Origin of the sequence: Pseudarthrobacter sp. NCCP-2145, assembly GCF_023708005.1 — a bacterium.
Classification (GTDB): domain Bacteria; phylum Actinomycetota; class Actinomycetes; order Actinomycetales; family Micrococcaceae; genus Arthrobacter; species Arthrobacter oxydans.
On the sequence record NZ_BRCG01000028.1, the window covers coordinates 1 to 49,697 of the forward strand.

45 protein-coding genes and 3 pseudogenes are annotated in these 49,697 nt (G+C 59.5%); 30 read left to right on the forward strand and 18 right to left on the reverse strand.

What is annotated here, in order from left to right; translation table 11 throughout:
* The 3 genes and pseudogenes from NFU08_RS21060 to NFU08_RS18945 all read right to left on the reverse strand — a co-directional run.
* Window positions 1-84: pseudogene (locus tag NFU08_RS21060) on the reverse strand (hypothetical protein); the annotation flags it as partial.
* 314 nt (window positions 85-398) lie between these two features.
* On the reverse strand, window positions 399-797 hold the full coding sequence (locus NFU08_RS18940) for a hypothetical protein (protein ID WP_251425409.1): 399 nt from the start codon (window positions 795-797) through the stop codon (window positions 399-401).
* A gap of 154 nt (window positions 798-951) precedes the next feature.
* Window positions 952-1,281: a hypothetical protein gene (locus NFU08_RS18945; protein WP_251425412.1), complete on the reverse strand. Its 330-nt coding sequence runs from the start codon at window positions 1,279-1,281 to the stop codon at window positions 952-954.
* 470 nt (window positions 1,282-1,751) lie between these two features.
* Here NFU08_RS18945 and NFU08_RS18950 point away from each other — a divergent pair, with 470 nt between their 5' ends.
* Complete coding sequence (locus tag NFU08_RS18950; protein WP_251425415.1) at window positions 1,752-1,937, forward strand: hypothetical protein; 186 nt, start codon at window positions 1,752-1,754, stop codon at window positions 1,935-1,937.
* Between the two features lie 281 nt (window positions 1,938-2,218).
* Window positions 2,219-2,929 carry a hypothetical protein gene (locus NFU08_RS18955; RefSeq protein WP_251425418.1) on the forward strand — a complete coding sequence of 237 codons (711 nt, stop codon included), beginning with the start codon at window positions 2,219-2,221 and terminating at the stop codon, window positions 2,927-2,929.
* Here NFU08_RS18955 and NFU08_RS18960 read toward each other — a convergent pair whose 3' ends face one another.
* Both NFU08_RS18960 and NFU08_RS18965 read right to left on the reverse strand, forming a co-directional pair.
* On the reverse strand, window positions 2,930-6,832 hold the full coding sequence (locus NFU08_RS18960) for a hypothetical protein (RefSeq protein ID WP_251425421.1): 3,903 nt from the start codon (window positions 6,830-6,832) through the stop codon (window positions 2,930-2,932).
* Window positions 6,833-6,907: 75 nt separating this feature from the next.
* A complete protein-coding gene (locus NFU08_RS18965; RefSeq protein WP_251425424.1) occupies window positions 6,908-7,888 on the reverse strand; it encodes a hypothetical protein in 981 nt (326 codons plus the stop codon).
* A 710-nt stretch (window positions 7,889-8,598) separates the two neighbouring features.
* On the opposite strand from NFU08_RS18965, the gene NFU08_RS18970 reads away from it, so the two are divergent.
* From NFU08_RS18970 to NFU08_RS18985, 4 genes are all read left to right on the forward strand, one after another.
* Window positions 8,599-8,958, forward strand: a complete 360-nt coding sequence (locus NFU08_RS18970) for a hypothetical protein (protein WP_251425426.1) — start codon at window positions 8,599-8,601, stop codon at window positions 8,956-8,958.
* Between the two features lie 6 nt (window positions 8,959-8,964).
* Window positions 8,965-10,047 carry an AHH domain-containing protein gene (locus NFU08_RS18975; RefSeq protein ID WP_251425429.1) on the forward strand — a complete coding sequence of 361 codons (1,083 nt, stop codon included), beginning with the start codon at window positions 8,965-8,967 and terminating at the stop codon, window positions 10,045-10,047.
* Window positions 10,048-10,091: 44 nt separating this feature from the next.
* Window positions 10,092-10,454, forward strand: a complete 363-nt coding sequence (locus NFU08_RS18980; RefSeq protein WP_251425432.1) for a hypothetical protein — start codon at window positions 10,092-10,094, stop codon at window positions 10,452-10,454.
* A gap of 323 nt (window positions 10,455-10,777) precedes the next feature.
* Window positions 10,778-11,761 (forward strand): hypothetical protein, encoded by a 984-nt coding sequence (locus NFU08_RS18985; RefSeq protein ID WP_251425435.1) that lies wholly within the window; start codon window positions 10,778-10,780, stop codon window positions 11,759-11,761.
* A gap of 963 nt (window positions 11,762-12,724) precedes the next feature.
* Here the strand turns inward: NFU08_RS18985 and NFU08_RS18990 are convergent.
* Genes NFU08_RS18990 through NFU08_RS19000 form a run of 3 tightly spaced genes read right to left on the reverse strand, consistent with a single transcriptional unit; the run spans window position 12,725 to window position 15,520 of the window.
* On the reverse strand, window positions 12,725-13,531 hold the full coding sequence (locus NFU08_RS18990; RefSeq protein ID WP_251425528.1) for an AAA family ATPase: 807 nt from the start codon (window positions 13,529-13,531) through the stop codon (window positions 12,725-12,727).
* Between the two features lie 3 nt (window positions 13,532-13,534).
* Window positions 13,535-14,917, reverse strand: a complete 1,383-nt coding sequence (locus tag NFU08_RS18995; RefSeq protein WP_251425531.1) for a Mu transposase C-terminal domain-containing protein — start codon at window positions 14,915-14,917, stop codon at window positions 13,535-13,537.
* A gap of 6 nt (window positions 14,918-14,923) precedes the next feature.
* Window positions 14,924-15,520 (reverse strand): recombinase family protein, encoded by a 597-nt coding sequence (locus NFU08_RS19000; RefSeq protein ID WP_251425438.1) that lies wholly within the window; start codon window positions 15,518-15,520, stop codon window positions 14,924-14,926.
* A gap of 216 nt (window positions 15,521-15,736) precedes the next feature.
* Between NFU08_RS19000 and NFU08_RS19005 the strand changes: the two genes are divergently transcribed.
* On the forward strand, window positions 15,737-16,465 hold the full coding sequence (locus tag NFU08_RS19005) for a GAF and ANTAR domain-containing protein (RefSeq protein WP_251425441.1): 729 nt from the start codon (window positions 15,737-15,739) through the stop codon (window positions 16,463-16,465).
* Window positions 16,466-16,844: 379 nt separating this feature from the next.
* Here the strand turns inward: NFU08_RS19005 and NFU08_RS19010 are convergent, their stop codons facing one another.
* Window positions 16,845-17,027 (reverse strand): hypothetical protein, encoded by a 183-nt coding sequence (locus NFU08_RS19010; RefSeq protein WP_251425445.1) that lies wholly within the window; start codon window positions 17,025-17,027, stop codon window positions 16,845-16,847.
* Window positions 17,028-17,564: 537 nt separating this feature from the next.
* On the opposite strand from NFU08_RS19010, the gene NFU08_RS19015 reads away from it, so the two are divergent.
* Both NFU08_RS19015 and NFU08_RS19020 read left to right on the forward strand, forming a co-directional pair.
* Complete coding sequence (locus NFU08_RS19015; RefSeq protein ID WP_251425448.1) at window positions 17,565-17,708, forward strand: hypothetical protein; 144 nt, start codon at window positions 17,565-17,567, stop codon at window positions 17,706-17,708.
* Between the two features lie 1,327 nt (window positions 17,709-19,035).
* Window positions 19,036-19,539 (forward strand): hypothetical protein, encoded by a 504-nt coding sequence (locus NFU08_RS19020; RefSeq protein WP_251425451.1) that lies wholly within the window; start codon window positions 19,036-19,038, stop codon window positions 19,537-19,539.
* Window positions 19,540-19,856: 317 nt separating this feature from the next.
* Here NFU08_RS19020 and NFU08_RS19025 read toward each other — a convergent pair whose 3' ends face one another.
* Window positions 19,857-20,633 carry a DUF2382 domain-containing protein gene (locus NFU08_RS19025; RefSeq protein WP_251425454.1) on the reverse strand — a complete coding sequence of 259 codons (777 nt, stop codon included), beginning with the start codon at window positions 20,631-20,633 and terminating at the stop codon, window positions 19,857-19,859.
* Between the two features lie 406 nt (window positions 20,634-21,039).
* On the reverse strand, window positions 21,040-21,351 hold the full coding sequence (locus tag NFU08_RS19030; RefSeq protein ID WP_251425457.1) for a hypothetical protein: 312 nt from the start codon (window positions 21,349-21,351) through the stop codon (window positions 21,040-21,042).
* Between the two features lie 374 nt (window positions 21,352-21,725).
* Here NFU08_RS19030 and NFU08_RS19035 point away from each other — a divergent pair.
* From NFU08_RS19035 to NFU08_RS19070, 8 genes and pseudogenes are all read left to right on the forward strand, one after another.
* Window positions 21,726-21,818: pseudogene (locus NFU08_RS19035) on the forward strand (ATP-binding protein); the annotation flags it as partial.
* A gap of 332 nt (window positions 21,819-22,150) precedes the next feature.
* Window positions 22,151-22,579, forward strand: coding sequence for a helix-turn-helix domain-containing protein (locus NFU08_RS19040; RefSeq protein WP_251425460.1), 429 nt, complete (start codon window positions 22,151-22,153; stop codon window positions 22,577-22,579).
* Window positions 22,576-25,017 (forward strand): protein kinase domain-containing protein, encoded by a 2,442-nt coding sequence (locus NFU08_RS19045; RefSeq protein ID WP_251425463.1) that lies wholly within the window; start codon window positions 22,576-22,578, stop codon window positions 25,015-25,017. Before NFU08_RS19040 ends, NFU08_RS19045 begins: the two co-directional genes overlap by 4 nt.
* A gap of 25 nt (window positions 25,018-25,042) precedes the next feature.
* Entirely contained in the window at window positions 25,043-25,726 is a 684-nt protein-coding gene (locus tag NFU08_RS19050; RefSeq protein ID WP_251425466.1) for a VWA domain-containing protein, read from the forward strand.
* A gap of 24 nt (window positions 25,727-25,750) precedes the next feature.
* On the forward strand, window positions 25,751-26,494 hold the full coding sequence (locus NFU08_RS19055; protein ID WP_251425534.1) for a PP2C family serine/threonine-protein phosphatase: 744 nt from the start codon (window positions 25,751-25,753) through the stop codon (window positions 26,492-26,494).
* A 463-nt stretch (window positions 26,495-26,957) separates the two neighbouring features.
* Window positions 26,958-27,446 carry a hypothetical protein gene (locus tag NFU08_RS19060; protein WP_251425469.1) on the forward strand — a complete coding sequence of 163 codons (489 nt, stop codon included), beginning with the start codon at window positions 26,958-26,960 and terminating at the stop codon, window positions 27,444-27,446.
* Window positions 27,443-28,480 (forward strand): hypothetical protein, encoded by a 1,038-nt coding sequence (locus NFU08_RS19065; RefSeq protein ID WP_251425472.1) that lies wholly within the window; start codon window positions 27,443-27,445, stop codon window positions 28,478-28,480. The genes NFU08_RS19060 and NFU08_RS19065 overlap by 4 nt, the downstream gene beginning before the upstream one ends.
* Before the next feature lie 434 nt (window positions 28,481-28,914).
* Complete coding sequence (locus NFU08_RS19070; RefSeq protein ID WP_251425475.1) at window positions 28,915-30,075, forward strand: S9 family peptidase; 1,161 nt, start codon at window positions 28,915-28,917, stop codon at window positions 30,073-30,075.
* Here the strand turns inward: NFU08_RS19070 and NFU08_RS21065 are convergent.
* Window positions 29,967-30,305: a helix-turn-helix domain-containing protein gene (locus tag NFU08_RS21065; RefSeq protein WP_397426207.1), complete on the reverse strand. Its 339-nt coding sequence runs from the start codon at window positions 30,303-30,305 to the stop codon at window positions 29,967-29,969. The two genes, NFU08_RS19070 and NFU08_RS21065, sit on opposite strands and share 109 nt — an antisense overlap.
* A 190-nt stretch (window positions 30,306-30,495) precedes the next feature.
* On the opposite strand from NFU08_RS21065, the gene NFU08_RS19075 reads away from it, so the two are divergent.
* Window positions 30,496-31,005: a hypothetical protein gene (locus NFU08_RS19075; RefSeq protein ID WP_251425478.1), complete on the forward strand. Its 510-nt coding sequence runs from the start codon at window positions 30,496-30,498 to the stop codon at window positions 31,003-31,005.
* Between the two features lie 31 nt (window positions 31,006-31,036).
* Here the strand turns inward: NFU08_RS19075 and NFU08_RS19080 are convergent, their stop codons facing one another.
* Window positions 31,037-31,360 (reverse strand): helix-turn-helix transcriptional regulator, encoded by a 324-nt coding sequence (locus NFU08_RS19080; RefSeq protein ID WP_251425481.1) that lies wholly within the window; start codon window positions 31,358-31,360, stop codon window positions 31,037-31,039.
* Between the two features lie 186 nt (window positions 31,361-31,546).
* Between NFU08_RS19080 and NFU08_RS19085 the strand changes: the two genes are divergently transcribed.
* The 3 genes from NFU08_RS19085 to NFU08_RS19095 all read left to right on the forward strand — a co-directional run bounded on the left by NFU08_RS19085 (window position 31,547) and on the right by NFU08_RS19095 (window position 34,310).
* Entirely contained in the window at window positions 31,547-32,446 is a 900-nt protein-coding gene (locus NFU08_RS19085; protein WP_251425484.1) for a sigma factor, read from the forward strand.
* Between the two features lie 269 nt (window positions 32,447-32,715).
* Window positions 32,716-33,189, forward strand: coding sequence for a hypothetical protein (locus NFU08_RS19090; protein WP_251425487.1), 474 nt, complete (start codon window positions 32,716-32,718; stop codon window positions 33,187-33,189).
* Window positions 33,189-34,310, forward strand: coding sequence for a C40 family peptidase (locus tag NFU08_RS19095; protein ID WP_251425489.1), 1,122 nt, complete (start codon window positions 33,189-33,191; stop codon window positions 34,308-34,310). The genes NFU08_RS19090 and NFU08_RS19095 overlap by 1 nt, the downstream gene beginning before the upstream one ends.
* A gap of 610 nt (window positions 34,311-34,920) precedes the next feature.
* Here the strand turns inward: NFU08_RS19095 and NFU08_RS19100 are convergent.
* From NFU08_RS19100 to NFU08_RS19110, 3 genes are all read right to left on the reverse strand, one after another.
* Window positions 34,921-35,871 (reverse strand): hypothetical protein, encoded by a 951-nt coding sequence (locus NFU08_RS19100; protein ID WP_251425492.1) that lies wholly within the window; start codon window positions 35,869-35,871, stop codon window positions 34,921-34,923.
* 884 nt (window positions 35,872-36,755) lie between these two features.
* The gene (locus tag NFU08_RS19105; RefSeq protein ID WP_251425495.1) at window positions 36,756-37,208 is read right to left on the reverse strand and encodes a hypothetical protein; all 453 of its coding nucleotides are present in this window, start codon (window positions 37,206-37,208) and stop codon (window positions 36,756-36,758) included.
* Window positions 37,209-37,458: 250 nt separating this feature from the next.
* Window positions 37,459-37,812 carry a hypothetical protein gene (locus NFU08_RS19110; RefSeq protein WP_251425498.1) on the reverse strand — a complete coding sequence of 118 codons (354 nt, stop codon included), beginning with the start codon at window positions 37,810-37,812 and terminating at the stop codon, window positions 37,459-37,461.
* Window positions 37,813-38,147: 335 nt separating this feature from the next.
* On the opposite strand from NFU08_RS19110, the gene NFU08_RS19115 reads away from it, so the two are divergent.
* The 8 genes from NFU08_RS19115 to NFU08_RS19150 all read left to right on the forward strand — a co-directional run bounded on the left by NFU08_RS19115 (window position 38,148) and on the right by NFU08_RS19150 (window position 46,868).
* Window positions 38,148-38,435: a hypothetical protein gene (locus tag NFU08_RS19115; RefSeq protein ID WP_056084497.1), complete on the forward strand. Its 288-nt coding sequence runs from the start codon at window positions 38,148-38,150 to the stop codon at window positions 38,433-38,435.
* 120 nt (window positions 38,436-38,555) lie between these two features.
* Window positions 38,556-39,812: a type IV secretion system protein gene (locus NFU08_RS19120; RefSeq protein WP_251425501.1), complete on the forward strand. Its 1,257-nt coding sequence runs from the start codon at window positions 38,556-38,558 to the stop codon at window positions 39,810-39,812.
* Complete coding sequence (locus tag NFU08_RS19125; protein ID WP_251425504.1) at window positions 39,805-41,301, forward strand: SCO6880 family protein; 1,497 nt, start codon at window positions 39,805-39,807, stop codon at window positions 41,299-41,301. Before NFU08_RS19120 ends, NFU08_RS19125 begins: the two co-directional genes overlap by 8 nt.
* 227 nt (window positions 41,302-41,528) lie before the next feature.
* Window positions 41,529-42,743 carry an ATP-binding protein gene (locus tag NFU08_RS19130; RefSeq protein ID WP_251425507.1) on the forward strand — a complete coding sequence of 405 codons (1,215 nt, stop codon included), beginning with the start codon at window positions 41,529-41,531 and terminating at the stop codon, window positions 42,741-42,743.
* 89 nt (window positions 42,744-42,832) lie between these two features.
* Window positions 42,833-44,563 (forward strand): type IV secretory system conjugative DNA transfer family protein, encoded by a 1,731-nt coding sequence (locus tag NFU08_RS19135; protein WP_251425510.1) that lies wholly within the window; start codon window positions 42,833-42,835, stop codon window positions 44,561-44,563.
* Window positions 44,550-45,062 (forward strand): DUF4913 domain-containing protein, encoded by a 513-nt coding sequence (locus tag NFU08_RS19140; protein WP_251425513.1) that lies wholly within the window; start codon window positions 44,550-44,552, stop codon window positions 45,060-45,062. The genes NFU08_RS19135 and NFU08_RS19140 overlap by 14 nt, the downstream gene beginning before the upstream one ends.
* 84 nt (window positions 45,063-45,146) lie before the next feature.
* On the forward strand, window positions 45,147-46,307 hold the full coding sequence (locus NFU08_RS19145) for an ArdC-like ssDNA-binding domain-containing protein (protein ID WP_251425516.1): 1,161 nt from the start codon (window positions 45,147-45,149) through the stop codon (window positions 46,305-46,307).
* 57 nt (window positions 46,308-46,364) lie between these two features.
* Entirely contained in the window at window positions 46,365-46,868 is a 504-nt protein-coding gene (locus NFU08_RS19150) for a single-stranded DNA-binding protein (protein ID WP_251425519.1), read from the forward strand.
* A 643-nt stretch (window positions 46,869-47,511) separates the two neighbouring features.
* Here NFU08_RS19150 and NFU08_RS19155 read toward each other — a convergent pair.
* Both NFU08_RS19155 and NFU08_RS19160 read right to left on the reverse strand, forming a co-directional pair.
* Window positions 47,512-48,426 carry a peptidase M56 family protein gene (locus NFU08_RS19155; RefSeq protein WP_251425522.1) on the reverse strand — a complete coding sequence of 305 codons (915 nt, stop codon included), beginning with the start codon at window positions 48,424-48,426 and terminating at the stop codon, window positions 47,512-47,514.
* Window positions 48,423-49,031, reverse strand: a complete 609-nt coding sequence (locus tag NFU08_RS19160; RefSeq protein ID WP_251425525.1) for an RNA polymerase sigma factor — start codon at window positions 49,029-49,031, stop codon at window positions 48,423-48,425. The genes NFU08_RS19155 and NFU08_RS19160 overlap by 4 nt, the downstream gene beginning before the upstream one ends.
* Before the next feature lie 582 nt (window positions 49,032-49,613).
* Between NFU08_RS19160 and NFU08_RS21070 the strand changes: the two are divergent.
* A pseudogene (locus NFU08_RS21070) lies at window positions 49,614-49,697 on the forward strand (hypothetical protein); the annotation flags it as partial.

Genomic DNA, 49,697 nt, shown 5'->3' on the forward strand with positions numbered 1-49,697 from the left:
CTTCACCCGTCTGGACCCGATCAAAGCCAAAAACAACGCCATCAAAAAGCTCAACAACCTCGGCTTCAACGTCACCATAACCCCCGCTACCGCAGCCTGACAGCCATCACCTTCGTATTAGGACAATCAGCATGGTTAGGACGGTGACCGTCCAGGCAAGCCCGGCGCGAGGAACACCAGGCCGATCGCCACCAAGGGGCGCATGCCGAAAGTCTAGGACTGTGCAGCTGTGATTCTTGGACGCAACTTCGCAGCGTGGGCACGAAAAAGGTGCGCCCCGTTCGCTGAGCGCACCCTTCTCGAACTCCCCATGCACCGGATCCCCATCCGAATAAACCCATCATAAGCATGCTTAGTAACGTGTTGGCAAGCGCAGGAGCGAAAGCCGCAGCTTGGCATTAGGCTTCCAGCTTCGCGAGGCGTTCGGCGATGCGACTGCCGGCGCGGCGGGACTTCGGAGTGCTATCCAGCCACCTCTTCAAGACGGCGATCTCCTCTGCTCGTTGGCCGAGCTTTCGGTGGACGATGGCCGCCTGTTCCGTGTACCAAGGCGCCGGCTCGCGACCTTCACGGGCGCCTTCGGCAGCCTCGATGGCCTTGTAGCAGAGGACCAGTGCTTCCGCGAGCCTGTCTTCGCGCTTCAGTTGCTTGATCGGCTCCACGAGCTCCAGGTAGTGGACGCCGTCGACCATGCCGCGTCTGAATCGCTGCCCCCGCTCCCCGCCCTCTTCCAGTGCCTCCCGGACCATCTCGGACCTCACGGTGTGGGAGTCGTTGATCCGTTCCGTAGACGTCAACGCCGGCGGGTTCTCCCGGCATGGGCGCACTGCGGGGACGTCGCTGACCTTCGCTTCAGCCCCGCAACTCCGCGCACGTGGGCGCCGCCAAAAGCGATGGCTGGGACGATTGGGCCACTGGCAGGGAACGCTTTGAGAAGGCGGCGCACCCGCTTTAGCGGACGGTTGAGAGGTAGTTTCTGACGCTGGCCCAGAAGCTGGAGAGATGCTCGTCCTTTCCGGTTGTGTAGGCCAGGGCGCTCATCCGCTTCAGGTTCTCCTCGCCGTAGCTCCTGACCGCGGCCCTTGCCATGATGACGGCGCCGTGTCCGGGGTATTCCTCGTGCGGTTTCGGCAAAGGGGGAGGGCCGGCTTTCTGCAGGATCCCATCGGTCAGCTGGGTGGCTCCCGGCGGGCGATGTTGCTTGAGGTGTTCAAACCATTCCTTGATGTCAAGGTAGCCAGCTTCAGTGCGCCGTTCCATTTCGGCGTTGATCTCTGCCATCTTGCGATCGTGTTCGGCACGTTCGGCGGCCTTTCGGCCTCCTCCGAAAAGTCCCACAATGCTCTCCTTCACGCGTTGTGCCGACCCAGCCCGCGGCGTTGGATAACGGTTCACATGGTAGACGCCGGATGCTTTGGCCCGGAAGGCGTTGTGCGCTCTCACTTCCCGGGATGCTGCCAGTCAGGGCTGCTTTCGCATTGATCCCAACACACCCCCAAACGGGCCACCATCCACCCCGGGAACACCATGCCCCAGTTCGGCAGCGGTCCCACGACGCCTCCTACGGTTCGCGCGCCATCCACGAATTTCCCTCAGGTGGATTCAGTCGGCGAGCTGCACTAGCTCTCACCCCAGTGAAAGCGCGTCCCCGACCTGGTCCTGAGCCATGCAGATCTTGACAGCTACCTAAGCTACGGTCATTCTGAGGTGGCTGGGAGTCCATGTGATTGAAGCACGAATAGGAGCCCAAGATGAAAGTCGAATTCGACCACGGTGGAAGAACATTCCTTGTCGAAAAACTTATCCCTGAGTGGGACATTTATGTGATCAATGCAGTAATTGGGGGTAAAATCTCCCTTGAGAAGGATCTGCACTCAGGTGATGAAATTTACGTAAATTGGGATCAAGTGGGGGTGCTGCGCCGAGTGGGCGACTGACGGATAGCTCGGTTTTCCGCTTTTGGCTATTTCGCACTTCATGCCGGAAGGCCTGTTTACCGGTCCGGCGAATCGTTCGAGTGAGCTCAACCAGTCACCTTTGAGCGCATCCCAAGTTGTGGTGCTGAAATAGCGGCCAGGACTTGCCTTGCCCCTCGGATCGTTGCGGCTAAGGGACGCATCTTCTTCCCAAGTGGATTTTGCGTGAAACGCAGCCCCCCAGGCATCTTCAGTGACGGGGGGGTACGGCTCCGCAGGCCGTGCTGAGTCTGGGAGGAAACATGAAAGAACTCATCGGCCTGGCTATTCTGACCGCCATCGTCATCGGCCTCACGGCATTGGCAATATATTACTTCCTTCGGAAGATCGCCGAAAAACAGTTTCTTTCTGGCCCGCTGGACGTCATCAATTGGCTGCTTTCCGGCGACCGGCGGATTCGGTCGGCCAAGGGAATTAACAGGGCCTGTCGGGCCTTGATGCGTCGGGCTTACGTTGCAGCCCCGAACGGACGCGTTGCAATGTCGCAGGCGTTCATCCGAATTCACCCCGAAGACCTCGAAATAATCAGGACGATCTACGGTCAGGAGTTCTACAGACGCGAGCTGGCCAGCTACCACCAGAAGGTTGCTCAGCGCCGCGGTTGGAAGTTTCCGCACGGAAAATCAGTGCTGGACGTCCGGTTCACCGGCGATGCAAACCGCCCGGTGGCAACGCCAGCTCTTGACGCCGCATCTGGTGCGGTGCCTCGCGGTGCTGGGACGCGGGTCTTCGGTGCCAGCCAAGCTAATCCCACCGCCACAACCACGACAGTTACAGGCAATCCGTCTGGCAATACTGAACCCGCTGGGCGTTTCACGGGCCCCCAACGTTACTGCGCACGGTACCCACTCAGTTCTAGCCGCTCGATTGGATTTTTAGGCAGGTTCTGCGCGAGCCGGGAACATACTGCGGGCTTACAAGGCATGCGAGCAACATGTTCCCTACGGTCGTGATTATTTTCCGCAAAACTTCTTCCACAGCAACCATTTTTCCTTCTCACAGATACGAGCCCTATTGCCCTGCAGATCAATTGTGGCCATCGCTTCAATTTCAGCGAGATAGATTGCGGGCTGACCCTGCTCGTGCGGATCCCTGGTCCTGGCGACGACCGGCTCCATGAGCCTAGCAAGAGTCTCTTCCAAGTAGTGGCTGTACGTGGTCGTAGTCAGCACCGGAATCCCGTCAGATTTTAGAATTTCCAAGACTGCTTCAGGCACTGTCTGGTCTGTATTTATCGTAGATACATCCAACACCATGATGTACGTCTCGATCGCCTTCCGGTACTGGGGCGACTTTCTGTACTCAAGCCGAAAAGTATTAAGCGAGTCGGCTAATCTTGATTCCCTTTCCAAAAGCCGTTCCACAGTGGTGTCTATAGGGGCATCATCCAGTCCCACCTCCGCAAGCTTGTCACCCGCATCCAAAATAAATCCCCTGAAAAGAGCATTAGCACCTTGCACTTCGGGGAACAGAACAGCGAGACCGACATTAAAAGATGCAACTGCCAGGGCTTTTGCTATACCGTCGGAGTTCACGCCATCATGGTCACGCAAATAAGCGGGATACCAATGTCTGAATTTGGCATAGGCGCTCTGGCGCGCATTGGTTATGGTTGCTACTACGGTGCCCAGATAGTGGTCCAAGCGGGTATCGGCCAAGTTGGCATTTATTGTAGAATATTCTTTGCCAGCAGTTATTGTGTCGCCCTTAAAATCAATTGTTGTGTCGCCCTTAGAATTTTTCGAGGGTCGTGCTGCTGATGAGACAGCCTTGGCTGCGTCGGCGACTGCCCCGGGGGAGTATCCCAAGGCGCCCCCATCAGCGTATTTAGCCTCCCTCGAACGCTTCGGCTTTGGCTTGACAGCCGGCGCTCCCGCTTCCGAACCCGTGGAAGGCCCTGTAGGCGAACTGGCTCCCTCGATAGCTGAGGAGGTCACCGGCGGTCCGTCGTCGGCGCTGTCCTCCGTGAGTGAATCATCCACGTTGCGTTCGTCCATGTCGCGCCCGTGATTGATTCGTGCGCCGTCGCCGGAGATTCCGGTGGTCTTGTTCTGGCCTGTTGGGGGCACCCCCATCGCCGCTTTGGCTAGATCACCAGCAATTTGGCCCATTGCGACAGCCTTTTCAGCTTCGATCCGGAGATTGTCGCTTGCCAGCTGCCCGGCGGTTCCGGCCGCCGAGAGAGTTCCTTGCATTGCGTTTTGTGATGAAGCTTGCGTGCCAGCGAGTCCGCTCATGTCCCTAAACATTGCAGAATTGGCTACCGTCTGCAGCGCCGCTGATAGCCCTGCCGGATCTGGCAGCGCAACGGGAGCCTGGATGTTGAGCACCGGGTTGCTCAAGGCGCCTGGCGTCAGGTCCTCAGCGGTAGCCCGAGTGCCGGTGCTGATCGGCGAAATTTCGGGGGGCTGCAGGGGGATGGGGGAATCTTGCCAGTTCCAGAAGCGGGTTATGTCGAGCTTCTCGGCGGAATTTGATCTGCCCAGAACGGCCTCAGCAAAGACTCCATTTGTTGGAATTGGAATCAACCGATTGTCTCCTGCGGCGTTCACCCATCGTCCTTGGCTGGTGTAGGTTCCAAGGCCGCGTTGTTCCAGCATTTCGCCCCATTTGATTCCATCGACCCCGGACGGTTCGTCCATGTCAATGGGTGCTCGGAAGACGATGTAGTTTCCGGCCACTGTTACAGGTTTGGGATCTAGTTGATCGATTAGAGGTTTGCCTTTCCATGTGAAGGGGGCGAGCAAGGCTACCATTGTGGCCGCGTCTATATTTCGGAAGATGGATCGGCTGTAGTGCTCTCGGTTGTCCTGGAGGTGGGTGAGGAGCTCTTGCTGCCTGCCCGCCTCATCAGTACTGAATTCCGCTACTTTCTGCATGGTTGTTCCGGCCGTAAGAGCGAGGGGCAGCGGAGAGGTGATTGGTCGGCCATATAGGGAGCAGTGGAATATTAAGATTTTAACGCGAGCATTCAAGGACCCAGCGTCCCGCAGCGCGATGTGCACGGTTTCCAGCTCTCGAAGGGGAACGGGAGGAGTAATCTCCACTCTGCCCAGTTTTTCTGGAACTGTAAGCGTGCTATCTGCAGCTGTTTGCCCAACCCTATCGAGCCGCACAGATGCCACGTCGACACCTTCGAACGAGAGTGCTTCCAGCATGGTGTCATCGGGTAGATGGATGTCATTGGAACCGCGACGGAGTACAGGACGGTCTACCAGACGCGACATCTTCAGGATCGCCGAAGGATCCCAGGTCAGCTCGGGGGTGGCGGCCGCTGCAAGAGCTCCCAAGCTGCCGGTTCCCGCCTCAACATCAGGAGTGGGTTCGCTTTCCGAATTGCCCTTCTGACGTCGAATTGCTTCTAGGCTGCTGTTTGATGTTTGAGGTGCCGTCCCTGGCCGCAGATGGCCACTTGGAACACGCACGTTGGCGGTTGCTCTGATATTTACCGTCGTGGTGTCATCAAGGATCAGTTCGCGTGCCCGTGATGAAAGTGCTCCGGCCAGCAGTGCTTGCCTGAACCGTTCAATAAGCGCTATACCCTCAGACCCGGCGAAGTTCAGGATTTCGTAGGGCACGAACAGACACCTTTGGATGCCATGGAGGGCTGTGGCCACTTGATAAATTTGCACGACTTCGTAGTACTGAATAGTTAAGGCGTGCATGTGGTTGTAGTTGGCAACGATCCGAGTACTCACTGTCTCGTTCTCAGCTTGAGATACTTCGCGTACCGCAGAGGCTCGTCGATTGCGAACACCGGTAGAGTGCTGCTCCGTTCTGTCATTTACCGTTTGAGCCATCTCCGCCAGAACGGATCGACTGCCTATTGACCATGATGCACTTTCCGCGCCGGAAGTGGTTATGGACTCCTGTGATGAACGCGAGCCACCGCCACCACCCCAGACGGCGCCCATCAATCCGGAACTTGAAGCGCTTCCCCTGGCTTCACTCGATGATGTCGCCCAACCACTTGTTGTAGAACCGCCCTGTTGCAGCTCATTCGCTACGGCATTTTGTACTTCGCTGATGGACCGGGAATGTCCCGCTGTGGTGTCGAGAGTCTCACTCTCGCCAACAGTTTCGGAGGCTGTCGCTGATGTGCGGCGGGACCAGTCAATGACTGCGATCCGCGTGGCTTCTCCTGGTGCCAAAGCGAGAGAATGGAGCATGTTGCCCAAAGTCACACCCTGGGCAAACCAGGACTGTGAAAATGTGAGTAAAGCACCGATTGCCGGCTTTTTGAACGAGCCTACAGCGGCATATGTTGGTTGAAGCGAGAGCGGAGCATCCAGCGGGCGCCCGGGCTCCGTTTGGTCGAGATGGAGCAGCGTAAGAGTGTCGTAGTAGACGCGTTCTGTCGGATACTCGCCCATCTGCGGGCGCAAAACTTCCGCCGGGTCGTCTACGGAATTCGAAACTGTACCGGAGGCAAGGCTCACTAGCTCAGCTGCTATGCATCGAGGAGGCCAAAAGGCAAACTCGCCAATGGTTTCCACCTCAAGCGCACGCTTCAAACTGTCCGTGTGCTCGACCGCTATGCCACGAAACGCTTCCAAAGGTAGGTTTCTAAGACTTTCAAGTGATTCGTTAGCGAAGTCGGGTTGGAGCCAGTCCGACGGGATGCCGCCATTCTTAGAAAGCTGACCCCGTTCTTGCTCAGCAATTGCGACACGCTCAGCCAGTGTAAAAACCCAAGAGCAACCGAGGTCGAATATGGATTCAATTCCAATTTTGGCTAGCGCGTCAGTCGCTTCGTCCCCGACACCCAAAAGTGCACTTGTCGGCTGCTGAAGAGTTTCATCGATTGTCAGCTGGGAATAATCGCTGCGAAGGCGACGGGCATAGTCATCAGTCATTAGAAGCCTCCGATTGTTTTGCTTGGATTTTCCACATTGGAACGGTCCGTACACCATTACGGATACACCCAAACGTTAGCTACGACCTCGAATCGCCCGCTCACTTTCACGGGCCATGACTACACTTGCGGGAACGCCTGCGGGCGAGGATCCGTTGCCGCTAATCCCACCCAGTGTTGGTACTCCCGCCCCTTGTGCTCCGACTGCCAAGTCCCGGAGGGCCGTCTTCCACCTGTATGCCAGACCTATCAGCGTTGCGGCAGCATCATTATCGCTAGGTTCCCCATTAAGTAAGACATAGGCTATTGCTTGACTTCCATAGTGGGCGACGCGTTGCGTGACAGTGAAAATTGTCCGATCCATTGGGGGGCGTGATACGCCATTTGAGCTCGATGTTCGAGCGGCAAGTTCCTCCACAAGGGCTGCCCCGTTGTGGTCGACTTCAAGATTGAATGGCCATGAGGCTCCACTGGGTGCGGGGGGAAGCCCTAGACCAGAGGCGAAAGCCCTGTCCTGGAGGACCGTGACAACGTCATTGAAAGACCCATGGATTCGGTTGTAGGCGTTATCAACAACGCTGCCATTGAGAGTCTCTATGTACTGACGAAAGGTCGTAACAGAATCACGAAAGGCCTCGCGCAGTTGTTCTTCACCCGTGTCGGACGTGCGCTGAACATACTCTTTGGCTGCGGTTTGCATTGAATTTGCAACAATGTGAAAGTCGTCATTTAAAATAGCTTGACTTAAACCATCAGATGTACCTAGGATCGGCTGAATCAATGTATTCCGTTGCGTAGAATTTAGCGAATCCTCAGTGTAGCCGGTAGCGTATCGAAACACGGCCAAAATTTCAGCCACAATTTCCGGGACATCTCGGAAGAGGCGAGGATTAGCCTCATAGATTTGAGCGGCGACAGGACCAATTTGGGGCAAAATGTCTAGCGTCCACATTCCATAAAGCCACGCAATTTTGGCATCCCCAGTGTTTGGCCGAGATGAACCGTCGGGCTCGTTGTCAGCGCCAGGTTGTTCATGTTCAGATGCTGAGTCAGTCATGGTGTCCTCCCGTGTACGAGAGCGGGGTGAAGGGCCCGGAGGTCTGGCGCGGATCTATAGGCGCAGTACGGGATTTGCGCTTATCTACACCAGAAGAGTGGCTCCTAAGCGACAAGGGTACGACTGAACGCCATGACTGAATAGAGGCAACTTTATGAATCTTGCTGGCACCACTAAGTCATTGGCTAGGTCACGGCAGTGTCGTATCAGATTAGTCAGAATCCATGCCGGGTTGTCTTGCGCCTCCGAGAGCGGGACGACATCCGCCGGCTTCTCTTTTTTCCGAAGCTGGCGCTCCCGGCAAAATGTTGACCACCCGGGTTTAGCCAGGATTCCAACCATTACTGACGGGAATCACTCTCCAGTAACGCTGGAGTAACGGAGCCAGTTTTAGGGTGCTGTCTGACGGATTGGCTGGAGGCTTTGGACGGATACCTTTGGGAGGCATTGGGATGGGCTTCTTCTCCCGACCCAAGAAAAATGGGGTCGATAACGTTGTTCGCAAAAATGGTGCGACCGCCAGCTCAGAAAGACCGATAGGCGCATCCCTTCCACCTGGCCGTGCCTCGGCCGGGCCCAGAGGTGAGGCAACGGCTGTAGCCTCACCCAGTACACCCGGTCAATCACCCTTCGGTGCTGGCAATGATGACCGGGAGAACGCGGAACGCCTTTACCGCGCTGCTATAGAGGCCAAGAGGCGGGGAGAGGCAGTGAAAGCCCAGCGATACTTCGCGAGAATCCTTAATGCCTATCCCGACTTTGAAACTGACAAGAGCCAAAGGTCATGGACGCTTGCAGTCTCGCTGGAGGCTTTGGCGGAGATGGCGGAGCGGGATCCCTCCGTGGCAGTCCTTCGCTATCGTCAGGCAGGGTTAGTCTACGAACGAATATCGGCTGTCTATGCCGCAAAGGGTGACAGTAGCAGGGCTCGCGAGGCACGCAACGCCTCACAAAAGGCCTACAAATCCGCGGAAGAAGCCGAAACAAAAAGACGCAATGCAGCGGACCGGCAAGACTCCTTTATCCTGCGCATAGATGGAGCTTACCGTTATCCGAAGCCGCGGGCGTGAAGCCCGGTGACTGATAACACCCTTTGCCTGGTCTGCGGCAACATGATGGCCGGCCCCGGAGCGCATCCCGCTTGTGATGAACTGAGAAACGGCGGGGACTCACAGGGGCATCCCGGGCTACTTCACGAACAGTTTCAAGAAAACCAATTGGCAATCCGTGTCGAAGACATAGTCGCCGCTCACAGCGATGCCACCAACAACGAAGCAGACTTGGACATCGACCCTCAGCGCGACATGACCAATGACCTCGCAATTGGCGGCACGCTGGAGCGAATGAATGCAGAACTAGATGAACCGACTTTCCCAGAGAGCTTCGATGGCATTGGCGCGGAGGAGCGGGCTGGCGACCTTCAGCAGGACATGAATGTGGAGTCGATACCTCTCCCGGAAGGTGCCGGCCGCTTGACCGAATCGAGTGAACGCCAAGACCGTCCGGTCCTCAAGCATGACAACGCCGCAACAGCCCTGGATTTATCAATATCTGAAGCGGGCACGTATCCTCCAGTAATTTCCAACGAACGAATCACCGACGCCGAGGAGCTTCACAGACGTGATGATGAACTGCGGGATCCTCGACCCGAACGGTCGAAGGAACCCCTGTGCCCGGTTTGCCTGTCCCCGAGCAACGGATCCTACCACAAGGCCTGCGCTCCCATAGAACTTGAAGATCAATCTGGCGGTGACAGTCGGGGAAGTGATTCGATCGGCCCCAAGCTGAACGCCGAGAGTACCAAGCAGGAGTGGGATGCCTTTACGAAGACCTTGCCGCTTGAGGATCACCACCTCGCGTCGGACAAGGCAACCAAGACTGAACGCAGTGAGGTCGCCCTAAAGATCGCGGAGTTCTACGGTTTAAATTTGAGTGAAGCATGGAACCTGGCCGAACAACTGCCCCACAGAGGCAGACATTCAGACAACTACCATGCCTATGTTCTGGGCACCATGGAAGCGATCATGGAGGAAACAAGTGACCCCGAGGAATTCAAGCGGTTGTTCAAGGAACGGGTAACTGATCCTGTTAGGGAGAGCCCTGAAGTACTTCGGAAAGATTGGTGGTTTCGCCGCCCTCGACGGCCGAAGGCCCGATAGACCTCGTAGTCCTCGTAGTCCTTTTCGCCCAATCGGAGGGCAGCATGTTTGGCAAACGCAAGAAAACAGGACCTGACGCCAATTCAAAGGGCGGCTGGCCAGTCAACCCAAATGTTCGCTCCGTGGTTGGTCCCTCCCCCCCTCCAGACCCATACCGACCCTTCCGCCTGGAGGGGATGATGGCTTTCCATCCGGTATATCTAGGCTGGGGAATCAGTTACAACCTGGCAAACAGCGAACTTTTCCTTGCCACGCCCTACACGACCTTGTCGGGACCTTTCAATAAGTACCAGCTGGCTGACCTACCTCATAGCGAGTGGACGCAGTTGAAGGATATTCAAGGGCGGATGACCCCGGTCGAAGTCTTCGTGGATCATACCGGCGTCAGCGTGAAGTGGCTTCCATAGACGATACAAGGCCGGAGGAACCGCTACGCCATCACAGCTCATGACATATCGTTCGGGCCACGGCCCCTAAAGATGCAACGGAGCCATTGCTTGTGCCGTATCCGGCGCCAGACAGGCCAACCCACTGGCCGCAGGCTGAAGCTGCGAGACCAGCGAGCGTGCGAAGCGCTCGGCTCTGGAGCAATCGAGACGGAGGGACGACAGCCGAGGGAACGGAACTTAAGGGTAGTCAATTCGACAGTGCCTTGCTTAGCTTGGGCAGATATTGACCTGTCTTTCCTCAAGTCAACGAGACGACGTGAACTACTAGGACCCACAAACCAATGAATCAATCGGGCTTTCAAGCACTGAAGCTCCTCACGGAAGCAGGCCGTCTATGGAACGTGTGGCGCTCTCTCGACGACAGTTCAAAACAAGCGCTTAAGGTAGAAGGCGTTGAGTTAAAGGAGGCTGTGTATGACGCCCGGCGTGCATCCTTGGCTGCCATCGAACGAACACGAACTTCCCTGAAACAGAAGGGGCTAAGTAAACGCCGTGCGAGAGCCCTAGACCAATCACCATCGAGTCTTCGTTTTCAGAACATCTTGGAGGCTCTCCGGCAAAAGCCAAATAAGCTTTGGTCAGCGGAAGAAGTATGCGAAGCAGTGGTCGGAAACCCCAAGAATCTGCAGGTGTCTCTGAGTCTCCTGAATCTCGGGATCCACGGCATAGTGGTCCGAGAAGGTAAAGAATACAAGTACAAGACACAAGAAGACTGGTTCGCGGCCTTCCCGCACGCCTTGGACGACAGGCTGCACGAAGCGTTTCTCCAAGAGTACGTGGAAGCATGCATGTCAGGTGGGTTCGCCACCATCCCCGCGAAAGGACTTCCATCCCAAAAATCTTTGGGTCTCGAAGACGAGCTTTTAGAGGCGGTCGTTGGTGCTGCCCTAGAACAAGGCTTTCGGGAAGGCGTTTTGTTCTTCTATGACCTTCAAGGCTTCAGTGGGCAAAAAATACTAGTGGGGCTGCCGCCGGAGTCGCTTGAAGGGTTCGAGTCGACAATTGGAGAGACCGAGAAGGATGCACCATCGGTGGTTGAGGCGGCCTCTCGGTTGGCTAGGGCTAGTCAGGAATTACTTTCGCATCTCCGGGAGTTGCAGGGCTCTAAGGGCCCGGGCTACGGCAAAACCATGACGGAGACGTGGAGTAAGCCGCAAGGGGACCTGGATTGGTCAGCAGGCAGCAATTCATGGCAGGCTCTAGACCCGTCCGACTTGGAGCGACCTTCTGGGTCCGATCCCAGCCCCGAACCATGGAAGCCGTAAAAACCGAGGCCAGGTCCTTGCGTAGGCCTGTCCGGCCGCCATGCTCCCATTCGAATGACACGTCCCACGGTCCCAGAAGAAGCAGATACTCAGATACGCCGTCTTTTGCCGCTCTTGGGGACGAACTTGGAGTCTGTCATCGCGTCGCAGACAAGGTGGCGCTGCGCTCCCCTGCTCCTACGGGGCGGAACAGCGCTGCCGGCACACGAATTCGTTGACTTCGAGTTCCTTGGCTGACGGAGTGGGCTCGGTTAAGAATGCCCGTGACTGGTTTCTCGTACCCACTTCGTAGCCCTGGTCGCAGCTGCCGATCCGAGTCCTAGCGCGACAGCAATGCGAGCAGACCTTTTGACGCCCTCATTTCTATTTCTATTGAGGTTCTTCCGATCCAGGTAGGACACCGGACCAAGTCGAACCACCCATGTTGGGAAGCACCGCATTTTTCATCGCGGAATCTCCGGTGACACTGCCGGATTCGTAATAGGACTTAAGATCAGGGACATTGGGGTTGAATGGCGTGTACAGGCCCGGTGCTAGAGCAACGACTCGACCGTTGACGAGTTGCCCTTTTAGGGAGCTCCTCACTCGCCAGTCGAGGGAGGCAACATTTACTATCAGCGGGTAGCCGGAGTAGGCGGCACTGACTTCGTCCGCTTTAGATTGTGAAGGTGCTGGAGCAGCTTGAGTTCCTGACCCACTGTCGTAGGGTCCGCAAAGGGTCAGGAGTTCTGTTGCTGCGGCTTTCCAGGCAGGCAAGTTCAAATCGGGGGACGTCTGCATCCCGTCTGGCCAGATAGTGCCGTCAGTATCCAAGAGTACGTCGCCTTCTCACTAACGAAGGATTTCAAGAACAGCTTGAATCGAGAATCTGGGCTCGATCGCTCATCGAACTGGAGCAACGTCCTACCCCGGAAATGTGGACTTGTCCGTTAGGTGGCGGCGTTCTGTTTCCGCTCTGTGTCGCTAGTTGCCGATGACGAGGATGCTTGCTGCTGCTTCGACGACGTCGTCGGTGATGGTTTCGAGCTGGTTGATCTTGAGGACGCGGGTGATCTGGGGGAATAGCCGTTCGAGGAGACGGAAGTTGCCTCGAGTGATGCGTTCTACTGCGGCGATTGCCTGGGCGTCGGTGAAGTCGTCCGGGTCGAGGGCCCGGCCGAGGCGTTTCCAGTGTCGGTCCAGAACGAAAAGGAGTTCGTCTCTGCCGAGGGCGCGGTATCGGTGGGAGAAGCCAAGACGGCTGTATAGCTGGGGGTAGTGACGGAACCGTTGGTCGATGCCGGGCATGCCGATGAGGATCATCGGCATGTGGGTTCGGTCGTGTTTGTCACGGAGGAGTTCGAGGGCTGTCGCGTTGAGGCGTTCGGCTTCGTCGATGATGAGCAGCTCCACGAGTGTGGTGACTCTGTTCATTGAGCGTGGTGCGGTATCGAGTTTGTGCAGGTGTTCGTCAATGCACGAGCCGATTCTCACCTGGTATCGGTGTATGTCCTCCATAAGTGTTTTGGGACGGCAGAGAACGTCCGGGGTGTAGAGAACGGTGCGGGACCGGTTCGCGAGTGCATAGTGCTTCTCGTCCTGGTCGCCGCGAGGTCCCCACTCGGTGATGTAGGGCTCAAGGTCATCCCAGTTTGCGTAGCGGCGCGCGGAGAGTGTTTTGCCCACCCCGGCGTCCCCGTGGCAGATCCCTATTGTTCGTTCTTTTCGGACTGCGTTGGCGAACTCGGTGAAGCGCCGGTGTTCCTTGGTGACGATGAAGGTGGGGTTCATCATTTAGTCCTCTTCGTAGGTGCGCAGCCGGCGCCGGCGCCGTACTGGTTCAGTGATGTGCGGTTCGTCGCGGCTGGTGACTGTTGGAATGCGGTCGTTGATGGTGCGGCGCAGTTCTCTTCGACGCGCTCTGCGTGCGGCCTCGATGTCACGCAGGCTCAGACGAAGGTTGGGGTGGTCTTCATCGACCGCGACGCAAACGAAGGTGCCGTGGTCGTAGATGCGGATTTCGGAGATGTCCCGGGGGTCGTAGCGGATGGTGACGGTTTGCCCCACGAAGGGCGCCAGCGTGGGTGAGAGGTAGCGCTGGCCTTGGAAGTGGATGCCGTCGCGTTGCACGGTTCGGTTCTTTGGAACTGTCAGGAGGAGTCCGTCGAGGTCCTCCAGGCTTTCGGGCATCCGGGGAAGCCAGCCGTCGGCGACCCAAGCATCCCGTGGTGAGATACCTATCTCGCTGTGGGGCCGGTCGTTGTAGGCGGCGACGAAGCTTCCGATGGCGCGATCCAGTCCGGGGAGATCGAGTGTGGGCTGTGGTTTTTTGTTCCCGGGCCCAAGGTGTCCGGGGAGGGTGGGAAGAACTTCGGTGTTGATGGTCCCGAAGAACCGCTCGATTTTTCCCCGGCCTTGGGGCCGGGCGATGGTCGAGTGGATGATGCGGATGTGCAGCTCGATGGCAGTGTGTTCGAGGTGGTGGCTGGTGAAGTCGGAGCCGTGGTCCACGTGCAGGATGTCGGGCAGTCCGCACATTGCCCAGCTGGGATCACTTTTGCGCCAGATGGCCTGCCGGAGGGCGAGGGCTGTGTTGAGCGCTGAGGGCGCATCGGTGAAGACGGTGTAGCCGCAGAGCGCCCGGGAGTAATCGTCCATCACTGTCGTCAGCCAGGGCCGGTCGGGTTTGCCGATGGCGCCGTTGATGAGGATGTCGAGTTGGGTGTGGTCCGCTTGCCAGATTTGGTTTGGGCGGTCGGCGCGGCGGCGAAGAACGAGTTCATGCCGGTCCCGGTAGGATTCGGGACCTTCGAGAGCCAGGGTCACCAGGGCGGGGTCCAGTGCCTGGACGATCTTGCGGACGACGGAGTAACTCGGCGCCTGGGCGCCTCGTCTGCCCGCTTCGGCCGCCGTAAGTCGGTGCAACGTTGCAATACTCGGGCGCGGTCTGGTGAGTGCGAGTCCCTCGATAAACCTGACCATTCCTGGGTCGGTGCGCCGTATGCCGGCATCGGCGCGTGGATGCAGGTCAAGAGCACTCGCGCCACCAGTTCGGTAGAGCCGGAGCCAGCGTTGAAGGGTGCGGGTGCTGATTCCGGTTTCGCGGGTGAGGGCGGCAAGCGGGATCTGGTCCTCGACGTAGAGTCGAAGGACCTTCCAGCGCTCATCGCCGTTCAGAATTACCTACGTTCTGGTGCTCTCGCGGGCGGCGAGGGCTTGCTGGTGGCGGTAGAGCGTTGCGCGGCTCCATCCAACGAGACGGGCGGCGTCTTCCGCGGTGCGTCCCTTCGTCCGGGCGTCCTGCGCGATCGCCAGCTTGTCCGCAATGACAACCGGATCCGTCAGCGGGCGGCCAAAGCGCGTTCCGTTCTGTCTGGCGGCGGCGACGCCGGCATTGACCCGCTCGACGATCAGCTCGCGCTCATATTCGGCCAAGGTCGCGAGCATGTTCAGCATCAACCGGCCTGTCGAGGTCGCCGGGTCGATACCGTCTGAGATGGATCGGACCTGGACGCCGCGTTCGCGCAGGAGGTTCACGGTGTTCAGCACGTCGATTAATGACCGGCCCAGCCGATCGACCCGCCACACAACGACGGTGTCGCCCTCCTCGGCGTACTCGAGGAGCCTCTTCATCCCGGGCCGTTCGATCGCCGTCTTACTTCCTGAGGTTACGTCGGCGAAGACGTCGCGCTTTTGCACGCCGACGGAGAGCAGAGCGTCGAGCTGCAGCTGGGCATCCTGGTTCGAAGTACTCACCCGCGTGTAGCCCAATTGCCTCATGAGGCCATTCTGACTCAAAAAGCCCATCACGGACCTGCACTGAGACGATTTACGGCGAGACGTGTTTCCGGGACATCAGTCAGCCCGGTTTTCTCAGTCCGCCGCTGGCTCCTTCCGACGCCCCGAACAGTGTCTCGAAAAGCTTTTATTTTTCAAGACACCGTTCCTTCTCTGCCGGTTCTTACCATGAGGCAGTCCCAGGCATAGGCTGGGCGTATGGGAAGCGGCGGTGAGGATGATTTTGGGCGGCTGTACGATCTGGTCGCCGAAATGGAAGACATCAGGGACCTCCTCGGCGGGATCACGGCCATAGCGGCAGCCGCGGTAACGAGGTCCGTTGGAAGCCAGGTCGAGTGCGCCGTCACGCTGCACCGTAGAAAACGCCCCGCCACAATTGCCGGTAGTGATGATGAAGCGATGCTTCTGGACGGGCAGGAACAAGAGCTCGGCGATGGGCCGTGCACCGAGGCGCTGCAAACCGGGGAACCAGAGGTTCTGGAAGGCTCTTCGGAGACGAGATGGCCTGCCTTCCGACGGGAGCTGGCCGCCACTAGCTTCAACAGCGTTCTTGGTGTTCCACTTGATCTGGGTACCGATGCCTCGGCGGCGTTGAACTTTTTCTCAACCGACACAGGAGTCTTCACGGAGGAGGTTGCCAAGGATGTCCAGCAGTTCACGCAGGTAGCCGCGCAGGCGTTGAGGCTGGGTTTGAGGATCGCAGGAGCGGAATTGAAGGCCGAAGACCTCGCCGCAGCAATGAACTATCGAACTGCCATCGATATGGCCCGGGGCATTATCATGGCCCAGAACCGCTGTAGTGGAGATGAAGCGTTCACCATCCTGCGTGATGCATCAAGTGCACGCAACGAAAAACTTCACGACGTTGCCCGCGCCGTCGTTTCGGGGCTAGCAGGCAGCGATGCCGTCACCTACTTTGAGCCCTGACGATCACCGGCTTCCACTTTGGTCTCAGCCGGAGGTCCCCGCACTGATGGCGGACACGTGAGCGCCCCGCTGCTGTTTGGGGATTCATCGGGGCGTTTGGCCCTTCGAGTCCATTTGCCGAGCCCTACGCGCAGATCGTCGTAAAGTCCTCCACTCCCGGTCCGTGATCGACGCTGCCGTGAGGTCGACCCCATGGCGTCCATCGATAACCCGTGACAGCCTCGGCCAGCCGTGGAGCGGATTAGCTGAAAGGACATGCAATGGGGGTGTCTTTCGTCCTCGGCTACGTCGCCGGGTCCGCAAGCCAGGGGCCGCAGCATTACAAACGTGCGTTCCACTGCTGCGCCCTCGCCGGCAACAGACCTACTGGAACGGGGACTTAGTAATCCAGTGCGATCTCGAAGTCACCCGGTGCCTTACCGGTCACTGCAGCTGCGGCGGCACGCACTGCGTCAGGTATGTCATCAAACCGTTTGGCCTTGACCTTCAGTTCCGGGATTTCCACTGCCCGCAGCAGGAAATACCCGTCGGCTGCACTGGAGATGTAAACGTTCAGCAGCAAGTCTTCCAAATCCCTTCCGCGGCTCCATGACAAGGCTATAACGAGGCAGGAGACACCATGTAGGCGCCATTTTCCTTAAGTCTCAAAAGGGCAGCGGGAGCAGCGGTCCCTCTCATAGTGCTGATGATCACATCGAACCGGCCAGGTTTGACAGGCCCACGCGCGAACCCACCGGGCGTCTCAAAACTCCGTTGCCGTTCAAGGAAGTATCAGCAAGACACACCTTGTCCTGTGATGGACGATTGCGGTTCCTTGACGGAGGGCTGAATTCGGTGAGCTCGTGGACTGACAACCGGCCCCGAGTGGATTGCATGGACAGTGACACCGGCCGGCCGCGTTGAGGAAATCATCGGACAAGAAGGAAGTGCCCGACTTCTTATTGGATGCGCCAGGTCATCCGGTCTCTGGTGTCAGCGCTGGTCGAAAAGTGAGCCATTTCCGGAACGGCACATAGCGGTGCCTCGTCCTGTTTAAGGCCGACACTTCCTGCAGGTGGCCCGAGACGGGGGCATATGGGGTTTGCAGTAGCCTCGGTCCATGGACATAAAGATTCAAGACGGTGCGACATACACCCTCATCAAGCGAGCGAACATGCCAGCCGGGCAACAGGCGTACCGCTGGGTGGGCGACAACGGCCAGGAAATTGAGTTGACCGAAGAAGAAACTGCCGAACTCCTGTAGGTTTCCTCAAAGCGGTACCCTCACCAACAACCGAAGCAACGACGTGACCCGGAAGAGGCACCACAGGTGAGGATTGGCTACTGCACGAGCCTGTCGGGAAACGTAGGGTCCCCGTAGGTCTGCTCCCTCATCCAAACGAGGCTCCTCGATGGCAGGGGACACGACCAGAGCCGATATGTGTTCATGGCGGCCGGCCGCCGAATGCCTGGTGACTGCGGTAACTGTCCGCGATCACCTGCCGATTGGCCTGACCATGGATCTTCGTCCCCGGAGTGAGCACCGGGCGGCGCTGGTTCCAGTTGTCGGTGGTGATTGGCCTCCAGTGCCTACTCCTTCCAGACTCCCAGACCAGTTTTTTAGTGAAGGAGCTGGGGAAGACGGAGGGATGAGTTCACAATTGCCTGTTGCAGACGAGCCGCCGCAGCCTGGAGAAGACGTCGCTGGTTAAGGAGTCATTACCGCAGCATTCGGTATGACGCGCGATTCGTAGATGGGGCGCGTGGGGCACGACGTCGATTTGAACGCCGTTCTTCAAGGATCCCGGTTCCCTGCGGATTATGGACCACGAAAAACGGCGCCGACCTTGCATGCCCTGAAGAAGGCATCGGGCCTTGGGTGGACTGTCTCTACGGCGGGCCGCTGTAGGGGTGCGGGCGGAGGGCCCTTGCCATCTGCGGAATACTGAATGACCGGCAATGGAGGAGCTGCGGGTAGGTATCGCGGCCCTGCAAAACAGGTACCGCCTACTCGCGTGCGAACCATCGTGAGGGCCATAGGGTGATGAATGGAGCCGGCGACGTGAGGTATGCGCCTGAGACCACGGATACCTCCCCCCAGCCGTTGCCGGCTCCACACACTCGCGTCATTATCGGCAGGTACCCGCCCTGGCGCCCGGCTCAAAATCAACACAATAAATTGTGATCCTGGTCAAACGCGCTTCCGCCCCGTCGCCTGGCTTCCTAGAGTGCTCTTATTGCAGCTGAACACCTACGTCAGGGGAGACGTATGAGCACAACTATTCCGCTTGCGGCACAGGAGCCACGCCCCGTCGCCCGGCCAGTGGCCACTGCAGTCCCAGCTCCACCCAGGAACTCCTTGGTAAGACCCCGGGCAATACAAACCCCGCCCTCCAGGGGCCGAGAGCATGAGGTGCAGCGGTTGATTCGCGACCTCGCCGCCCTTGCAGCTAACCGTCGTTCGTCTGTTTCGTAGGACAGATCCGCAACCTTTACTGACCCCATTAGCGCCGGGTCCTCTGGCTGTCCTGAATGCGCGGTGATGTCGCTGCGGCCTATTTCTCTGGTGCTGCCCGTCATAGGGTAAGGGCATGCATCGCACCCAGGAGGAAACCATGCGCACGGCGTCACATCTGACTGAAACTGAGCACGTCCATCGTCTGTCCGAAAACCTCATGACCCAATTGGCCAAGGGCAGGGAGTGGGCCACCCCTGGAGTGCAGGCTGCTGTGCAAAAAGCGGTGGCCGGGTTGGATACCGGTATAGAGACCGCTTCACCGCGGCTCCAAACGCTGTTGCGCCGGCTGGCTGACGAGCTTGCCGGTGGTGTGGAGACGCTCACTCCCCATGTCCAGGAACGCATACGCAGGATAGGCCCGACTGCGGCTGTCGAGGTCACGGCTCCCGTTTCGGCGACACACAGGGCGTCCCGGACGCTGTGGTGGATCGGCGGGCTGCTGCTGGTTGTTGCTGCCGGTGTGGGTGTATGGCGCTCCCTGAAGAGCTCCGAGGAGGCGCCGGAGCCCTCGCTGACTGCGCAATCCGGAGACGCGAACTCCGAGGCCGCTGCAGACCTGGCAGCGGGCCGGATCTAGGAGCACGCACTGGAGACACATCAGGAAGGCATTGCCACCGGAAAGTGGCAACAGCCGGTGATGACCGATGCCCAGCTTCTGAGGATTCTCGGAGACCCCAGGGGGCCAGAGATGGTGACAGCCACCATGTCGGACGAGGATCTGGCAGGGCTCTTAGACGCCCTGTACCGGAACCTGGATACTTTGACGCCGGAACCGTCCGCCATCTTTTGGTACGAAACAGGAGTCGAGGAGAGCCGCCGCAGAGACCGTTGAAGGGTGGGACGCGGCAGGCAAAAGGCCCGGGCAGAGTGCCCGGGCCCTTGTGCAGGTCTTTTTTAGCGGCGGGTGTCGCCGATTCCGTCGGTGTCGATGTTCTCCTTGCGGACTTTCTCGTTGACGGTGACGTTTTCGGTCACGGTGTCCTTGTCCAGCCGGACCCGTTCCACCGGGACGGTCTCCTTCTCCACCACGGGCCGTTCTTCGTGAAGGATGACCTCGTGCTCTTCCTCGCTGATGTCGGGACCGCTGGTAGCGGCGCCGCGGTTTGCATCAGTGATGGGTTCGCGTTCGATCCTGACTTCTTCACGCTGCACCGGTACTGTCTTTGTGACGTTCTCAGTGGTGACGTATTTGCGAAGCCGTGCCCGGCCGGCGGCCTGCTTTTCGGTCCCGACGTGGAGCTGCTCTTCGGAGCGGGTCATCGCATCATCGGTGGTGGGGCCGGAGGTGTCGTGTCCGACCGTGCCGGTCCGTTCGCCCGTGTCGGCTGTGCCGGTGCCTGTATAGGAGGCGCCCCCGCCGAGGTTGTAGTGGGCGTACAGCCGGTCTTCTTCAGCCGGTTCGAGGTGCCCGTCTTCAGCGACCCGGGGAGCGTCCTTAACCTGGTCCTTGCTGTAGGGCACAACGATGTCGTCGCCCTCTGTACGCGCACCCTCAAGCGGGACGAACGATTCGGACGAGCCGAACAGCCCCGTTTTTACGGTAACGAACGTGGGCTGACCCGTCTCATCGTCCGCATAAACCTGGCCGATGGAACCGATCTTGTCCCCATCCGTACCAAGTACGTTTCCGCTGGCGTTGAGCAGGGTGTCAATATTTTCCTTGGCGAACATACCGTCTCCTTGGATTGGTGTTGAGGCCTTTTGGCTTTCCCCAGATCAATACTAAGCACACTTACTATTAGCCTGGCAAGGGGTGGGGGAGTGCTCGCCAAGGGTGCCTCACGTACGTTGTGGTGGAGCGATGCACTGCCGGCCATGGTCGATGCCGGCCCGACCTGGCGCTTCCCGAAGACATCGGGGGAGAGCCAAGTCCCTCGCCAAAGTATGGTGCGGGCAAGCCCTGGGGTTTGCCCCGGGCAGGTCACCGGGTGATCCGCAAAAGCCGAACATGACTCGTTAAAAAGGGCCCCGGCCTAGACAGGCGTTGTCAGGCCGGGGGCTTACTTAGGGGCTACCTCAAGAGGTGACTACTGCCGCGGGTGGTGCTTCTCCCCACTATTTGACCGGCACCCTGTCGTTACTTCTTGTTGTTGACGATGCGGACGGGACCCGCATCGGTCCTGCAGATTGTTTCCTTCTTGCCTGAAGCATCGACTGCCTCGCCAAGTACCGCGATGGCGCCGATGTCGGCAACATCGCAGAGCGTCGCAACAACTGATGCAGCGACGTTTACATCGACTGCGTCTTCTACCGTGACATCGCCAACCGTGACGTTCACCAGGCCATCATTGATCGTGGTGTTGTTCTTAGCCTGCGATGGGGCTGCTACGGCCCCGAGCAGGAAGAGCGAACCGGCGGCTACTGCTGTTGCTTTCTTCAAAACTGACATTGTTGTGCTCCCTCTTTTTGGCCCGAACCGGGCCTCTATTGGTTGCTACTTCAAACCCCAATTGAAGTGATGAAAGCCAAAGAAATCAGCTGATTCTGGTTGAATTTCCCAGCCCTCACATAGTCGACGTTACTTAGTAAGTAACCTTATGGTCAAGGGGGTTGCCGCAAAAGTTGCTGTTGATTCGTTATATCGAAGGGTTGTTGCGGCGATCGTATGCCAGTCCTCTTCGACCGTCCGTCGGCCCGGCGCTGGGGCTTTGCACCTACGTGGGAACTGCTCCTGCACGTGGGTGTTCTAGTGCGGTGTTTGGCGCTATGGCTCAAGCCTGTGCTGGGATCTCGCTCAGCTGTCGAACTGCGTCACGGCACTGCCAGATCACCCGCGTACTGAAGGTCAACCAACTCGAAACCATCACCGTCGACGTCGTAGAAGCAGCAGCCAGCATCCTCGTCATCGGCAACTAGCGACACCGAGCGAACACGAAAAGCCGCCACCTAACGCCAACATTCACACCCGGAAAATTGGGACGACGACGAAAATGCTCGGGAACCCCGGCGCGCTGGGAGCCCCCTCAGCTGTCATATGGGGGTGGGACCCAAGTACGCCTGAAACCTTCCCACGCCCCATGGCGGGGAATGCATGGTTCTAGATTCTGGTGGGTGGGAATAGCGCCCCCGGTTGGCAGGTCCAGTTTCGTTTGCGGGTCTTGGCCCCACCCCTAGTTTCGGCTTGTGCCACTCGCTTCACTAGCTTACACTTACAGCACTTAGAGTCAGTTGTAACAATAGGAGTGTGAGTGTCCGGATCAGCAGATGAGGCAGCCGATGTGCTCCGCGACGCTATCGAGGGCGGAGGGGACACCATCGAGGTGACGCTCAAACTCCCCGTGCGCACCGCCGAGAAGGTGCTTGCACTCCTTGAGGCGGAGAGCGTGTCCGGCGCCGTCGTCGTCCCAGTCAAGGACCTTTACAGTACGACCGAGGCAGCGGCGATGCTCGGCGTCTCGCGCCCCACGCTGATGAAGCTCATTGAAGCCGACGAGATCGTGGCTGAGATGGTCGGTACGCATCACCGGATTTCGGCCGAGGAGATCCTCGCGTACCAGCGCGCCCGTGAGGTAAGTCGCGGCCGGGCGGCGGAGGCCATGTCCGAGTTCACGAGCCGCGTGAGCGCCGGCGCTCGGAGCAACGTGACGTTCCGCCACCGAGCGGAGAAGGCCCGGTGAGTAGGACTGAGCTGGACCCGACTGAGTTCACGCAGGCCGAGCGACGACTTTTTATCGACACGAACATCTTCATGGACAACCACTCCCGCTGGACCGGTGGGCTCAAACGGCTGTTCGAACGGACCGCCCCGACGATCGTCGCGCAGAGGAACCCGATCGTGGTGCCGACGAAGGTCGTGCGAGAACTGGAGAAGTATGCCGGGAAGCACTCGTCCCGCGTGGTCGAGGAACAGGTGGAGGCCGTCCGACGATCCCGCATCGCCCTGACCTTCCTCGAAGACGCCGAGACGAAGGGGCTCGTCCGCACCGACCTCGGGGATGACTCCGCGCGCTACGCCGACGACAGCTTCCTCAGGGTCGTGGACTGGGCCGGCGACCGCTACGAGATGTGTGTCGTCACTGATGACATCACACTGCAGCTCCGCATTCGGCTCCGCTCGGCACAACTCGCGCGGAGACTTGTCGCTGGCACGCTTACGAGCGACGGCTTCGTGGTAATCGAGGACGACCAGACACTCTACGGGCGCTGTGCCATGAAGCTGGACGCCAAGCAGCAGAAGGTCGACGATGGCACCGCGACCTTCGCGGACCGGCAGGACGTCGACGAGCTCAAGGAGCTTCTACCCCAGGTCCAGGCGGCCTTCGGACTCCAGTCATGGGTGAAGCGGGCACCACGAACCGCGGGGCAGGGGGTGGCTTCGCACGGCCTGGCTACCGCGTCGATTTCGGCGGGCCATGTAGCCAAACCGTTCTCCAAGTCCGCTCGTTTTCGCGGCCCCGATCAGCCGCTGTCTGCTGTTCAGATTCCCAGCGAGGGCGAAAGCATCATCTCCCTCAACCTCGCCGGCCAGGAAGTCGTCAGACTCGGCGCGCTCCTCGGCGAGGGCGGAGAAGGTCGAGTCTATGAAATCGAAGGACAGCCAACTCGGGTCGCGAAGATCTTCGACAAGGACAGTCGGACCGAACATCGCCGCTCGAAGCTCGACCTGATGTCGTCGCGAGGGCTGAGCCGCGAGGGCGTCGCGTTTCCGATCGCAACGCTCGCTACGACCGACGGAGACTTCCTTGGCTACATAATGCCGCGCGCGAGTGGCCGCGAACTTCAGCGAACTGTGACGAACCCTGGGCGCTTCAAAAAGGCGTATCCCACTTGGACGAAAAGCGACTTGGTCGACGTCTGCGTTTCGTTCCTGGAGAAGGTCTCCTACCTGCACTCGCTCAACATCCTGGTTGGCGACATCAATCCGAAGAACGTCATGGTCGACTCATCGAAGGTCGTGTGGATCATCGACGCGGACTCGTGGCAGCTTGAGGGTTATCCGTGCGCCGTCGGGACGCCAATGTTCACGGCCCCGACGGTCACCGGAGAATACGCCTCCCGACTCCGCACCATGCAGGAGGAGAACTTCGCAGTGGCGACGATGCTCTTCAACATCCTGATGACCGGCCAATATCCGTATGCGCGCACCGGGGCAGACACGAGCGATCCGAGCGATCTGATTGCCGGAGGTAAGTTCCCGTACCAGTTCCAGGGCGCTTCGGACAGAGATCAGCCCGAGGGCAACTGGAAGTTCATGTGGAGCCATCTGCCGTTCCCCGTGAAGTCGCTGTTCTGGAACACCTTCCACCGCGACGGCAAGCGCTACGAGCGGAGACCGAGTGCGGCAGAGTGGCTCCAGGCGTTCCGTGAGTACAGCGCGTTCTTCGGCGGCCCCGATGACTTCGACCCCATGTCGAACGAGGTCTACCCCTTCCGCTTCCGAGCATTCCGCCCGGACACGCCAATCCGAGACTGCCCACAGTGCGAACGACCCAACGCGATCGTGGGGCAATGGGACGAGGACACCCAGTCCTATTACGAGCCGATGCTCTGCTACGACTGCAATCAGACCAAGACGACCTGTAGCCAGTGCGGGAAGCGCAAGCCGGCCAACGCGCTGATCTACGGCGGCCGCTGTTGGGATTGCTACCAGAAGAGCGACTATGCGAAGTGCGCCAACTGCGGCAAGGAAACCCGCACGAAGTACCTCGTCAACGGACTCTGCTCCAACTGCCAACTCGTCGCTTGCAGCGATTGCCGTACCCCCACCGCCAAGTCGCAGCTGACCTATGGGCGTTGCCCGGCATGCCAGACGAAGCAGGCGACCCTGGACCCGGCCCGCCTGTGCACGCGGTGCGGAAAACCATTCATCACATACGGCAATGTCGCCTGGCATCAACGCAGCTACAAGCCCGTACCCACCAGCCACAAGTTCTCCGATCCCGCCTGCACTGCCGCCGCAGCATCTCGAATCTCCCAGTCGAGTTCCTCCAGGACAGCGACAGGATCTGGCACCTCGGCAACCGCCCGGACTGGAGCCTCGCGGCCACAGCCGCAACCAGCGGCCGCTGCCAAGAAGGGCCTCTGGGCGCGTATCGCTGACTGGTTCTGGAACTAGACAACAACACGGAAGGAACACTGCAATGGCTCTCAAGATCGGCGCCAACGACCTTGTCGAGAACCCGACTCCCCGCGTCCCCGTGTCGCTCTGCATCGACACGAGTGGCTCGATGATGGGCGACAAGATCCGCGAGCTCATAGAGGGCGTGAACCTGTTCTACGACGCCATCGACGAAGACGACGACGCACACGACGCTGCAGAAGTCAGCATTGTCGAGTTCAACTCGGCGGCCACGCTGATCCAGGACTACGCGAGCATCGAGCGACTCGAACGAATCGAGACGATCGACCCGTCCGGCCTGACTTTCCTCGGCGAGGGCGTCAATCTTGCGCTGGACACCCTTGAGAAGCGGAAGTCCGTCTACTCGGGCAGCGGCGTCCTCTGCTACCAGCCGTGGCTCGTGCTCATGACCGACGGACAGCCCAACGGAAGCCCGGCTGAGCTTGAACGAGCAGTCCAGCGCGTGACCGAACTGATCGCAGCCCGGAAGCTGACAGTCTTCCCCATCGGGATCGGCAAAGACGCCGACATGGCAGTTCTAACCCGCTTCAGCCCGGTTGACCGCCCCCCGCTACGTCTGCAGGGACTTAAGTTCAAGGAGTTTTTCGAGTGGCTCTCCAAGTCGGTCTCCCGCGTGTCCCGGTCTACTCCGGGCGATAACGTGAAGCTCGACCTGGAAGGACTTCGCGGCTGGGCGGAGCTCTAGTTGTTCAACGAGTTCCATCACCAGGTGCGGGGTCGAGGGCACCAAGCCGAGGGCACCCGAGGACAGGACCGGACCGCATACGCTCGTCGCGCTGGTATCCAGGTGCTCTGCCTCGCCGACGGCGCTGGCTCGGCAGCATACTCGGAGTATGGGGCTCAGTCAGTGGTCCACGATGGTTGCGATCTGCTAGTCGAGCGCTTCCATGACTTTGCAACCGGCGACGATGCCGGTCAAGCGAGGCAGGACATCGTTGAGCATCTCCGTCGCGGTCTCGCAGAGACTGCGGACAAGATCGGCTGCGAGGTTGCCGATCTGGCATCGACGTTTCTGGCGGTCGCTGTGTCGGAGGACCGATTCGTGATCGCCCACGTCGGCGACGGCGTTGTTGGGTATATGAAGCACGGCGCGCTGAGGGTCGCGTCGGCCCCAGACAACGCAGAGTTTGCCAACGCCACGACCTTCATCACTTCGAGCGAAGCGGTCGCGTCGCTGCGGCTGTTCCGCGGCTCCCTGGAGGGGGTGTCCGGCTTCATCCTCATGAGCGATGGAACGAGTGCCAGCCTGTACGACCAGCGATCGGGGCAGCTCGCACCCGCATGCGAGAAGCTGATCGCGATCACGGCCACCGCACCGACCCGCCACTCGAAGAACCCTGAGTACAAACGGCGTCTGAAGCGGGCTATCAACACTCAGATTCGCGCTGCGACCAAAGACGACTGCTCGATCGGCATTTTCGGGCGGCGGGGGTACGCAGTCGGCCCCCGTTAGCTCATCATTCTCAGGGAAGGATCCTCCAGCAGGGCTGTGCAGGCGACTTTGGACATTCAGTGCAGACGACTTTGGAAACTGACACTCGGTCTCGAGAAGTGTCTTAGCGAGTCTGTCTCACCGTAGCTTCTCACAAGCCCTCGAGGCTTAGAGAGACACCCGTCTGTGCGTGTGCGGATCGTGTAGTCCCAGTTATTTGCTTCACCAACCTCGGCGGAGTCACGTACGGCGCAGCGCCGGTCGACCAATCGGTTACGTGGCGGACAAACGGAAAGACCCTGATGGGCTAATCGACGCCTGTGCACAAGGAGACCCGGGCGCTGATCGGACCAACTTCATCAGTTTTTCCGCTCTGGACATGTACAGAGCGGGGGCGTTCAATGGAAGCTGGGGCGCCTGATGCGCTCCGGTGGCAGCTGTCAATGGCAGCCACGCGTGCTGTCCGCTGCAAGGAGGGGGCGGTATGGACCAGCAGAAATCGCAAGAACAGGGGCCAGCTCAGGTTGCGGCCGAGGCATTCGTATCGCTGCATCTACCGAGCCACCTGACGCTGGAGAGGCTCATCGTAATAGTGGCCGTCCGACGACGGCGTCGAATCGAGATCGAAGCCACGACGATCCTCAACGGCACGTCCGTCTGCGGTCTCTGGTTGTCGACCGATACTCGGGAAATCATTTTGCATGCCGTCACGGACTCAGCGCTCCATAGGCAGCAGTTCATCCTTCACGAACTTGGACATATGATCCTGCGCCACGATGAGTTGGGAATTTCCTCCGACTATGCAGCCAGCCTCTTTCCAAATCTTGACGGAGAGATGGTGTCACGAGCTTTGGCACGGAGCAGCTTCGTCGACGATCTGGAGGCCGCAGCTGAGACTCTCGCAGATCTTCTTGCCGGCGCTATCCGCGACAGCACCATGGAGCCAAGGTCATTTGAACAGGTTTTCGGGTGATCCAGGCAGTCACGGCTGCAGTCATCTGGGGCCTCGTTCTGTGCTTACTGCCCGGCGCGCGCACGAGGAAAGATCACAGCATCCTCGTTGCCGCCGTTGCAATTGCAACCGCGCTCTCCTTGAATGTCGATCCAATTTATCTCACGGGTGATCGAGCCCTCGGCGGCCACAACCTCCTGGATCTTCTCGCGAACATTTTGATGGTCGTGGGAATCTACTTCCTTTCCCAGGCGATCCTCCGGGCCGCAGAGCTTAACGATGCACCTGTGCGCAGAGACCGTCGCGGCCTCCTAATTTTGGGTCTGGTCTCCTTGGGGCTGGTCCTTGCCTTCCTCCGCGTTGAAGCGCCTGTGTCCTCAATGAGATTCATGCTGGATTACGGCGACCAGCCTGCTGCCGCTCTCTATTCCGCCATCCAGTTTGTTTACATCGGGGTAGTCGTCGGCGTCACCGGATACGTGTGCTTTAGATTCCGACGGCGGATGGCCGCTTCCTACTTTCGCGTCGCCTTCACCCTCATCGGCATTGGCTGCTTCCTGGCTCTCGTCGTAGTGTTCTCAGTCTTGGGAATGGACCTAGCCCATCTTGGAGGAGACCTGTCGACCATGCAGCAGTTGGCGGCTATCTACGACACCAGTTTTGTCGGGGCGATGTTGTTCCTGTGTGCTGGACTGGCCCTGCCGCCAGTAGCGCGCCGGATCGTTCAGCGAACGCAACAGAGGACCCAAGCTGGCCTACTCGAAGACCTCACATCCACTTGGGAGAAAGCGACAGTTACCCGCAAGGATGGACGCCTGGCGACGCCCGCCGGAGTCATCGAGCGGGGAGACCCAGACACGCACAGGCTTCATCGGATGCTCGTCGAGATCGAGGACGCGCTCCTGATGGATCCCGCTGCTGCTAAGTTGCTGGACGAAGCTGATTTTCAAACTTTGACTCGAACCGAGAATTACCTCGCTTCCCATAGGGACACGCAGGGTGGTCGAATGGGCATGGCGCGACGGGGGAGGGGGAAGAACCCAAGTGGCAGATGATGCCGTAGAACCCTCGGAGTCGCCGCAGGCCAGGCTCGCTCGCAAGATCACTCTCTTGCTGGATTTGTATGAGTCCCGAGGAACAGGGCTCTTGTCCTACAGGGAAGTCAGCGAAGCAATGTCTCAACAGGGCACGCCGTTGTCGCGCTCAAGGTGGGCCTACATGCGAAGCGGTGATAGCTCCCTGGCTATGGACCAGGATTTGCTGCAGAACCTCGCGGCATTCTTCGGCGTGGATCGCCGGTACCTTCTGGATGACTCAACAGAGATACCCGACCTAGTGGAAGCTCAGCTCAAACTCCTAAGGTCGATGCGAGAGGCTCGCGTGAAAAATTTCGCAGCAAGGCAATTGCAGGACTTGTCTCCCGAAACGCTGGCGCGACTTAGGGACGTCATTGACAAGCATGTCAGGAGCGAAGATGAAGACTCCTAGAATGCTGCGCCTTCTCACCATTGCAGCCGTATGCGCATCTTCAGTGACGTTCTTGGGAGCTGCCTACTTTGCGCGTCGGGTGGTTGTGCCAAGCACTTCACGTCGGGAGGATCTTTCCATCAGGAAAGTCTTCTCCGGCGAGGATGGATCCCTGAGGATTGAACTGCCAGCGACCCCGTTAACGATGGCGCCTGGCCGCTACAGCTTGTGGTTCGGCAACGGCAAGGGCCACGCCTGCATAGGGGCTGTAATAGCCGAGGACATCAACGGGGAAGCGGTGACTCGTCTCGTGGAGCGAGTCGACTCCGGTGACCTACACGCGGCCACCGCCGGCATCTGGAGCGGGTACGCGTACTCCAAACCCGAGCAACTGGGTCTGCCTTTTGAGAACGTGGAGATTCAGGTCGACGGCGGCATGGCACCCGCATGGAAATTCGCGCCCACGGACGCCGGTCCGGTGTCTTCGACATGGGCCATCCACGCGCATGGAATGGGTGGAAAACGGGCCGGCGCCCTGCGCGGTGTTCCTGTTGCGAGCAGACTCGGCATCACATCGCTGGTCGCGTCATTCCGTAACGACGGCGAAGCGCCGCCGTCGAACGATTCCCGGTACTCATTGGGCCAGAACGAGTGGTTGGATGTCGAAGCAACCATTAGGTACGCCGTGGACCATGGCGCCGAGCGGATCGTATTGCTTGGATGGTCTCTGGGCGGTTCGATGGCTCTGCGTGCAGCAAATCTTTCAGCCCACTCTGATCGGATTGTCGGCCTTGTGCTCGTGGCTCCCGTCCTAGATTGGGCCGAGACTCTGACGTCTAACGGGAGTGCCAGTGGGTTACCTAAAGCTATCGCCAGGGCTGGGCTGAGCTTGTTGGGTTCGAATGCGGGCCGCTGGGTCACCGGGCTCAAGCAATCCATTGACCTCTCCGCGCTGGACTGGGTTACCCGCGCTGGTGACCTCAAGACACCGACCCTCATATTGCACGGGATCGACGACAAATCAACACCGGTCGCAGCCTCTGAACGATTTGCAGAGCTACGACCCGACCTCGTTCAGTTGGTTCGCTTCGATGTTCCGGGGCATTCACTCGAGTGGAACGCTGATACCGAGAAGTGGGAGTCGTCCGTTACTCGGTTCCTAAAGTCGCTGCCCGCTGACTGAAACGTGGCCGCAAGGTCAGCAAGCTCCCTTTCGACCATATCCAACCGCGCTTTATACGTTCCCGAACCCAGGATGACGATGCCTGCCTCGCATAGAAGACTGAGGTGTTTGCGGACAGAGGAAGCAGAAATGGTGAGGGCTGCAGCGACCTCACTGCAGGTCGCCGGGCCATGGGTGATCAAATAGCGAATGAGGCGGCTTCGCGTCCGGTTCATCAAGATGTTCGCCATGGAGACCACCAGGTGACGAGGGAATCTCTTGTAGCCCGCTGTAGACGGGTCTACAGCAGAACGATACGCTCATCCACATACGGATGGAAGGACGAAGCCGCGCTTGTTGCATGTGGACTTGGCCAAGGCAATACTGGGCAACAATTAGTGACTCGCTGACGATAGTCATGTCTGGTCTGGGAGGTGAAGCGTGGCTGGAGACGAAGAAGATCACAAAGGCGTGGAACTGTCTCCCCAAGCCGAACTTGCACGCCGCCTAAACCTGCTGCTCGACGTCGTCGTTGCAGAGCGAGGACAACCCGTCACGTTTCGCGAAGTTCAGCAAAAGCTGGCGGAGAAGGGCTTCAAGCTTTCCAGAGCCCGCTGGTTTTACATGAAAGACGGCACAGGCAGGCTGGTGAGCGACCCGGCGCTACTAGGCGCCCTGTGCGACGTTTTCAATGTGGATCCGGATTATCTGATGGGCAACGACGCCTCAGATCTGCCCGAGCGCATTGATTCCCAGCTTGAGTTTGTGAAATCTCTCCGCGCTGCGAGGGTGAAAACTTTCGCTGCTCGGACCCTTGGTGACGTGTCGCCCGAGACGCTACGGGCGATCACAGAGTACTTGAATAAGGACATCAGCCGTCGGCCAGAAGGGGAGAGGGCCGAGGCCAGTCCACAGTTGGACGCGGATGAGGCGCCGAAGCGCGAAGACTAAACGTCGGGCTCATCTTTCCAACTCACTGCGGCTACTTTTCCAGTAAGTACCTGAGGTGAGCGTCGAGCAGTTCCTTGATCCGGACAGGGTTCGCCGAATACCGCGGTGACCGTCCGTGTCTACGTCCAGGCTCGACGTCGACCATCACCACGCCTGCCTCTTCGAGCGCCGCCAGGTGCTTTGCCACGCTGGGATCGCCCGCGCTGACAGCATCGACGATATCCCCGCGCGTCGCCGGCCCACTGGCCGTGAGGAATCGAAGTATTTCGTTTCGCGCCCGGTTGCCGAAGGTTGCGACGGCAGCCTCGACGTCGGCCGACCAGGCGGCGTCGTGAGGCTGCGTAATTCTCGGCATAAGGTCATTCTTCCCGAAGGCGGTGCAAAAAGTAAGAACCGCACTCTTGACGATACTTTAATTATCTTCGACAATAATTCCTATAGCTTCTTCTGATCGTTGTTGGATCTCCGCATCCACTAACTGGGGTGGCCGTTTGCGCGACTCTGCGAACTACTCGATCTGAACAGTCAAAGCGGTGAAGCCATGGAAATTAAAGCCAAGGCGTATCAATCTACAAAGGAACCAGAGACGGTCGCTCACGTTGACGTCTCGTTGCGAAGCACACCTCCGCCGGGAGAACCCGTCATCCAGATCGACCGGATCATGGTCGCGGTTGATGGGGTCCACCGTTACGTCACTTCTCGGCTCGCGCGGATCGGGCGGTCCTGCGATGTGGACGATGTCATGCAGGACATCCGGGTCGCCGTTTGGGACGGGGTTGCGCGGGGACGCTACCGGGAGCTGCCTGGCATCCCGTTTGAAGCGTGGGTCCAGGGTGTCTGCAATAAGATCTGCGCTGCCCATATCCGGCGCGAGCTAAGCCATCAAACATTGCCCTTGCTTGTTGACTTCACGACGATGGAAAGCTCACCCGAGCTTCTTGCTGTCGTCCATGCTGGGGCGGCAGGAAACGACGTCGAGAACTATGTTGATCAGGCCTGGGCACACGCCATGCTGGGCCTGGTCCAGCGCAGCGTCAGTGAGGAAACCTGGAGGCTTGCCGTATCCAGCCTCACGGGGCCGAGGCATTACGGACCTCCGTCTCCCAAGGACCGGCGTCGATGGCATGCCGTAACCGTCGTTCGGCAGACGGCAAGAACAATCAACACGGCATTGAACTGCCACCCCGAACCCGGATTGGGCGTCGACGATCTCTGCCGGTGCGCTGCCAACTGCCTTCCCACAAACGTCCTTCGGAGCGTCGCGGAAACCATAGTCCGTCCAGGCCTGCGAGGAGTGGATAGATCCGTTCAGATGGCTGCTCTAGCCTGTGAGCTCGGCGTTACCGAGAGGTACATCGCGGTGAATATCGGATTTGCCCGGCAGCTGTACCAGGCAGCTTGGCGCGTGCTCCAGCACGAAGTGCATCGACCGGCTGTCTAGGTCTTGGGTTTCGGACATCGGGTTGCACTATGCATTGGTTCCGTAGAGTTGGCCCTCGGGAGTGGGTGGCGACAGGGCTGGTTGCCCTGCTCATGATTAGTGCAGCCTTCCTACTTTGGCCTGCAGAGAGCCCCAGGGGACGCGTCCCGCCGACCACGTCCGCAACCGTACCTGCACCGGCGAAGCCATCAACCAATGCCACTGCACCAGGCACTACGTCCGGTGTTCCTGACGAGCCAGTCGTTACGGCGGAAGCAACGCCGGATGGTTTGCCACGTACCCGCGATTACCGGGCGCTCGCTGCAGCGGCAGCCAAGGGAATCTATAGCTGGGACAGCCGGTGGTCGTCGTACTCGGATGTGTATGCCAAGCTGCGGTCCTGGTGGGAGTTGCTGCCTGATGAATCGAATCCCTTATCTGTACTGGTTCGAGAGTTTGAAGGGACAGGCGTGACAGCGGGGACGTTCACCACCCTGGCAGAGCAGTCCGCTCGCCGAAGCGGCACCGCCGTGTCCGTGCGCTGCGATCTCGAGTTGGCCAAGGTTCAGGAGTATCCGGCCCCGTGGGAAGGCCTCCACGTGTGCACGGTGACGGTGCAAGTTGTGGACGAGACCAGCAACGGCAAAAGTGCCTATGCGGCCCCTGTCACGGTCATGGTCAACTGTCCTCCTGCCACCACCGCTCCATCTGATCGCTGTGCCATGGTCGCCTTCTACGCAACCGCAGAGAGAATCGTTTACTAGTGGCTGCACTGGTGGCCGTCGCAGGGCTCGTGCGGCGCCGTGCATTGTTGAAGGTCGTATCAGCGGCCGCTTTCCTCGCTCTGCTTTTTGGTGCAATGGCATTTGCCGGAGGCGTGGCGGCGCTAACAGGTATGGCGCGCCAATCTGCAGTTGCCTGTACGCCAGCGGGAACTGAGGTGGCCACTGCCCATAACGTCACTGGTGCTGGCTTGGAAGTTCGGAATGCTGGGCGCTTGCTCTACGAGCTGACGCCTCGGCAGGAGAGCGTTGCGCGGACATACATCGCGGTCGGCAAGCAGCTTGGAATACCGCGCTCCGGGCAGATCATTGCCATCATGATGGCGCTGCAGGAGTCGAGTCTGCGCATGCTCGCGAACCCCAGCGTGCCTGCTTCCCTGCATTTCCCCAATGACGGCGTTGGACGTGACCACGACTCGATCGGTTCGGCCCAGCAGCGTCCTGCGGCAGGCTGGGGGACAGTTGAGCAGTTGATGGATGCTTCCTATAACGCGCGGGCCTTTTACGGTGGGCCGTCGGGACCAAATCGCGGCAGTCCTCGAGGATTGCTGGACATTCCCGGTTGGCAGGCGATGGACAAGGGACTGGCTGCCCAAGCAGTCCAAGTCTCTGCTTTTCCTGAACTGTATGCGCGCTGGGAGCCGGCGGCCACGGCAATCGTGGCTGCTCTTGAGGGTGGAACCGCTCCTGCCTCCTGTACAGATTCCACGCCAGCGCCGCGTCAAGGGGGATCTTCCCGTAACTTGAGCCAGCAGCGTCAGGACATTCTGAGGTTCACGCAGGACGGTCTAGGCGGCAGATATGTGTGGGGAGGGACTGCCTTCAAAGCTTGGGATTGCTCCGGCTATGTGCAGTGGATCTACAGGCAAGCCGGAATCGAGTTGCCGAGAGTAGAACAGTGGCGCGTTGGCGTTCGAACAGAAGATCCCCAACCAGGAGACCTAGTAGTTCAAAATCCACAGGGACCCGACAATTGGGGCCACGTCGGCATCTACGCGGGCGACGGCATGATGTGGAGTGCTTTGAATCCTGCTGTGGGGACGCTGCTGCATCCAGTGAGTTGGAACCCTGGTGCGGCGTACTTCGACCTCATTAGGCGCTGAAGACCACTCTGCTATTGCGAGATGCAGCTTCATTCGCCCGATCGGTCGGTGTTCGGCTCGGTCCGTCATCAAAAATGGCCCAGATAATTTCGGTGGACCTTCCCGCGGATGAGGAAGACGAAGAAGACAAGTCGCCAGCTGAGACGGCAGCGCAGCGGGACCGCACGGAGAATGCCCGGACGGCCGCAAACGCACGTTGGAGCATGGATAAGGCTAAGCGGGGCACCCGTGGCGCGTAGGCCTATTTCTGAGGCTGAGCAAGCCCGCCGTGATGCTGCAGCGGCCGCCGTCACGGTGGAAAAGCTTCCGCGTGAACTCGTTGGGGAATCGGCCGTCTTCTGTGAACTGTTCCAGAAGGACTCACCGCACCGGCACCTAGCGGAGGCGCACACGGATTGGGTGCCGCCCAGGGATGAGGCGCGGCGCATGTGGTTTGCGGATCGGGGTATCAGTGTGAAGTACGCGGACCCGCGATACTCGGAGGCTCTTCAAAATGTGAAGCCCTTGACGGCGGATGAATGGATCCTCTGGCATAACGAAGGAAAGCTGGCTGCTGAAGAGTTGGCGCAGTTTACGGACGGGCTTCTGCCCGTCCGTAAACTTGAATGGCTTAGACGAAGATTGCTATGGGGATCACTTTAAATGCTGCGGCATCCTCCGTGAGGCCTAGGTCAAGGTTTATGTATTCGTCAACTCTTTCGTCTTCCCTCAGCTTTTCTTGGAGCTCTTCTAAAGCGTTGGGTTTCAGCCGGCTAAGAATCTTGTTGCGGTCCATCAGGGTGTAACCGTTCATGACCCGGATGACCTTGCCGAGGACGCGGAACTCACCGTCAACAAGCTTGTCTGTATCCCCGCCGCTGAACATTGCGCGGTCACACACGGTCACAGCATGGACGTTGAGTGATTTTGCCTCAGGGGCAGGAATGACAGTCCCGTAAAACTCTAGAGAAGTACCGTTTCTGAACTCACGCTGCGCTGCTTCAAAGAACGCTGCTGCCTGACTGCTGGCGAGATTAGCTTCATTGATAGCGTGTTGCAGCTCTTCCGGGCTCATGTCCGGACTTATGACCGCCTTGAGGTTGTTGGCATACGCATACTTTTGAACGATGTCGGCGGTTAGAACGTCGAGCACGCTAACAATGAAGTTCGGCTCGAATGTGGCTCGGTACTCCACAAAATCGCCAGGCTGCAGACTGTGATAGGACGCCGCATCGTCTACAACGGTCACTAGGTCCTTTCTCCGGAGCTCTTGCCTAACTCCGTGAAGAAGGTAGGCATGGTCAAACGTCATCGTGGTTGCACTGCCACTGGCCGCCTTGGACTGACGGGAACCTTCCCCAGTACCTTTCAGATTGACCAATCCCGGAATGCTGCCGCCAATGTCTGCAGTTCCCTTGAGGCCGTCAGTAACGTCGGATTGATCATTCGTTTGCATTTGGGTAGGTCGGCCACCAATGAACTGTTGGTAGAGCCCTTCCACAAAGGGAGTGTTCTGGTAGATCACGATGGTGTAGAGGTCCAGGTCATCTACTTCTAGCGGGTGCTCATACTCTTCAGCCATATGGGCAGGATATAAAATTCTTTTCCTGTGGATTCCTTGAGGATCCATTGTTAAGCTCCCGGCATGAAGCGCGGAACGATACTCATGGTCCTAGGCGTCATCATCATTGCGCTTGTCGCTGCGGCGAGGTTCTACGTTGGCACCTTCAATTTCTCTATGTTGGTGATGTTGCTCGCCGGTCTATTCGTGGCAGGATTGGACGCATCTCAACGCTGGGAACGCGCTAAGCCTTAGCTCTTTACATCAAGGGGAATCATGGCCGACGTATGGACATGCAATGACTGCGAATCACGGACGACTACGCGCAGGATCGATGAAACCTCAGCCGCGGACAAGGTGAAGCACTACGTCACGGTCCCGTACGCCTGCAGCAACAGGCAATGCGCAAACTCCAACCCGCGTGAACTTAGCGCGAACTGGTGCACGGCCGCCTGACGTATCTAGTCGTTCCAGGTTGTGCGGTCTATCTAAAGGGAGAGGACCCGCTCCAATCAGCGTCCTGATCAATGCGGACTCCTAATCGCGATATCGTCTCCAAGGGCTTCCAATTCGGGAAGCTTAGGAACTGGCACGTGGGGGCGATGGAATGAAGTTTCTGAGTGGGCCGTGGTTGTTTGCGATGGGCGGCTTTTGCTTGACATGGGCGCTTTGCCTCTTTGATGCCTTGAAGCTCAGGCGTCAAGGCAAAACTAGTGCCATAGGCAAGGCTGCTTTGAAAGTCGGAGGAAGAGCGTACGGCGCGCTTATGTGGCTGATTTTCAGCCTGCTCACAGGTGGCATTTTTTACTTCGTAGGCCTTTATCTAGAGAAGTAAACGGAATCAGGAGCACAAATTGAAGGCCCATGCCTGTATCGGGCACGGGCCTTCTTCCGTCGCAGATCGGCTAGGGCCGGTACGCTTCCCACCACCAGCCATGCTCAAGGAAGTAGATAAGAAACGGAGCCACGACCGCGGCCAACGAGAGCGCGATAGCAACAACCGTCATCCGCTTATTGAAGAGGGACTGCTGGTGCCTGTCTTGCTCCGCCCGCTTCCGGTCCTCTTCCGCGTTCTGAATCGTCTGATTCAAGGCGGTAAGAAGGACTTTCGTCTCTTCCAAATGCTGTAGTTGTTCCGCTGCTTGATCGCGCGTCGGCGCAGGCGGCGGCGGGGCTATCTTTGCTGACGCTTCTGCTATGGCCCGAAAGTCGTGGCCTGCATCCCGAACCCCAAACTTGTATATAGGCGTGGGCTTCATTTCCCTGGCGAAGTCGCTAACCCTGTCAGTCGCGCCGGCAGAGCGGAGGGCTTCGGAAAAGCTGTCAGTGAAGCTCTTGGAAAGATTGTCAGGCTCCATGTCAGTTACAGGCTTTCGGCAAGCTCAGTGACCTTGGCAGGCGTTGACCCCGCCTTGTAGCAGAGGTCCCACACATCAGCAGCCGGTGAGGTTTCGGTCAGGGTAGCCAGTTTCGGATCAAGGCCGGTCAGTACAAGAGCCTTGTTCAGGTTGGTAGCAGAAAAAAGTCGTTCACGGTGAACCCCCCAGTTATGTAGTTGATGCGTCCGAATTTACCGCGTCGGGTCGACAGGCATCGGCCCTTGCTAGTTCAGCTCCCGGCCCAGTGCCGGAGTACGCACAACATTTGCACTAGCGTGGTGCCACTCGTATTCGTGTTCTTCCGCTGACCGTCGTCTTCGTCGTTTTCCCTGGGATTGCGGCTATTAGTCTCGGATTCTAGGAGCCCGAGGCCCAATAAATCAAGCTCTTTCAGTATGCAGGACAGATAATCTATAGGACGAGCGGCGATGAAGTAGTCAGGGAAGACGCACCCTGTGGGGTTTACAGTTTTACCAATAAAGTAGGAACTGAAAACATGACGACGGTAGGCCGTGCGGTTGCCGACTCCGGCAGATACGTGTTCATCGAAGCTCAAGCGTCCTCCGCAGAGTTCGATCGACATGAAGCCTCATTCGAAAGACTCCTTGCGCGTCTCGTTGTTCACTCAGACTGTGCTGCATGTGTTGACTAGCCCGACGAGCTAAGAATTCGCGTGACTAGATTGGCGCCTTCAATGAGCGCTACCAGTTGGAAGCCAGCCTAATGCCGAGCGCTGCCCTCGATCTAGGCTCGACTCTGATAAACGATGGGTTGCGAGACGTTGTCATATTCATCGCGATGCCGACATCAAGGCTCTGCCGATTTGTATACGAACAAGTCATGTCGCTTCGCTCCGCAACATCCATGAACCCGTGAGCTCTTCTGCTCACACCATGGAACACAACGGACGGAGCACCAATGTTTTTTGCAGCGGTGGACCCGGGGATTACCCCGAACGCAAGCTTTCCTTTCCTGGAATCGCTCAAACAGATCGGCGGCGGCATCCTGGTCGGCGCCTTCATCATCATTGCCATCGTGGCCATCATCGGTGCCGCGATGCTGCTGGCTGGCAAACTTAGCCAATCGTCACGCCTTGCTTCCGGCGGCGGCGTGATCCTCCTCTGGACAGGTCCGGTGGCTGCCATCCTCGGCGGCATCAACGGCTACATCCTCTGGTCACAGACCGCCTTCCCGCTTGGGTTCTAAGTCATGCCCGTTGAGTGCGATCTCAATGGATGGTGGCCGCCCGGCTGCGGTTTGGTGTCACAAGCGAACGACAACGCCATAGGCGCAGTCACGTCCCTCTTCGCCAACGTCCTCCAAAGCATGGCGTCCTGGCTTTGGGCTTTCATTACTGGCGCCTTTTCTGTGTCGGATGTCGACGATTCTCAGTGGCTCTCCATCGAGGGGCTGACGAGCTGGTGGGTCGTCGTCATGATGACGCCGCTCGTCGTTGTGATGATCCTCCAGGTCCTGTCGGGCCTGCTCAGCCAGCAGCCGAGACGGATCGGCCGCGCGATGCTTGGTGGCGCTGCCGCCATTCCGCTCGTCGGGGCTGCCGTGTATCTGGTCCGGCAACTAACACGGGCGAGTGACTTAGCCTCTGCCGCACTGCTCGAATCAATTGGTTCGGACCCATACCTCGTGTTTATGAGGCTTTTCGGATTTGAACGGGCACCAGAAGGAAGTGGTCGGGAATGGAACTTAGTCTCGCTGGCACCTGGGACGACAGGGGGCCCAGCCGGTGCCGTCGTCGTTACGGTGATGGCAGTAATTGTCGTGTGGATCCTTGCCTTCATCCTGATGTGCTCGATGATCTTCCGCTCCTTTGCACTGGTAGTCCTGGCCGCTGTCGCGCCGGTAGCCCTGATGCTGCTGCCCTGGGACAAGACAAAGTCTTGGGCACGCCGCTGGTGCGAGGTGGTCATTGCTCTGGTGTTGGCAAAACCCTTAGCCGCAACGGTCTTGGCCGCTGCAGTGAAGCTCTTTGCGGAGTCCAAGTCCTTTGCCGGTTTGGCGGCCGGAACGGTGGGAATGGCGCTTGCCTGCGGCGCACCCTTGATGGCCCTGCGTTTGGTTAGCTTCGCGGGCGGGGAACTCGCGGCAGCGGCACAAACTGCCGGTGGCGGCCACGTCCTGTCCCGCAGCAGCAGCGTGGCGGCTCGCCAGATCAGTAGGCAGACCGGGGGCCGCCTTACACTCGCAGGCCTGGTGAATCGATCCGCCATGACCAGGCCAATCAACTCAAGTCGCAACCTCTTCCCGACACAAGTGTTGGCACCCGCTGTGGGCTCCGGGATGCCGTCGCCCCACAGTAACGGCGGCGAGTTGGCCCTGAGAAGCGGGCCATCGGCAGGAGCTCCGAACACCCTGCACCCACCCGGGTCGCAGCGGGGCTTAGTGCGCATAGACCCTCACGAAAACACTGGTACCGCCCCGGCATCCGCCCGGCAGGCCCCACCCGGAGATGCCGAACCGCGAGCGCATCCCAACGCAAGCCCACCGGCACCTTCTCCGGTGCGGCCTCCGAAACCCCATCCACCAAGAATCGACCCTCCGAACGGAGGTACCCCACATGTCTGACGATGCCCGTGCCCTCGAGGCCGTCAAATTCCCCAGATACGAGCGCCGCGGGTTCTTCCTTGGCCTTAAGTGGTACCAGTTGTTGATAGTCGCAGGGGGCGGCGCGGTTGCCATAGTGGCTTCTGCCAGCAGTGGGCCGGTTGGCCTTTTTTCCTCCGGACCCCTCTGGCTTGGGCTTATGCTGCTCGGGCTCCTCCAGTATTCCCGCATCCCTTATCCCGTATGGGCGAAACAGCTCGCTTTGTTCTTTTACCGGGCAGCGGCAGGACAAACGAGGTTCCTTGCAAAGCCCCAGGCTCCGCAACTTGCAGGTCGGCTCGCTCTCCCGGGCGGCCTTGGCAATCTGGAGATCAGAACGACGGCCAGTGGTGAGTGCTTCATGGTCGACCGCCCCGGCCGGGAGGCGATCGCGGTGTTGCGCTGCAGCACGCGGTCTTTTGCGCTCCTAGACGCAGACGACAAAGCGTGGGCTGTCCAAGCCTGGTCACGTGTGCAAGCCGGTATGGCCCAACGGCCAGGAGCGGCCAGGATCGCGGTCCAGGATTACACAGTGCCCTACCCGTCGTCGGCGCTCTGGGAGTTCTACAAAGACAACGCCATCCCGGCGCAGGCTGGCGAGAAGACTGCGTGGGGACAACGCGCGTATGAGGACTTGCTCGGTGCAGCCGGATCGACCATGAGCCATGAACTCCTGGTCGCGGTTGTCATTGACACAAGCAAGGCTCGACGACGGATCAAGGAGTCGGGCGGGGGACTGGTGGGCCTGGAACACGTCCTGCGGCTGGAAGTCGAGGCGATGAAAACGTCGTTCGGTACCCACAGCGTGAAGGTAGAAGAGTGGGTTCGTGAACGCGGACTGCTAAGCATCATCCGTGGGGCATTCGATCCCGCTGCTTTGCCGGCCCCCAAAGCGCCGGTGGCGACAGCCCCGCCGTCGGACGAGCGGGCAGATGAGGAGATGGATACCCTCCACCGCCATGGCCCCATGGCTGTCGAGGAACACTGGACGTACCTGCGAACGGACACCGGTTTTCACCAGACTTTCTGGATTGCTGAATGGCCGCGCCAGAAAGTCTTTCCGGGCTTCCTGCACCCCTTGATCTATGTGGGCGAATTCCGCCACACGTTCACGGAAGTCATACGGGCAGTGCCTACTGCTGAAGCCCTCCGTGATATCCGCTCCGCCCAGGAGGCGCATGAAACCCGTCGCCGTATCAATGCCCGCTTCGATAGGCCTCTTACCCGTGAGCAAAAGGCCGAGGAAGAAGAAGTGATCCAGAGGGAGGAAGAGATCGTCGCCGGCCATGGTGACGTTCGCCCGGCGGCTTACATCACCGTCACGGCGACCTCGCTGGAGGACTTGGCACGGCATCGCCAGGAACTTGAGTCCGCGGCCGCCGGAGCATTCGTTGAGCTCCGGCTTCTTTACGGACAGCAGTGGGCCGCGTTTGTCGCCGGTGGCCTGCCGCTTGGAAGGGGACTGCGGTGAAACAGGCATTGAAAAGCTTCGAGTACCTACCCTCGGGAAAGACCCGGACGGAACGGAAGGCACGACGGCGGCCCGCGCCACCCGCTGCAGGGTGGGCGAGCGGTGGGGGAGGGGAAAAGCAGCGCGACCTGCAGGGGATGCGTCTCTTGGGTGACTGGGGAAGCAACGAGCCGAACTCGCTGCGGGGTCCTCACCGGTTGCAGCCTGCGCCCCACCGGGCTTCGACCATGACGTTTGCGGCCGCCTACCCATTCCTTACTGAGTCGGGGCTGGGGCACGAGGGAACCTACATCGGCACCGACGTTTTCGGGTCCGGGGCTTTCTCTTACGATCCATGGATCCTGTACGACAAGGGGATCATCAGCGGGCCTTCCATTGTTGTTATTGGGACAGTCGGCACCGGCAAGTCAATGTGCGGCAAGTCGTTGGTAACGCGGTCAATCACCCTAGGACGAAAGGCAGCTGTCGCGTCTGACCCCAAGGGCGAGTGGGTTGCGGTAGCGGAGGCTGTTGGCGGCAAAGTCATATCCATTGGCCCGGGCCGCCCTGCAAGGGTGAATCCCCTCGACGCCGGTCCCCGCTCCACTGCCCTTACAGAGGCTCAGTGGCAAGCGGTGGTGAGGCAACGCCGTCGCTATCTCCTGGGAGCCTTGGTTTCACTCATGCGGCAGGGCACGCCCCTTCGGCCTGTGGAGCACACGGCCTTGGACATCGCACTCATGGAAACCATGGCCGAGAACTCAAACCCAACCCTGCCCATGGTGCTGGACCACCTCCTCAAGCCGTCGAAGGAGATGACGGCTCTGGTCGGTGCAGACGGAGCAACGGCAGTGAGCCATTCACTGAGACGTACGGTGTCCGGTGATCTCGAAGGCATGTTCGATGCTCCATCCACTGTGGCTTTCGATGCTGACGCTCCGATGATGGTGATGGATACCTCAGCGCTGATCGGGGCGTCGGAACAGGCCCTCTCGCTGGCCGCGGCCTGTGGCGCCACGTGGTTGGAAGCCGCTATCACCAACCCTGACGGCGGGAAGCGGCTTGTGGTGTACGACGAGGGGTGGCGGATGCTCGCGGATCCGTACATGTTGGCAAAGATGAGCGAGCAGTGGCGGCTCGCCAGAACGTACGGGATCGCAAACCTGCTCATCATGCACAAGGTCGCCGACCTCAACGAGATCGGTGACAGCACGAGTGGACACAGACAGAAAGCACTGGGCCTGCTGACTGAGGCTGACACCAGGGTCATTTACCGGCAGAAGCACGACGCGATGCGCCTGACCAAGGAAGCGCTTGGCCTGACCGAAGCCGAGTGCGAGCACGTTGAGAACCTTCCGAAGGGCGTCGGGCTCTGGAAAGTGGGCAACCGCTCCTTCATCGTTGCCAACCGAGTGACAACCGATGAACTCGCCGTCTTCGGGACAGACGACAGGATGCTGTGAGACGGCCAGCGAGCTCGCGCGTGGCAAGTGACAATCCATTGGTCACCGCTGGCCTTGTCGGCGCGGCAGCTTATGTATGTCTTTGCGCTGTGGTGCAGGCAGCAGCGCACGTGGCCGGCTCTTGGCAGTGCGGCACCATGCCGCCGTCGCCCTTCAACCCTGCCGCCGCCGTGGGACTTCTCACCAACAGAATGGAATGGGTTCTTGTTCGCCGTCCTGACTGTGTGCTTGGCACAGACAACGTCTGGTGGGTTCTGGCCCCGGCTCTACTGCTGGTCGCTGCGCTCGTCGTCGGTGCGGTGGTCCTTTGGCGGCGATGGAAGCAATCGGGCGGCTGGCTGCGCCAAGACATTCTGAACCGCGACGGCGTTGCCCGCCGTGCGGAGATTCTTCACGATTTTGGGGCGAGGGCCGTGCGGAAAAGAGGAAAGTTCACGCGTCCAGGACTCGGAAACCCCTCGGTGCAGGACGTGTCGTGGACGCTGGGCCGCTCCCGAGGCGTCACCGTTCATGTCTCTACGGAGGAGTCGATGGTGATCCAGGGTGCGCCACGATCCGGCAAGGGCTTGTACGTCGTCATCAACGCCATTCTTGATGCGCCGGGGGCAGTCGTCACGACGTCTACCCGCGCGGACAACCTGGTGGTGACGATGAAGGCGCGGGCCTCCCGTGGGCGACCCGTGACCGTCTTTGACCCACAGGGTATGTCGGGGATCCCGTCGTCGCTTCGCTGGTCGCCGGTACGCGGGTGCGAAGACCCTGACATTGCTACCCGGCGGGCGCTGGTTATCACGGCGGACACGGAGATGAAGGGCGAGAACGCTGCGTGGCAAAAGCGCTCGCTGATAGTTCTTCAGTGCCTGCTCCATGCTGCGGCGCTGTGTGGCGAGGGAGTGACGGCTTTCCGACGCTGGTCTTCCAGCCCGGTACTGGCGCGCGAAGCTCTCGAGGTGCTGGGCAAGCCGGGGGCGGCGCTGGGTTGGCAGGCCGACCTGATGGGTATCCTGGAGGACGACCCGCGGAATACGTCGAACTCGTGGATCGGGGTTTCGGCGGCGGTGGCACCTCTGTCCTCGCCCAAGGTGCTGGCCGCGCTGAATCCGCAGGACGCGTCTGAAGAGTTTAATCCGAAAGCCTTCATCCGGAAGCGGGGAACCCTGTACCTGATTGGCACTAGGGCTGGAGCCGCTGCCGCGGGGCCGTACTTGTCCGCGCTGATCGATGACATCGATAATGCAGCGCGGGAGATGGCCTTCGTATCGCCGGGAGGACGGCTGGAGCCACCTCTTTCCTTGATCTTGGACGAGATCGCCAACCTCGCCCCTTGGCCCGGGCTGCCTATGGCGCTGTCCGACGGCGGCGGTATCGGGATCTCAACGCTCGTCGTTTTGCAGTCGTTGTCCCAGGCCCGATCAGGATGGTCCATCGATGAGGCATCGACCATCTGGGACTCGGCGATCATCAAGGTGATTTTTGGCGGTGGATCCGACGAGAGGGACCTGCGCTCGCTTGCGGGTTTGCTGGGGGAGAGAAGCCTCACCCTCACCACCCGGTCCTGGTCTTCCGCTGGCAGGCAGGACGGGGAGCAAATCCGCGAAAGTCCGGTGATTGCTCTGGACGAGATTCGGCGCCTGCCCGCAGGCACCGCGCTCATGCTGGGGCGGCGGACTCGACCGATCCTGCTCGACCTGCTCGAGTGGCACAAGCGTAAGGACGCAGGGGAGCTGCGCCGCTTGAAGGCGGAGATGGAGCGCATCTTGGCCGACGGGCACAGGGAGCGTCAGCAAAAGACAGAAAGGGCGCCGGATGCGCAGCCATGAAGAGACCGAGGAGTTCGATGTCCCGTCTGCTGGCTCCTTCGGGGACGACGAGATCACTGCGCAGTTGTTTCGATCCGCTTTTGGTGCTTCAGCGGCTTCGAAGAGCGTGACCCGCCGTTGGCGGGAAATGACTCCGGAGCAGTCCCAGGAGGTTTGGGGTGCCCTTTTCTTATGGGTGCGATGGCTTGTCGCGACCTATCAGCTGACGACGTCGGTCATTCCTGACTGCTGGTGGCGCCACCCTGAGATTGTGGCTGAGTTGTATGCGCTTCACCGCGCTGAGCTTGCCTCCTTCACCCAAGATGACCCGGGCTTCGGCCCGCTTGCCTTTCACGAAAGGCTCCAGCACGCCGTCGAACGCTTGCGGATGCACACCAGGACTGCCGGGTGTGTGGGCCTGCAGGCACACAAGGAGCCTGCGCCTCGCATCCTGTCTGGCGATGACCCGGACTTTGTTGAGTGGCGGAAGGCTGCTCATCAACTGGTTGCTGACTTCTGAGTCATGTCGCTCTTGAGGTGCTTAACCATGAACGGGTGTCTGCGCAGCGTTGCTGCGGTCCAAGAAGCATGAAGGGTGGCTGTCGTGGCCGCTACACCTGAAGTTCCATCTAGCATTTTGCCTGACCAGAACTCTCCGGAAGCCAGCGCCGGCGCTCGCCGTATGGCGCCCGAGGAGCGAATCGCCTCATTGATGGATGGTCTGCACTCGATCCTTGAGGCGGCGGTCGAGTCACCTTCACATTGGCAGGTTCTGCTCGATGCCTCAGCCAATTTGTGGCGGTACTCAGGTGGCAACGTCGCCTTGCTCATGATGCAGATGGCGCAGCGGGGTACGGACGAGCCGACGCTCGTCGCGGGGTACAAGGAATGGGAACGACACGGCCGCACTGTCCTTCGTGGCGAGCAGGCCCTGTGGGTCATTGCACCTCGGACTGCCCGTGTGCAGCAGATGCTGCTGCCCGACGGTACGCGTCAGCGCATTCCTCTCGGCGACAAACTTCCCAAGGGCGCTATTGACGAGGGGAAGAAGACCCTCATCACGGGTTGGCGCGGACAGGCAGTTTTCGACGTTTCGCAGACCCAGGGGGCTCCGCTGCTGGTTCCCAGGCCGAGTGATGCCCCGGCCAGCGACGCGCCGCACTTATGGGAGTCGCTGGCCAGGGTTGCCCGCACGCACGGCTTCTCGATCCAGGTCACCGATGCGCAGTTCGGCCTTACGAGCGGCTTCACTGACTTCGCGCAGCGCCAAGTTCAAGTGGGCGGCTGGCTGAACGCGGAGGAGCGCGTCGCCATCCTGGCACACGAGCTCGGCCATGTCCTGTTGCATGGCCCGGACGATGCCGTGGGCAAGCTTTACGGGAGCAGCGTGGACCACCGCGGGCTGGCTGAAGTCGAAGCCGAGTCTGTGGCGTACACGATCCTCAAGGCTCATGGAATCGACCGGGGTCGCCAGTCTGCAAGTTACCTGTCCGGCTGGACTGATGCAGTGATTGAGGCGGAGCATTCAGCCGCTGTGCGCAGCTCTTCTCTGAAGCAAACCGCCTCGCGGGTGGATATTGCGAAGTCAGTTTTAGGCCGCGTCACGGCGGCAAGCAAGGACATCCTCGAATCCACGAATCCGCCTGGTTTTGGCGGGAAGGTTCCCACTGCTGAGGTCTCGCCCCAGGTGCAAGGCAAGGATTCGTACGTAGGCCTGCAGCAGCCCGGCGGACCATCCCGAGGGTTGGAGATTTCCGGACCGTAGGGCGGCCGCGAAGTGTTGGACGGGAGAAACCCGTCTGCGAAAGAAAGGGCAGAAGATATGAGTACCAAGATTCCGGTCAACATTGCCGGAAACCTCGTCGCGGACCCTGAGCTCACCTACGGTGAGTCCGGGGTAGCGCACGCCAAACTGCGGGTTGCTGTGAACCAGCGGATTCAGGGAGCCGACGGGTCCTGGCAGGACGGAGAGCCTGTCTTCCACAACGTCTCGGCGTTCCGCGCGCTCGCAGAGAATGCTTCGAACTCCTTGAAGAAGGGTGACCCCGTTACGGTGTCGGGTGAACTCGAGTTCCGTGCCTTCGAAAAGGACGGCGAGCGGCGGGAAGCCCGCCGGATTGTTGCTGAGACGATCGGTCCTGACCTTCGGTTCGGCACGGCGGCCTACCAGCGCTCACCCCGCGCGGCAGCGGGTCCGGAAGCTGCTGCAGATGCGGGTCTTCAAGTGGCACCCGAAGCTGCCCAGCCTGCTTACAGCATAGCTACGAAAGGACCGGTGGCCGCGCCCCCTTTAGGCGGGCCGGAGCGAGCTGACATAAGCATGTAGCCGACTGCTGCTGGAAGTGGATGGCCTGATCCTCATTTGGACCAGGCCATCACCTTGTCTACGCTCCGCTTGTACGCTCAGACGCTTTCGGCCGCCGCTCTAAGACAGTCGGCGGAACTGTCCAGGCTTCACCTGCACCAGGATCGGCAGCGCGAGCTGGACAGGTGCGGTGCCGACCGGCTTATCGAGAAGATCGTTGATCGACGTCTGTCCTCTCAGCTCCCCTGAGGGATCTCTTTCCATGCCCACGACCCTAGGCACGACCGCGAGCCGTGCGTTTCTTCGACACGCACGGCGCTACCCGATGATTGCCTGATCGTGGCCGGGATGGCTGCCGACTACAACGCGCTGCTGCCCTTCCACTCTTCGGGCTTTACCCGCCTGATGCTTGAGGAATGAGCCCACCCCATGTGGTACTTGCCTGAAGTATCCAGCCTGACTATGTCAACCTTTTTTGGCCCCAGCATGACGGTTATTCCTGGCCCCACTGTGGAAACTGTAGTTGCCTGGTCCCGCGGGTGCCCTGCGGTCAGGGGTCCTTCATGTACCAAAGGTCCGCTTCGGAATCAATCCGCTGACCGATTGCTGATCGGGCACCACAGCGCCGCCTTGCCACTCACCAACAGTTAGTGGTTTGAACGCATCAGTTGGAAGGCACGGGGATTGCTGGGTATCCCGTTTGTATTGGCGACAAGCCGGGGCAAGGCCATGTCTCACCTGGACCGAGTGTCGCCGGAACTCCTGCACATTCCGGCGCCGGTTCTCCGCCGACTCCGGAGTTTCCGCCTGCATAGCTGATAACGAATTCACCCACAACAGTTTTGCCGGTCACGTCATAGACGGGGATGGCAAAGTCCTTGCCGAGTCGCGCTTCCTGCCAGGCGAGGGCTTCTGCTGGGCTTTTGAAGGTCTTGATGGCGGCGGTTCCGTCTGCGTCCTCTAGCTGAGTCCTGTAGACGTAGCCTCTTGTCCCGTTGGTTGCGATGACGGCTACCATGTCGGGGCTTCCGTTCTCGTTCTGTGCGCCGTAGGTGTCTCCGTCGGCGTTGACTGCCCAGTCGGTGATTTCGGTGCTGACGTATTGTGCCGTGAGTTTCCATCTGGCTTCGGGGCTGGTTGTGATCGTGATGCTTTCTTCCCCCGGAATGAGAGGGATCGTGTAGCTGGTCCAGTCCAGAGGCGTTCCGACGTCGTCTTGGTCGCAGGTGGTGCTGGCTCCTTGGCTGTAGTTGAAGGTTCCAGCGCTGAGGCAGTTCAACTGCATTTCGATGCCCGTACTCCCGGCGGGGGCGGGACCTAGCTGTACGGTTGCTGTTCCGGTGTGAGTCTCCGTCACAGGTGTTGCCAGGGGCGTGATCTGTGTGGATCCCGGGGTTAAGAAGATGCCGGCGGCGGTCGCGCCCACGCCGCCTAAAGCGCCGAGGCCAGCGAGCACGGCAGCGCCGGCCCAGAGGCGCGTGCGTTTCCGTGTGCGGGGGGGTGCAGTCTTTTCGACTCGTGCAATCAGTTCGGCACGCAGGGCATCACTGAAAACTTCGTCGACGTGTAATTGGTTCATGGTCGTTCTCCTTCCAGAACCGGGGTTGGAGCAGTGGGCGGTTTGGCTGATGTGTGGCCTTCGAGGGCGGCTCTTAGGCGCTGGCGGGCCCGGTGCATCCGTGATTTGGCTGCCGCAGGAGTGAGGTCCAGTACGGCGGCCGCAGCGGCGATGGTGTGGTCCTCGAAAACGACCAAGGTAACCAGGTGTAGGTCCTCGGCCGCGAATGTCCTCAGCGCGGCTGCAAGGTCCTGATCGAGCTGGTTTTGGTATCTGCGGTACGGATCTGCAGCGTGATCGCTGGTCTCCTGGTTGCGGGGAAGGGAATTCAGGAGTCGCTGGTAGCGGAGCGCAGCGCGGGCGCGATTGCGTGCAATGTTTGTGGTCGTCACGAGCAGCCAAGGAAGAATCGATCCTTCAACGACGCGTACGTGCTTTCTCCGGCGCCACAGTTCAAGGAACGAAGCGGCCATGACGTCTTCCGCGTCGTGGTGGTTCCCGCACAGCCGATATGCATGACGGAAGACCCTGTCCCGGTGCAAGTCATAAAGCACACCGAATGCGTCGCCTTGGCCTTGAACGCTCCGGCGCCACAGCCCCTCTTCGCCGTCTTCCTTGTTCCCCATGCCCTTTAGTGTCCGGCAAAGCCCAAAAGGTTTCACCGAATCCAAAAAATTTCAGATGAACTCCGAAGCGCCCGGTTGAGGATCCTGAACGGGCAGTCCAACTGCGGCGCGCCTGTTTACCACCAAGGTCGGTTAGGGCAGGCTGAGGCTATGTCGAATCCGGAATCAGAGAATTCAGCCGAATCGATTGAGGTAACCATTAGCGTCGGTGATTGGCAAATCATTGACGCGACCATTGATAACAGTGTTGACATGGCTGCAGAAGACGGCGACCAACGCGTGCTCGACCAGGGCCGACGAGTCCGTAATGCAGGATGGGAGGCCGCGCGTCTTCATCCTAGAAGTGGGGAAGGGCTGGTTGGCTGGCCGCCCACAGACGATGAGCTCAGCGTAACGCTGCCAATAACCGGGTGGCGGTTCGTTCTAGACGAGCTGCACCGATGGGGCCGAGTTGAGGCCGACTTGGAGGGCAGCGACCAGGAAAAGCCGGAGCCGAGGAGCTTTGCCATAGCCCGTTTCCTCGCGGAACGCATTGCAGGCTCCTCCTAATACGAAGGTGATGGCTGTCAGGCTGCGGTAGCGGGGGTTATGGTGACGTTGAAGCCGAGGTTGTTGAGCTTTTTGATGGCGTTGTTTTTGGCTTTGATCGGGTCCAGACGGGTGAAG

Bases quoted from the DNA above. Each gene is read 5' to 3' on its own strand.
- NFU08_RS18945 (WP_251425412.1), bottom strand. From the start codon at position 1,281: ATGGCAGAGATCAACGCCGAAATGGAACGGCGCACTGAAGCTGGCTAC.
- NFU08_RS18950 (WP_251425415.1), top strand. From the start codon at position 1,752: ATGAAAGTCGAATTCGACCACGGTGGAAGAACATTCCTTGTCGAAAAA.
- NFU08_RS18955 (WP_251425418.1), top strand. From the start codon at position 2,219: ATGAAAGAACTCATCGGCCTGGCTATTCTGACCGCCATCGTCATCGGC.
- NFU08_RS18960 (WP_251425421.1), bottom strand. From the start codon at position 6,832: ATGACTGATGACTATGCCCGTCGCCTTCGCAGCGATTATTCCCAGCTG.
- NFU08_RS18965 (WP_251425424.1), bottom strand. From the start codon at position 7,888: ATGACTGACTCAGCATCTGAACATGAACAACCTGGCGCTGACAACGAG.
- NFU08_RS18980 (WP_251425432.1), top strand. From the start codon at position 10,092: ATGTTTGGCAAACGCAAGAAAACAGGACCTGACGCCAATTCAAAGGGC.
- NFU08_RS18985 (WP_251425435.1), top strand. From the start codon at position 10,778: ATGAATCAATCGGGCTTTCAAGCACTGAAGCTCCTCACGGAAGCAGGC.
- NFU08_RS18990 (WP_251425528.1), bottom strand. From the start codon at position 13,531: ATGAACCCCACCTTCATCGTCACCAAGGAACACCGGCGCTTCACCGAG.
- NFU08_RS19000 (WP_251425438.1), bottom strand. From the start codon at position 15,520: ATGAGGCAATTGGGCTACACGCGGGTGAGTACTTCGAACCAGGATGCC.
- NFU08_RS19005 (WP_251425441.1), top strand. From the start codon at position 15,737: ATGGGAAGCGGCGGTGAGGATGATTTTGGGCGGCTGTACGATCTGGTC.
- NFU08_RS19015 (WP_251425448.1), top strand. From the start codon at position 17,565: ATGGACATAAAGATTCAAGACGGTGCGACATACACCCTCATCAAGCGA.
- NFU08_RS19020 (WP_251425451.1), top strand. From the start codon at position 19,036: ATGCATCGCACCCAGGAGGAAACCATGCGCACGGCGTCACATCTGACT.
- NFU08_RS19025 (WP_251425454.1), bottom strand. From the start codon at position 20,633: ATGTTCGCCAAGGAAAATATTGACACCCTGCTCAACGCCAGCGGAAAC.
- NFU08_RS19030 (WP_251425457.1), bottom strand. From the start codon at position 21,351: ATGTCAGTTTTGAAGAAAGCAACAGCAGTAGCCGCCGGTTCGCTCTTC.
- NFU08_RS19050 (WP_251425466.1), top strand. From the start codon at position 25,043: ATGGCTCTCAAGATCGGCGCCAACGACCTTGTCGAGAACCCGACTCCC.
- NFU08_RS19060 (WP_251425469.1), top strand. From the start codon at position 26,958: ATGGACCAGCAGAAATCGCAAGAACAGGGGCCAGCTCAGGTTGCGGCC.
- NFU08_RS19070 (WP_251425475.1), top strand. From the start codon at position 28,915: ATGCTGCGCCTTCTCACCATTGCAGCCGTATGCGCATCTTCAGTGACG.
- NFU08_RS21065 (WP_397426207.1), bottom strand. From the start codon at position 30,305: ATGGCGAACATCTTGATGAACCGGACGCGAAGCCGCCTCATTCGCTAT.
- NFU08_RS19080 (WP_251425481.1), bottom strand. From the start codon at position 31,360: ATGCCGAGAATTACGCAGCCTCACGACGCCGCCTGGTCGGCCGACGTC.
- NFU08_RS19085 (WP_251425484.1), top strand. From the start codon at position 31,547: ATGGAAATTAAAGCCAAGGCGTATCAATCTACAAAGGAACCAGAGACG.
- NFU08_RS19100 (WP_251425492.1), bottom strand. From the start codon at position 35,871: ATGGCTGAAGAGTATGAGCACCCGCTAGAAGTAGATGACCTGGACCTC.
- NFU08_RS19105 (WP_251425495.1), bottom strand. From the start codon at position 37,208: ATGGAGCCTGACAATCTTTCCAAGAGCTTCACTGACAGCTTTTCCGAA.
- NFU08_RS19110 (WP_251425498.1), bottom strand. From the start codon at position 37,812: ATGTCGATCGAACTCTGCGGAGGACGCTTGAGCTTCGATGAACACGTA.
- NFU08_RS19115 (WP_056084497.1), top strand. From the start codon at position 38,148: ATGTTTTTTGCAGCGGTGGACCCGGGGATTACCCCGAACGCAAGCTTT.
- NFU08_RS19120 (WP_251425501.1), top strand. From the start codon at position 38,556: ATGGCGTCCTGGCTTTGGGCTTTCATTACTGGCGCCTTTTCTGTGTCG.
- NFU08_RS19125 (WP_251425504.1), top strand. From the start codon at position 39,805: ATGTCTGACGATGCCCGTGCCCTCGAGGCCGTCAAATTCCCCAGATAC.
- NFU08_RS19130 (WP_251425507.1), top strand. From the start codon at position 41,529: ATGACGTTTGCGGCCGCCTACCCATTCCTTACTGAGTCGGGGCTGGGG.
- NFU08_RS19140 (WP_251425513.1), top strand. From the start codon at position 44,550: ATGCGCAGCCATGAAGAGACCGAGGAGTTCGATGTCCCGTCTGCTGGC.
- NFU08_RS19150 (WP_251425519.1), top strand. From the start codon at position 46,365: ATGAGTACCAAGATTCCGGTCAACATTGCCGGAAACCTCGTCGCGGAC.
- NFU08_RS19155 (WP_251425522.1), bottom strand. From the start codon at position 48,426: ATGAACCAATTACACGTCGACGAAGTTTTCAGTGATGCCCTGCGTGCC.
- NFU08_RS19160 (WP_251425525.1), bottom strand. From the start codon at position 49,031: ATGGGGAACAAGGAAGACGGCGAAGAGGGGCTGTGGCGCCGGAGCGTT.